Genomic DNA, 55,937 nt, shown 5'->3' on the forward strand with positions numbered 1-55,937 from the left:
CAACTTTTATTTTATTGATGCCCTGATTCAAGGTGATTTTGTAGCCTTTGGCGATGCTTTTCGCCATATCATTCTGCCTGCGGTGGCATTAGGTACGATCCCAATGGCGTATATTGCTCGAATGACCCGTTCCAGCATGTTAGAAGTCATGCGCTCTGATTATATACGGACGGTTCGGGCAAAGGGTGTAAGTGAATTTCTTATCATTTATAAGCACACGTTGCGAAACGCCTTTATTCCGATTTTGACGGTTTTCGGACTACAGATGGGTCTGTTACTTGGAGGAGCCATTTTAACAGAAACGATTTTTAGTTGGCCAGGTATCGGGCGGTATGTCTATGAAGCGATTAATAATCGTGATTATCCCGTTATTCAATCGGGTATTTTAATCATTGCTTTTATCTTTGTTATGATTAACCTCATTGTGGATTTGTTGTATGCCTGGATTGATCCACGCATTCAATATGGGAAGGAGTGAGCCAAGTATGTCAGCGAATACTACGATGCCTACACCAACTCCAAGCCCTGTACCTAAGAAGAATGAGCCGAAAATCGAAGGGACTAGCCGACTTCATGAGGGATGGCGTAGTTTCCTGAAGAGTAAATCGGCTGTAATCGGTGCGGGAATTGTTCTTGTCATTCTATTGATTGCCATTATTGGACCGATGCTATTAACCTTTGGCTATAACGAGGTTGATGCAAACTCACGGCTGGCTGCTCCTTCAGCTGAACATTGGTTTGGTACGGATGATTTAGGTAGAGACGTGTTTGCGAGAGTGATCAATGGGGCACGTATATCCCTCTGGGTAGGTTTCTTTGCCGTCTCTGGTTCAATTGTTGTCGGGTCCCTTTTGGGACTATTGGCAGGATATTATGGACGCTGGCTCGATGTACTGATCTCTCGTATATTTGATATCCTACTAGCATTTCCAGGTATTTTGTTAGCCATTGCGATTGTAGCCATGTTGGGTCCAAGTCTTAAAAATGCGATGTACGCCATTGCCATCATTAATGTACCGACCTTTGGTCGTTTAATGCGATCGAGGGTATTAGCTGTAAAGCAGGAGGATTTTGTGCTAGCGGCCAAGGCGATTGGGATGAAGGACCGTCGCATACTCTTTACGCACATTCTCCCTAATTCCTGGACGCCGATCATGGTACAAGGAACGCTTAATTTTGCCATTGCTGTTATTGAAGCAGCAGGGCTCGGCTTTCTGGGCTTGGGTGCACAACCACCCGAACCGGAGTGGGGAAAGATGCTCTCGGATTGCCGACAGTATATTCAATCAGCCCCTTGGACAATGATTTTTCCTGGATTAGCGATTATGTTTACGGTTCTTGGATTTAACTTGTTGGGAGATGGACTCCGTGATATTTTGGATCCCCGAATGAAACAGTAATTGATAAAACCCAGCGCTTGATAAGCGCTGGGTTTTATTCTTCCTCACCAAGGGATCCTCTCTTTAAGGACTGAGTGACTTGGGTTAAGATGAAGAGAAGTTGATCGGATAGGAGGCGATGCCCTTGCAACCCATACAGATGGTTGATTGGGGTTTTGATATCCATATGGTAGAGGGTTATGATCTGGGGTTACCAGGACGAACAGGAATCTATATGATTGAAGGTGAAGAGCTAACGCTTGTGGAAACAGGTCCAAGCCCCTCTGTTCCATACATTCTTGAAGGGTTAAAAAAGCGAGGCCATGCTCTGGAAGAGGTAAAAAATGTGATTGTGACTCACATTCATCTGGATCATGCAGGGGGTGCGGGACTTCTCCTACAACATTGTCCCAATGCCCGTGTGATTGTCCATCCACGAGGGGCTCGTCATCTAGCCGATCCGAGTCGTTTAATCGAAGGGGCTAAGATGGTATATGGTGAGCAATTTCAATCTCTCTTTGATCCGATTGTACCCATTGACAACGATCGATTAATCATTCGAGAGGATAAAGAGACCCTTGATATTGGCAAAGGGCATCATCTGACCTTTCTCGATAGTCCAGGGCATGCGGCCCATCACTTTAGTATATTTGATCCAGTATCCAAGGGGATATTTACAGGGGATACTGCAGGGATCTTTTATCATCAAACGTTGGAATACGGATTTTCATTTTGTTTGCCTTCCACTTCACCCAATCAATTCGATCCCGATGCCATGCGTCATTCCATTGCTCGATTTGAAGCGATGGAGCCTGAACGCCTCTTCTTTGGTCATTTTGGCATGATGGAGGATCCACGGGTTGCATTTAATCAAGTGCGAAGGGGGCTGAATCATTTTATCGATACAGCAATGGAAGCTCTTCAACAAAATGAGGGTGCGAAAGGGATCGAAAAAAGGTTAAAAGATCATTATCACTCTTATCTATTGGAGAAGGGAATGCCAGAAGGCCATGATGTTTTTACTATCATGGACCTTGACCTATCGGTATCGGCGATGGGAATAGAACACTATTGGCATAAAACTAGAAGTAGTTAATAGAAGGGAAGTAGTTGCGATGGAAGTAATCGTCTATTCAAAACCTCATTGCATCGAGTGTAATCTCGTCAAAAGGTTTTTAAACGATCATAAAGTAAACTACGAGGTACGAGATTGTGGAAGTGAGCCGCACTATTTAGAAGAAGTAAAGAAGATGGGTTTTCTTGGTGTACCTGTCACAGTGATCAATGGAATCCCGATTCACGGTTTGCGAACGGATCAATTGTTACAAGCACTGGAGCGTTGATTGCCAATTATATCGATGGGATTTACAAACATGCCGCTTCCTTTAAGGAGGGGCATGTTTGTTGTGGTTGAATATCGAAGGCTTCAAATAGCGGATGAAAACGTCCCTCAAGTATAAATGTAGTAATAACTGGATGCCTATGGTTTTTTTCAAGAGAAGTCTTCTCTTTTCAGAGAAACCCACTATAATGGAAAGAGTGTTGCTAACCGAATAACAGACTATCAAATCCATTCAATCGCCAAATCTGTAAAGAGCGGGGGACCCGATAAATAGGGGTGAATTCTGCAGGATGATGCAGATAGGGAAGAACTCTTCCAAACCCGAACCCGTCAGCTAACCCCGTAGGCGTTGATAGAGGAGTGGTGTATTCGTTTATGGAAAGCCATAGATATCCACTTCTGTGGTTTTTTTATTTGCCAAGAAATAGAGATTAGAAGGTATTATATCCATCGAGGTGAACACATATGAAGCGAATTAGTTTAGCGTGGCAGATTATCATCGGTCTAATTGCAGGGATTATTGTGGGTGCCGTGTTCTATAAAAGTGAAGCGGTCGTATCATACCTGCAACCCATAGGAGATATCTTCATTCATCTGATTAAGATGATCGTGATCCCCATTGTGATCTCTAGTTTAATCGTGGGGGTAGCAGGGGTTGGAGACAATAAGAAGCTTGGAAGACTGGGTCTGAAGACGATCATCTATTTTGAGATCATCACCACAGTGGCGCTTGTGGTCGGACTCCTATTGGCAAATGTCTTTCAACCTGGAACCGGTGTCGATATGGATTCCCTTAGTAAAGGGGATCTCAGTAGTTATATGGATACAGCTAATGCGGAAAAGAAAGAGGATCATGGTTTTATTTCGATCTTAGTCAGCATAGTACCGCAAAACGTATTTCAGTCGATCGTTGAAGGGAAAATGTTGCCGATTATCTTCTTCTCTGTCCTCTTCGGCTTAGGAGTGGCGGCCATTGGAGAAAGAGGAAAACCAGTGGTTAGTTTCTTCCAAGGCGTAGCAGATACGATGTTTTATGTTACCAACCAAGTGATGAAAGTAGCCCCCCTAGGGGTATTTGCCTTGATTGGGGTTACAGTTTCAAAGTTTGGGTTAAAATCGCTCATCCCTCTTAGTAAGCTGACGATAGTGGTCTACGGTGCGATGATTCTATTTGTGTTTGTTGTGCTGGGCTTGGTTGCGCGTTTGGCGAAGGTGAAATTGATGGACATTCTTCGTATTCTTAAAAGTGAATTGTTGTTGGCGTATTCAACTGCCAGTTCGGAAACAGTACTCCCTCGAATGATGGAGAAAATGGAGCGATTTGGCTGTCCGAAGGGGATTACATCCTTTGTGATTCCGACAGGTTATACCTTTAATCTGGATGGTTCTACCTTGTATCAATCGATTGCAGTGGTCTTTATTGCTCAGATGTATGGCATTGATCTTTCGATTGGCAAACAATTGACGATTCTACTGATTCTAATGGTAACGTCGAAGGGAATGGCCGCCGTTCCAGGTGCTTCTGTAGTGGTTCTACTAGCTACGCTATCTTCCGTGGGGCTACCACTTGAGGGAATGGCTTTTGTCCTTGGAATTGATCGTATATTGGATATGGCACGTACAGCGGTTAATGTAGTCGGAAATTCCCTTGCTGCGATTGTGATGTCCAAATGGGAAGGCGAGTATGACGAGAATCAAGGAAAGAACTATATCAACGAATTGAGAGCGAGTTCAGAGGCAGCCTAATGGCTTTGCCTTTCGATCTCACTCGGAAGGTGAAGAATGAGAGAACATGCTGACTAAAATTAAAGCGTCGATTATTGGACGTCCATTAAAAACCGAGCAGTTACAAGAAGAGAAACTACCGGTTTGGAAGGCACTTCCGATATTATCATCCGATGCACTCTCTTCAGTTGCTTATGGTACGGAACAGATTTTAGGGGTTCTCGTAGTAGCAGGAGCATTTGCGCTTTGGTATTCACTTCCCATATCCTTAGCCATTGTAGGTCTACTCACGTTATTGATCATTTCCTACCGCCTTATTATTGATGAGTATCCTGGTGGTGGGGGTGCCTATATTGTTTCGATGGACAACTTGGGGTGGTTTGCGGGGTCTGTTGCAGGAGCTTCTTTGCTAGTCGACTATATTTTAACGGTTGCTGTCAGTGTGACAGCAGGTACTGCCGCGATTACTTCAGCATTTCCGGTATTGCATGATCATCGCGTGGCGATTTCTTGTGGTTTTGTTTTCATCATCATGATATTAAATCTTCGTGGATTGCGAGAGTCGGGAACGATTTTTTCTGTCCCTACCTATCTTTTTATTATTAGTATTGTGATGTTGGTGATTGTGGGTACCTTTAAAGTAGTATTCGCTGGTAAAGGAGGCTCGCCGCCTACCATTACGAGTCATTTTCCTGAAGGCTTAACTTGGTTCATTCTACTAAGAGCCTTCTCATCAGGTTGCTCTGCATTGACTGGAATCGAGGCAATTTCCAATGCGACGCCTACCTTTCGGGCGCCAGAACGAATCAATGCAGGTCGAACCCTTGTTATTTTAGGGGCATTGTTAGCGATGTTATTTGGTGGAATTAGCGTACTCGCTTATCTCTACCATATGACTCCGTTGCCAGAAGAAACCCTCATCTCGCAAATTGCAGAAGAGACCTTTGGTCGGACGATTCCCTATTTTTTTATTCAAGCCACGACGGCCTTGATTTTAATCCTTGCCGCCAATACAAGCTATTCGGGGTTTCCTTTATTGGCCTCGATCATGGCCAAGGATAAAATGATGCCACGAATGTTTACTGCACGGGGGGATCGATTAAATTATTCCAATGGAATCATGGTTCTCTCATTTGCCGCCATGCTTTTGATAAGTCTCTTTCAGGGACATACCGAGCGGCTGATCCCTCTTTATGCCATTGGCGTTTTTACTTCCTTTACCCTGGCTCAATCCGGAATGGTTCAGCGGTTGCTTAAACATAAGCCGCATGGATGGAAGGGGAAGCTAGCGATCAGTTTGACGGGTGCAATCGTGACCTTTATCGTGCTCCTCATTTTTGCCATCACCAAGTTTACTGAGGGTGCTTGGATTATCATTGTGATTCTACCGATCTTTGTTTTTGTTTTTTCGAAGATCTATCGACACTATGAAGCAGTTGCGGATGAATTACGTATTGACATCTCGACTGTAAAGCCTCAGATTAAGAAGCAGATGATTGTCCTACCTGTGGGAGGAATCAACCAGGTCGTATCCAATACAATCGCCTATGCTCGTTCATTAAATGTGGATATTGTCGCTCTTTATATTGCGTTTGATGAAAATGATGCCAAACGGATGCGGGATCGCTGGAAAGTATGGTGTCCTGATATTCGTTTAATCATCATGCATTCCCGTTATCGCAGTATCATTCGACCGCTTCTTAAGTTTATTGGGAAGTTGCCGAATTACGTAGGTGACCGACAAGTGACCGTGTTAATTCCCCAATTCATCCCACGACGGTGGTGGCATCGTCTTCTACACAATAAAACTGCGTTAGTGATTCGATGGATCCTTTTGACACGGAAAGACATTGTTGTTTCCACGGTGCCCTTTCACTTGAAAAAATGACTTGGCTTTAGCACGGAAGGAGGCGATCAGAGGATGCATCCTCCATCAATTGCAGGGATTATTCTCATACTCTTGGTAGCATTGCTGTTATTTGGCCCCAATAAGTTACCAGAGTTTGGCCGATCAATCGGTAAGTCCATTCGCGAATTTAAGAATGCCACATCCGGAATGATGGATGGGGATAAGGATACGGAGAAGCAAAAGAAGCAAGAATCAAGATAATAAGGTGACCGACCCCGAAGGAGTGGGTCGGTTTTTTGTTGAGATTATATTCGCTAATCGATCCCCTTCTTGGTAGTATAGATACGGGGCAAGGACATGCATGATATAGAGTCTTCATCATGATTTGCTAGGGCTTTGATTAAAGGAGGCACAACCTTTGCAAGCGTTTATTCATGCAGTGTTAAACTGGTTGGCAGATCTGGGATATATTGGTGTGGCACTTGGTTTAATGATTGAAGTGATTCCTAGTGAAATCGTGTTAGCCTATGGAGGATATCTAGTCAGTCAAGAAAAAATAGGCTTTGTGGGCACTGTGATTGCTGGGACAATCGGAGGGACTTTAGCTCAGCTTTTCTTGTACTGGATTGGCTATTATGGAGGACGACCGTTTCTGACAAAGTACGGGAAATACTTATTCATTACAGAGAAACATGTCAATCTTTCTGAGGATTGGTTTAATAAATACGGTACAGGTGTTATATTCGGAGCGCGATTTATTCCGGTTGTCCGTCATGCGATCTCGATACCAGCGGGCATTGCAGGGATGTCGCTGCGTAAGTTTCTCTTATATACCACTTTGGCGATCATTCCATGGTCGGTTTTCTTTATCTACTTGGGAATCCAACTAGGGCATAATTATGATCATATTAAAGAGAAGGCAGCTCCTTATGTTCAACCGATAGCGATTGTCGCATGTATTGCGTTGGTGCTGTATTTTGCATGGCAACGCATGAAAAGAAAGAAAAAATAAGTGGTTAGGTGAACCTGCCCCAAAAGAAAAGTTGATGACGAATTCTTCAGTCATCAACTTTTCTAGTTTAAGTAAGAACGTGTTTAGCCTACTAGCTTTTTCTCAAGACGACGGCTCGCTAAGGATAGAGAGTAATTCACTACAAAATAGAGGCAAGCGACAATGAGGAGAATCGGGATCGTGGCATTAAAATGTTTATTGTAGATGATTTGAGCATTGTGAGTCATTTCAGGTAAGCTAATCACCACAGCAAGGGAAGTATCTTTAATTAAGCTGATAAATTGACTCACCATAGGCGGGATGGTTCGTTTGAGGCCAAGGGGGAGCACGAGAAACCGCAAGGTCTGGATATAGGTAAAACCTTGTGCCCGCGAGGCTTCAATTAACCCGCGATCAACGGAATTGAGTCCACTTCGGACAATTTCTGCGACGAGAGCCGATGTAAATAAGGTCATACTTACGATCACCGACATGGTAACGGGTAATTTGATTCCCCATTCTCTTAATCCAAAGTAACCAAAGAAAATCACGAGTAATAGTGGAAGGTTTCGAATGAGCTCAATATAGAGTGCAGCAAGGTGAGATAACACAGGTAGCTTGGTATACCGACAAATCCCTAGCACAATTCCTAACACAAAACTTAGTAGAATGGCGAAGAATGCAATCTTTAAAGTGACGAGGAACCCCTGCAATAGAAAGGTTAAGTTGGTAGGATCAAAAGCATTGGCAAAATCCAAGGTGGATAGCCCCCTTTCAGTTAAGATTGACGGGCAAGGCGACGTTCAAGTTGGTTCACACCAAAGCTGAGAGGAAGGGTGATCACTAAATAAAGGGCAGCGACGAAGAGATAGGTCAGGTTAATCTGAAACGTCTGTGAACTAACGGTATCCGCAGCATAAAGTAAATCGCCTCCAGCGATGATCGCCAACACGGAGGAATTTTTGACGAGGTTGACACATTGGTTACCGAGAGGTGGGATGACAATTTTGAAGGCTTGGGGGAGAATGACATAGCGCATGGATTGAATGTAAGTCATACCTGAGGAGCGAGAGGCTTCCATTTGCCCCCGTGGAACCGATTGGATCCCCGCGCGAAGTGCTTCGGCAATAAAGGCGCCAGTATAGATTGATAAACCAATGGCTCCTGCGGTAAATTCAGAGATGTTCCAACCGAGGCTGGGAAGACCCATAGCAAAAAAGAAAACTTGGATGACTAAGGGAGTATTGCGAAAAAACTCGACATAAGCGGTTCCGATCCACTCCAATAGTTGTACTTGGGAAAGCCGCAAGCAGGCAATGATTGTCCCGACGCAGAGACTGAGAACCAGAGCAAGCAGACTAGCAGACAGTGTCGTTAGAAAACCATCAATAAATTCTTGTTTATATGCAGCTAGGAGAGAAAAATCCCCCATAAATCATCCACCTCTTTCATCATGATGACCATGAATGGGTTGGAAAAAGGGAGATGATGGCTAGCGCCCCATCTCCCTTTTGTAAACAATCCCTATTTTTTAAGAACTTTTTGGACAGCTTCTTCGGGAATATCGTTGGGAGGGGATTTTTTAAACCACTTTTTGTAAATCTCTTCATAGGTTCCATCGTTTTGAATGTCTTTGAGGTATTTATTTACGTATGATGTTAGTTCTTTATTCCCTTTTGCCATACCAAGACCGTAAGGCTCTTGCGTAAAGTAACCCCCTACGATTTCAAAATCTTTAGGAGCTTGTTGCTCCATCCCCATCAAAATACTGTCGTCCGTCGTAATTACATCGCCTTTGCCGCTTTTTAATGCGGTAAAGGCATCGGCATAGTTTTCATACTCCTTCAATTTGATGCTAGGTTCTAATTTTTTAAGCACAAGCCCACTGGTTGCTCCTTTGGAAGTCATAACAATCTTCCCTTTTAAATCGTTGATTCCCTTGATGTGGGATCCTTTTTTGACGAGAAGAGATTGCCCTGCCATGAAATAGACATGGGAGAAGTTAAGTTGTTGCTTACGCTCTTCAGTGATGGTCATCGTCGATGCGACGATGTCTACATCGCCATTTTCGAGTAATGGGATGCGTGTTTTTGAAGTGACTTCCTTTAACTCAAGTTTCTTCTCACTGCCTAGCATTCGTTTTGCTAATTCTTTCATCAGGTCAATCTCGAACCCTTTCACCATTCCATCAGCAGGATCTTTAAAGCCGAATAGGTTTACATCATACCGTACACCTGCAATCAATTTATCGCGTTTTTTAATAGCATCGAGTGAGCTATTTTTAGCAGCATCGTTATCATTACATGCACTTAGGGTAAAAGCGAGGATCGCAACGATCAGTAAAGATAGCCATTTCTTTTTCATCAAAATTCCCCCTTGTTATCTTAAATTAGTGTTTAAGGACACGGCTGAGAAAACGCCGGGTTCTTTCTTCTTGGGGATTCTGGAAGAATTCAGCAGGGGCATTTTCCTCCATAATCATTCCTTCATCCATGAAGATTACGCGATCAGCTACCTCACGGGCAAAGCCCATTTCGTGGGTCACCACAACCATGGTCATGCCTTCTCGTGCGAGGTCGCGCATGACATCAAGCACTTCCCCAATCATTTCAGGATCGAGAGCGGAGGTAGGCTCATCAAAAAGCATAATCTTCGGTTTCATAGCGAGACCTCGTGCAATGGCAACACGTTGTTGTTGTCCTCCAGAAAGTTGTGCTGGATAAGCATCTGCTTTTTCTGGGATGCCCACTTTGGATAAATATTGCTTTGCTTGTTTCGTTGCTTCATCCACTGGGGTTTTGCGAACTTTTCTTGGAGCCAAGGAGATATTTTCCAAAGCGGTTTTATGCGGGTAAAGATTAAAATGTTGGAATACCATTCCAATATCTTGGCGTAGGCGGTTAATATCTGCCCGTGGGTCAGTTAGATCAGTTTGATTGACAATTAATTTTCCTCCAGTAACCGTTTCCAATCGGTTGATACAGCGGAGTAACGTGCTCTTACCGGAGCCACTCGGACCAATGATGACAACGACTTCCCCTGAATGAATCTTCAAGTCAATGTTTTTTAACACATGAAAGTCGCCGAAATATTTGTTTACTTGCTCAAATTGAATCAAGGTGATCTCCCCCCGGCATATATATCGGATAAAAACATGGATTATGCAAATTCAAGCAAGTCTATCAAATCGACCAACTCTGTCAATTATAATTGTCTTTACTATACCTTCAGGACCATATTGTGTCAAACTTCCCTCATTTTCGAGGGTATCGGATCGAAAGAAGAAGGGCATTGAAATGGTAACTTATACATATAGCTAGACAGGCAGGATTTTTTTCATAAATGCCGAAGACTTGTTCATTGCATTTTTGGAAAGGTGGTGAGATTAGAGAGTAGGTACAACAAGTTAGATAGGCATACCAGGATAGGGCGATGACAAAAGTATCTGAATTTTTTTAAAAAATTTATCTGGCTTATTCTTCTCAAGGGGGAGTCATGATGGGGCAACCAATGGAACGTCTGCCTGGGCATAAAAATAACGGACTATTTCGTAAAAAAAGCATCGCTGACTTGATTGCCGGTACTAAAAAGGGAAAAACGCTTCGTAAAGATTTGACCAGTTTCGATCTGACAATGCTGGGTCTTGGTGCGATTATTGGTACAGGGATCTTTGTTTTGACGGGTAAAGGGGCCATAATGGCTGGACCTGGGTTAATTATTTCTTTTATTTTGGCGGGTCTAGCATGTGCCTTCTCTGCCTTTGCCTACGCAGAGTTCGCCTCTACTGTACCTGTTTCGGGATCTGCTTATACTTACAGTTATGCGACACTTGGTGAGTTTTTCGCATGGATTATCGGATGGGATCTTATATTGGAATACATGTTAAGTGTGAGTGCGGTATCGGCGGGGTGGTCGGGATATTTTAAAACCCTCTTAGCTGGGTTTGGAATCACTATTCCGACGGAATTAACAGCAGCACCTGGTGGGTTAGAGAACACGACAACATATTTTAATTTGCCTGCATTTGTGATCGTTTTATTGCTAACAGGCTTGATTTCGATTGGGGTTAGAGAGTCAAAACGAGTCAACAATATCATGGTGATCATCAAAGTATTGATTGTTCTACTGATTATTGGTGTAGGTATGTTCTATGTGAAACCAGCCAACTTAACGCCATTTCTACCGGAAGGGTTTTCGGGTGTTTCTCAAGCGGCAGCTCTTGTGTTCTTCGCTTTTATCGGATTTGATGCGGTGTCTTCTGCAGCTGAAGAAACTCGTGACCCTGGGAAAGACCTTCCACGGGGGATCTTATATTCCCTTGGCATTTGTGGTGTATTGTACGTAGCGATCAACCTGGTTTTGATGGGGATCGTTCCTTACAAAGATTTTGGGGGTCATATTGATAGTCCAGTCGCCTATGCAATGAGTGTTGCGCAACAAGATTGGTTGGTTGGTGTGGTCAGCATTGGGGCAATTCTCGGAATGACGACAGTCATGCTCGTTATGCTCTATGGACAGACGAGAATTGTTTACTCCATGTCCCGGGATGGGTTACTTCCTGGATTCTTTTCTAAAATTCACAGTAACCTTCGTACACCCTTTGCCTCTACTTGGGTGGTTGGTATTGCCTCTGCCTTACTGGGAGGATTGATTCCGCTGGATGAACTAGCGAACCTTGTAAACCTAGGTACCTTAGCGGCATTTGTGATCATTTCGATTGCCGTAATTGTTCTTCGAAAAACGCAACCGGATTTAGAACGGAAATTCCGTTGTCCAGGTGTTCCCTATCTTCCAGCACTGGCTATCATCTTCTGTGGTTATTTGATGAGTCAGTTAAAATGGGAGACTTGGGAACGATTTTTCATCTGGCTAATCATTGGTTTAGTCATGTACTTTGTGTATTCTCGCCGCAAATCAAAACTGAATCAGGAATAGTCCAGATCATTGAAGACCAATTCGCGCAAGCGAATTGGTCTTTATTTGTTAAATAAAGCAATCCTTGAACGAATAGGATAGTGGTAATCTGTGCTGTGATTGGAGTGTGTTCTCCCATGAACCTTCAAATCGATCTTACCGAAGAAGAGTGGGAAACAGCCCTGCGGTGTTTTCGACAACGATATGAGGACCTTCATCGAAAGGTTCTGGTTGGGCAAGGAAAAGGATGGTATATTCAGCAGTATCAAAAAGAAGCGCATTTACTTGAGAAATTGATCATTCATTTAACGAAAAAAGGTCCCTTGTCCTAAGGGATCTTTTTTTTATCCATGATTTCTGCGATGCTTTTGTCCAGCACGCAATTTTCTCCATGCCTTACGTTCCCAAGATTTTAAATAGGGATAAGGGTCAAAGGAATAGGTGGTAAGACCATTAAATTTGTACATTCCATAATGAAGATGAGGTGGGAATTTTCCAGATGTGCCTGGTGGACCATAGCCTGAAGAACCTACGTAACCAATGACATCTCCTGGCTTAACAACGGAACCTTGTTTAATCCCTTTTTTAAAGGAACTCAGATGGGCGTAATAATGATAGTTATTCTGTCCATCACGTATTCCAAGTCGCCACCCTCCAAAACGATTCCACCCTTTTAGCTCAACATAACCATAACTCGTGGAGAGGACAGGTGTACCATAATCAGCAAAAATATCGGTACCCTCATGGATACGAAGCCCCCCGAATCCACGCCGATCACCCCACGTATTATGATAACTGTAATCAGAACGTAAAGGCATAATGAAGGATCGTTCATTTAATTTCATAGTATGAAATACGGTATAAATTTTCGCCAAATGGGTGATGACATCAACGGCAACCGGGTGTTGATAATAATCCCATAAACCAATGCGGATATCGTCTTTAGAAACGCCGCGTTCTTGTAAGAAGTGGGTCATGGAGTATAACACATCAAACGCGTTATTTGGATCCGCTTTTTTATCACCATCACCATCCATGCCCATCCCACCAAAAAAACGAATGGAAGCAGGGGAAGTATCCTCTTGATCAGGGTTAAGGATCCCACACCATTTATTAGGAGGGATCGTGATGGCAATCAATCCCGGATCTTGCTTTTTTGTATGACGACGGGACCGCTTAATATTCCGTTCATATTGATCAATCGCCGCGAGATAAGCCCATGGAATCCCCGTCAACGTTTCCATCTTTTCGAGCAGACGCTGACGTTCCATGATATCTTCTTGTTGGTTAAGGTTCTTAGGATCTCCGTACATGGCGGAGGGCACTATACAGTTAAATACAATACATGAGAGGAGACACGTGATGACTTTTATCCTCATCCATCCACCACCGCTTTCTTATCTAGTCAACGTTAGTTTGTGAAGATCAAGGAAGCTTCTTACATGAGAAAAATGGTAATAAGAGGAGGTGGGTTCATTCGACAAACTTTTCGCACAATATCCACATGCTCCTGTGGATAAGTGGGATTTAATATCCTAGGTAACGGAAAATTGGATTCACTCTTTTTTGAAAAAATTGAAGTGCTGAACTTCCGGTGAGAAGAAGGCTGATCCCATTTGGTTTGTGGTATGATAACGGTAGATCGATATAACAATGAGCGGATGGAGTCAAAAAAGGAGGAAGTCAGTTGCCTTACGAACATAAAAGAAAACCGGAATGGCTGAAAACAAAAATAAATGTTAACCATAATTATCGTGAACTCAAGAAGATGATGCGTGGAAAGACACTACATACGGTATGCGAAGAGGCGAAATGTCCGAATATCCATGAGTGTTGGGCGGTTCACCGCACGGCGACCTTTATGATTTTAGGTGATATCTGTACACGGGCATGCCGCTTCTGTGCGGTTAAGACGGGTTTACCCACAGAACTAGACTGGCAAGAGCCAGAACGAGTAGCGGAAGCTGTCGAACAAATGAAGTTAAAGCATACCGTAGTGACTTCAGTAGCACGAGATGACTTAGCCGATGGTGGAGCGGCAATTTTTGCAGCGACAATACGAGCCATTCGCGAGCGAAACCCCTTTACGAGTGTTGAAGTACTCATTCCTGATTTCCAAGGCAATTGGGAAGCGCTAAAAACGGTGATGGATGAACGACCGGATATCCTCAATCATAATTTGGAAACCGTGAGAAGTCGGTCGGATCGTGTACGTTCTAAAGCAAAATATGAACGAACACTGGAGCTATTGCGTAGAGCAAAGGAAATGCAACCCGATATTCCGACAAAATCAAGTATCATGATCGGAGTAGGAGAGACGTGGGAAGAAATCCTAGAAACAATGGAAGATTTGCGGGGGGTCAATTGCAATATTATGACCATCGGTCAATACTTGCAGCCCACCAAAAAACACTTAAATATTGACAAGTACTATACGCCAAAAGAGTTCGTCAAATTACGAAAAGAAGGATTTGCGCGTGGGTTTGATCATGTAGAGTCGGGCCCCTTAGTAAGAAGTTCTTACCATGCCCATGAGCAAGTAAAGTCTGCCCAACAATCGACTGCTGCGGGTCAATGATAAAAAAACAGCCTTTGTTCCATCGTGGACAAGGCTGTTTTTAACCAATTACCGTTTTTGTAAATGTTGACAATTGGAAACTATGGGGATGAGAAGGTTTTTTTATGAAGGGTACCGAATACGGGATTACCCCCCTTTCACCCATGTAAAGTTAATAAAATGCAGAGGTTGTGCCCATGAGCCAAGTGGAAATTCAGGGAAACATTTTTGATTTAGTCATGAACCATAAAAATGGATGGAATCCTGATGCATTTAGTAAGCGTTATAGTGACGTTCTTGGGAAATACGATTTTATTGTAGGAGATTGGGGCTATGGACAGCTTCGATTAAAGGGATTCTTTTCAGAAAAGCACCCCCGAGCGACTCGTGAGACTCGGATCACCCATGTGGAAGAATATCTTCATGAGTATTGTAACTTTGGATGTGCTTATTTTGTGTTACAGCGTGTCAGCAAAGGGAGTCAAGGTATTCGAGAGAAAAAGGGCAAACCAAAAGAACGAAGAGTATCCCGTTCGGGTAGTAGCCGCCCATAAAAAAAGAGTCTTGAAGGGAGTGTCCCTTTAAGACTCTTTTTTGGATGAAGTTATGAATCAGAAGAGCGCTCGTCATGTTGATTCGGGTCGTCATGGGTTGGGTGGCTTCCTGGAATCTGGCGAGGGATGCCTTCATGGAAACGGCGCATTTCATAGGTGAAACGAGGGGCGGCGTGTTGTGTGGATAACCATGGCGATTGTTTCCCTAATGTTGCTTCATTTCTACTCGATCCATAAGAACCTTCAGGGAATTCCTCCGGAAGGACATCATTGCGTTGGGATTCTACGGTTCCAACATCCGTAAACTTCTTTTTCCTCATATTCCATCACCTCGCCCCTATTCTCCCTCGATGATGAACAGATTATGACGCGTAAATGACTTAGAAGAGTGTATAAAGAAAATCTTTTAATTCCTGGGCTTCTTCCTCATTCAGGTTGTAAACATGTTCAAGATATCCTGGTTCTTCTAAATCATCATGTCCAATAATTGCAAATCGATTGGATTGTAGGTTAGACACCAACAGTTTTCCATAAAATCGGCTGGTTACCGTGATTCCTAGATCGAAGCGGCTTGTTTGACCAACAAAACTAACAAATCGTGTTCGGGTATCTTCAGATTCATCATATAAAAAAAAGAGGTCCTCGTTGGACATTTGGAATTACCCCTTTGTTCAACGTTTCCCTCCATTATAACGCAATGAATTTAAATATGTGGTGTGATCATTCTTGTGAATTAAAAGATGCCAAGGAAACGGGTTCGTTTTTGACGGCGAGGAGGAGTCATGGCATTTTCAGAAGTGGCGGATGCCAAACGGTGGGTAAAGGTGGCATTGCGTAGTTCAGCGCGGAGTTGTTCTTGACGTTTACTCACTTCATCCATCATTTGCTGTACAGTCGTTGCAGGAACCATACTTTGTTGTGATTGAGAGCTGATCTTGGCTTCCATTTGCTCCATGACATCAAACATTGTGAAGACATGGTCTTCTAAATGATCCAAACGTGCAAATACCGTTTCCATCATTTCTCCGATTTCATCGAGGCTCCCAATAATTCGATGAACGGGTGTTTCGCTACCAAAAGGCATTTTGGGGACTTCCTCTTCTTTCTTTGAGGCGTCCGATTCCGAAACGACGCGCTCCACCTCCCATTTACCTTCCTTCATAAGATCCTGGCGGATTTGTCGCATGGTTTTATTGGGTTCTTGTAACCGCTGTTGAATATCTGATAACCGACGGAACCCTTCTTCGGTTAACTTATAATGTCCCCGTTCATTAGCCTCGGGAGCGATGTACTCTTCAAAGGAGTCGATCCATTTGCGAATGGTCCTAGCATGGACATGGAGGCGTTGGGCGGCCTCCCGGGTGGATATGCGCGCCTCTTCGGTCATAACAAGACGACCTCCCCAGAATTTGGTGTTAAACATGTATTTTCGGGGAGGCCTAACGGAATCCTTCCTTACCGACAAAGGATGTCATTGTGTGACAAACAAGGCCTTTGATTGACAAAGAAAGCGAATGATCTTGGATGGAAATAAAAAAATGCCTGGATGAAAGACCAGGCACTTTTTTATCCAGGAACCTTGTTGAGGTTTTGTTTTTGCCGCTTGTTTTTACTTCGAAATAGCCATTGTACCCTAGGTTGTAACAAGGGCTGTCCGATTCTTTGCACAAAGCGGGAAGAGAGTAAAAAGGTCAGAGCAATTGCACAAATACTTACAATGATGTAGTATATCGGGCTTGCGAATTTATCATCCAGATGGGCACCGTTGTATGCTTTGATAAAAAAACCATGAAGGAGATAAACATATAAGGAACGGCTACCCAATTCGCTAAAAAATGTTTTTCGACGCGGTGTAATAGCTAGAACGAAGATGGAAGCTAGTAAAGTTAGGCCGAAAAAACCGAGTCGGATAGCTCCAGCATACCATTCAGAATGATTTAGGCTTTCATAAGGGTAAACAAAGTATAGCCATTTGCGAAAGTTTAAATCAATTGAGGTATGGAAAACGAGATACCAATACATTACAAACAAAAGCCCTAATCCGATCCATGAGAAAACGCGTTTCCAACGTGAAAATAGCACTTCTAAGTGGTGATTCTGTAGATAGTACCCAGTAAGAAAGAAGGGGAAGAAGGCAATTGTACGAGATAGGCTCAATAATTTATCGGCATCATTAATGTATCCCACAAGAATGGCCAATGCATAGGAAGTTATTAATGGATACTTTAAGTTAACGAAGTAGGGTAACATTAACCGCCATAGAAAAAGACTAAACATGAACCACATAATCCAATAGGGTTTTAGAATGGATAGATCAAGGGCATCCGTATTAAAAATAACATGGTCATATACAGAGTACAGAGTTTCAAAAATGAGATACGGAATAAGAATGGTAGCAATTAATTTTTTTGATTGCCCTTCTCGATGAATGTTTTTGGCGAAGAATCCTGAAGCTAAGATCATCAAAGGCATGTGAAAGGTGTAAATAGTTAGATAGGCAGAATTTACAAGTGGGCTATCGTCTTTGAGTGTCGAATACGCATGGCCTAGGACAACCAACAGGATCAATATGAACTTCAGATTGTCAAAATAATAATTTCGTGGCTTGGATGTTGTTTGGGTCCGTTCTGTATTACTACTCATGTTGGATAAATCCCCCCTCACTAACATAGACCTCTTCAGTGAAGCCTAATGAAAATAATGGATTAAATTATAACCAAATATAAGATCGCTAAAACCTTACTTTGTCAAGAACAATTGGCTACATGGTAACATACCCCTCTTAAGGTCGTCCATAAACATTCGGAGGGAGTCTGTTAGTCATTGTGAAGGAATTCTATCTTGCTATATGAAATTAACCGTTTAAGGGCAAGGGTTCAGCAAAGGTCTTTTTTTAAGATAAGAATGGCTAGAGTAAATGAAAAGGGTAAAATTACTAGTACTTAAACAGTAACGAATGTTTATGTCGTATCGATGAATGAACAAACAATAAAACAACCGCTCGGGGAAAGTTTCCTCGAGCGGTTGTTTCAGTAATTTAGTAGGGAAATTGAGTGGAGTAATTGCTAAACTGTTGGAAGGTGGTCGTCACCTTTTGCATTTCAACGGGTTCTGTTTTATACCATCCTTTGGAGTGCATCATATGGTAGAGGTCTCGCTGGCAATTATGCAGGTTCGTCAGGATATTCATCTGGGTTTGATATAAACGATCATTGCTCGCCTCGTTTACCCCAATATTATATCCATCTGTCAGGTACTTTACAGTGGTGAGTACGTCATTAATTCGATCACGATCATTCATTTCTGGTCCCTTCACCTGAGGGAGGCCAGTGGATGCTTGTGGAGTGCCTTGGTTTTGTGGTTGCATAATGAACCTCCTTATTGGGGTAGTGAGTTATTGTTTAGCATGCCTTGTGGGGGCATGGCTGCACTGCCTACCCCGTTGGGATCAAGGTGAGCTAAGAGTTGTTGATAATGTTGTTGGTGCATTTGACCCACTTGGTCAATAAGTTGTTTTAATTGTGGATCAGTGCATTCTTGCGAGTAGTGAAAGCATTTTTTAAAAGCAAGTAACTCCCAGGACATCTCGTCCTTTAGATAATTTAAATCTTTGCTGGTTAGTTGCACGAAAAACCCTCCCTTTTCCCTTTGATTCAGTTATCAGTGTTTGGAGTTTCTCCGATTCTATTCATGGACAGATCGAAAGAATTGGGCGCATACTAAGGGAAGAGAATGAATGACCCTTTGTTTGTGAGAGAGTGACTATTTGGTAAGGAGCGATAGCGACAATGTTTTATGAAGTGGATACCCAACGAATTAACCAACAGCTGGATTATTTAATGCGTTGTACACAGGTGTTACAAAAGACCTCTGCATCGCTTAGAGAGCAAAATGAAGTTGCTTTTTTTGCAGTTTCCCGGGCATTACATATTGCAATCGAGTGCGTCATTGATGCGGGGGATGCGCTAATTGATGGATTTATTATGCGAGATCCTGGTGGATACTCGGATATTATTGATATCTTGGAAGATGAGAAGGTGATCCCAAAAGAGGGAGCCATTCGTTTAAAACGATGGATTCAGATTCGTGATCGATTAGTACGTCGGTATGTCGAAGTGAGTGAAGAGGAACTGGATCAAGAATTAAAGGAAGTTGCCGTGTTTCAAGAGTGTGTAACATGGATCCGTTCGTATCTCAAACAAGAGCTAGGTGAGGCGTATACATACGGGTCGATTCAGGAGAATTGACGAGCCCAATGCTTTGCTATAATAAAAGAGTTGAGTTTGGAATGGGGACAGGAGGAAAGATCGATGTCTTGGTATGAAGAGAGTTTTGGAGAAGATTACTTACTCGTGTATCGTCATCGGGATAATAAGCATGCAGATCAAGAGGTACAAGAGGTGGCTCAATGGCTTGATTTGAGTAAGGGAGAGACCGTATTGGATCTTTGTTGTGGAACAGGTCGGCATTCACGGTCCCTTGCGAGAATGGGCTGTCAAGTGACGGGGATCGATTTATCAGAAGTATTACTAAGCCATGCCAAATCATCGCCGGAGGAACTTGGCATTCACTATGTTCGGGGAGATATGCGAGAGCTTCCCTTTGCGGATCAATCCTTCGACACGGTGGTTAACTTATTTACCTCCTTTGGATATTTTATGGAGGATAAAGAGAATGCAAAAGTGATGACAGAAATTAAACGCGTTCTTAAACCAAAAGGGCGTTTCCTTATCGATTTTCTTAATCGAAATACCGTTATTAACAATCTTGTTCCTAGAAGTGAACGAATGGATGAAGGTATTCATATCTTGGAGGAACGTTGGATTGAAGGGGATTTTGTTCGTAAAAAGATCACCCTGACCAAAAAAAATGGCGAAGAAAAGATTTATCAAGAACGTGTAAAGATGTATACCCGTGAACAGATGGAAGAAATGATGGGAAAAGCAGGGCTTCAAATTGAAACGGTGTCTGGAGATTTTAAAGGAAGTTCCTATAACGAAATCGATAGTCAGCGGATGATCTTTACAGGAAGGGTGCCAGCATGAAACAGGCTCGTTATAAAGGTTATCTGATTGATTTAGATGGAACATTGTTTCGGGGAGAGGAAGTCATTCAAGAGGGTCTCGCATTTGTACAAGAGCTTAAAAACAGAGGGCTTTCCTTCCTATACTTAACAAATAATTCAACACGTCGTCCGGAACAGGTGGCGGAAAAACTTCAGAAATTTGGTTATCCGGCACACCCTGAACAAGTGGTGACCTCTGCCATGGCAACGGCTCAGGTCATCCGAAGAACCTTTGATTCGCCTCCATCGGTCTATGCGATAGGGGAGGAGGGGCTGATTCATGCGTTGACGCAGGTTGGGTGTAAGATGACATCGGATCACCCCGATGCGGTAGTGGTGGGTTTGGACCGTGGGTTTTCCTATGACAAGATGAAAAAGGCGGCATTGGCAATCCGCCAAGGTGCGCGTTTTTTTGGGACGAATGAAGACCGTGTTCTTCCTACAGAAGAAGGGTTATTGCCAGGGAGTGGTTCCCTTGCAATGGCAGTAGCGATTACGACAGGTGTGGACCCGATATGGATAGGGAAGCCGCAGCGACCGATTGTCGAAGTCGCGCTAAAAAAATTGGATTGCTCTAAGTCGGAGGCATTGATCGTCGGTGATAATGTGAAGACGGATATTTTAGCGGGTGTCAATGGTGGCATCGATACGTTATTTGTTACCACAGGTGTGACGACCCTCGAGGAGTATAACCAGGGGGAAATTTCAGCGACGTATGTTCACGATAGTCTAGCGTTATGGCAATTTATTTAAGGAGGAGGATTTCTTATGAACCGCTGGGATGATATTTACGAGGTTTCCTTACCCTTACCCTTTGCATTAAAGGCAATCAAGTCCTATGTCATACGAGGAAGCAATGGATTTACAGTGGTAGATACAGGATTAAGTTATGAAGCAGCCCATGAAGCATGGGAACATGCTCGGAAGGCGATAGGATTTGATTGGACCGACGTAGAAAAGATTGTATTGACCCATTATCATCCCGATCATTATGGCATGGCTGGCTTTTTGCAAGAGCGAAGCCAAGCGCCTGTGTTTATGTCAGAGACGGATTACCAACAGGCACAACTCTTTTTTGGTCGGGGCAGTGAACAGCCTGATCAGATGGCCAGTTTTTATGGAGAGAATGGTCTGCCTGATGAGTGGACCACACAAATACCATCCCATTTACGCGGGTTTAGTCAGTGGGTTGAGCCTCATCCCAATCCTACATTTATTCGAGCGGGAGAGACGATTCAACTGGGAGATGCTCGTTATGACATTCTCCATACTCCAGGACATGCTGATGGTCATTTGAGTTTTTATGATGGAAGCCGGGGACTCCTGATCGGGGGGGATTTCTTATTACCTAAAATTACTCCTAATATCAGTTTGTGGCCAGGATGCGACCCAAACCCCTTGGATTCGTTCTTGAACACCTTAGAGCAAATGAAGCCCTTGGAGGTAAAACGGATCTTTCCTTCCCATGGGCCAGTATTTGACCATTATCAACAGCGTATTGAACAATTAATTCAGCATCATATGGATCGACTTGCTGAGATGAAAAATTGGGTGATGAAAGAACCCCTTACAGCGGCAGAAGTTTGTTTCCGTACGTTTGGTAAGAACTTATCCGTTCATAATCTTCGTTTTGCGTTATCGGAAACATTAGCCCACTTGGAGTATCTTCGCTTAAATGGACAGGTCCAACGGGAAAAGCATGGTGCACACTGGGTTTACTACCGTTAATAACAAACACCCTTCCTCCTCTAGGAAAGGGTGTTTTCATATCTGAGCAGGATCTTTACTCGTCGATGCCTAATCCAATAGCATGACAACGAAAGGAGTGAAGTAGGGATGAAAAGGTTGGTTGAATCACAGGAACGCCCCGTTGCAACATTTTCCATCGTAGCCTTTGATGAAAAGGAAAAAGAATGGGGAATCGCTGTACAGTCAAAGTTTCTAGCGGCCGGAGCCTTAGTCCCTTGGGCGGTAGCGAACACAGGTGCAATTGCTACCCAAAGTTTTGCGAACACTTCTTTCGGGCCACGGGGCCTTCGTATGTTGGCGGAAGGAAAAGAACCCGAGGCGGTATTATGGGACCTTTTAGCGGATGATCCTGATCGTCAACTGCGTCAAGTGGGCATTGTTGATGCACAAGGTCGTAGCGCGACTTTTACAGGATCCTCTTGTTTAACTTGGGCAGGTGGCATTGCGGAACCTGGTTTTTCTTGTCAAGGAAATATATTGACGGGTGAGGATGTCATTGAAAGTATGGCAGCATGCTATCGTTCCTCTGATGACATGCCACTGGCTGAAAAATTAATGGGTGTACTGGAAGCAGGACAAAAAGCGGGTGGAGATAAACGTGGCATGCAATCGGCATCGTTGTTGGTTGTGAAACAAGAGGGAGGGTATGGTGGTTGGAATGACCGCATGATTGATTTGCGTGTCGATGAGCATCATCGCCCGATTACAGAGCTTAAACGTATCCTAAAATTGCATCGTCTTTATTTTCAGCGTTCAGAACCTGAAGACTTTCTCCCGCTTAACGGGGGAAATTTAGAGGAAGTAAAAGATTTACTCCGTAAGGCTGGATACACTCCAGGAGCTGGAGTGGAATATGATCGTAAAACGAAAGAGGCACTTAAAACCTTTTATTTACGGGAGAATTTCGATGATCGATGGAAAAATGATCCGGTGGTCGATCGGCGTGTACTGGAATATATGCGGCAGTTTCAAGGAGAACATCGTGATCATGTATAATGGTGAGTAAAGAAATATAGAGGGGCAAACCCTTGGGTGTATCAAAGGGTTTGCCCCTCCATTTGTTTGATTTACGATTCACATCGAATCGTGGCAACTTTTAAAATGGTTTTTGGCTAAAATAAAGAATGTTTTCATTTGGATAGGGTGATGGATTCGGCAACGGAGGTTCAGTTTCATGTTGTTGCTTCCGATTATGGGACAATCGGGCTGCACCAGCTGCAGCAATGGCCCCAACAATGTCATCGAGGAAGGTGTGGATTTCACTTCCTTGATGATTGTTTAGGCGAGATAGGATTAATGGTTTCACACGATCGATATATCCAAAGTTGGTTAAACCAATACTGCCATACACATTTAAAATGGCAGTGGCCAAGGTTTCGTCGACACCATATAACCCTTCATCTCGTCGGATAATATCCATCAATGGTTCTTGTATTAAATTTTTCTCTGCGAGAATATCCAATTGAATCCCGGTCATCACGGCATTTTGAACTTCACGCTTTGTTAAAACATGCTGGACGTGTTCTAGGCATTCCGTTAGGGTGATATCAGGAAAGAAAGAGTGTTGGAGTACATAAACCAACTCGGCGATGGAATCTAAGGTTACGCCGCGTTCATTTAACCAGGTGAGTGTTGTCTGATGAATCATTTCTTCCGTCACAGGTGTAAAATCATTATCCAAAATGGCTTCCTCCTGAGTGGCAACATGTGATGGGTTTATTGTTGCCGACTTGTGAGGGAATATGACTGGATAAAATAGATGTGAGGGTCATTTACAATGAAAAAAGTTAAGGGGAATTTATTAAAGGAGGATCAATATGTCACGTAAGGAAAGGGGGGTTGCTCTTGTCCTTGGAAGTTCAAGAGGACTTGGGAAAATGACTGCCAAATTTCTTGCAGAAAATGGTTGGGCAATCGGAATCCATTATAAAGAAAATGAAAAAGCTGCGAAGTCCTTGCAAGCTAGCATCAACGAAGCAGGTGGGCAGGCCGCCGTTTTTGGTGGGGATCTCAATTGTCCAAAGGAGACGGCTCATGTTGTTGCAAACGCGGTGAAAAACTTCGGTAGGCTAGATGTTCTTGTTCATGCGGTGGGTCCATTTATTCGAGAGCGAAAGCATTTTATTGATTTAGAGCAAGAAGAGATTGAGTCTATGGTGAATGGCAATTTTAAAAGTGCTTTATATGCTGTACATACGGCTTTACCTGCTATGCGGACCAGTGGGCATGGAAGAGTAATCTTCTTTGGATTCGGGCGTGTGAATGAAGCTCCTGCTTGGCCAGACCGTTCAGCATATGCGGCAGCGAAAACAGGGCTTGTTTCTCTCACTAAAACCCTAGCGGTAGAAGAAGCCCCCTATGGAATTACGGTGAATATGGTGTGCCCTGGTGATATCATCGGGGATAACAAAGAGAAGCGCATTCACGAAGTATTGGGAACAAAAGATGAGGAAACCCCAAGAGGACGACCTGGGGTTGGTGAGGATGTCGCACGGGTGGTTCAGTTTTTATGTGAACCTCAATCTGATTTTGTGACGGGGAATGTAATTCATGTGACTGGTGGGCTAGACGTTATTCATCCCGTATCAAAGGTGAAGGAATAACCGATGGTTGATGTGTCAAGGTAACAAAGCCGAGCCGCAATTAGGCATCGGCTTTGTTTGTGATTTGCATAGGAAATGAATGTTGTGCTTATACATAGATTACGATGACGAATGAGGGTGGAGGATCGATATGGCCGATTTGAAAGCAACCTTAAAGGATTGGACCGGGGAACCTCGGTTGCCTGAGATCCTGGAACATCATTATGGAGTACGAATGAAAGAAGTTTCGCCAATCGGTGGGGTGCTTCATCTAAGGACCGATCATGGCGAATATGCCTTAAAGCGAGTAAGGGAGAGAGAAGAGCCTCGTTGGACACTTTTACGTAAATTAGCCCATCATCTTTCCGAATCAGGGGAACGCCGCATTCAAGCACCGATTAAGACGCGTAAGGGAGCAATAACCATTGCTGGTTTGCGCAATCGTTATGTGCTGTTGCCTTGGATTGATGCACAGATTAGGGAGTGGCATCGTGACTCCCATTGGCCAAGAGTAGCACTTTCTCTCGCTCGACTTCATACGGACAGTCGAGGTTTTACTCCGCCTCAAAATACGATGGCTCTCAATCATGTTGGAAAGTGGCAACGTTTGTGGGGGGAGATGGAGAAGAACTTAAATATGTTGAAAATGGCTGCCGATTTGAGTGAAAAAATGTCTCCAGTGGATCAGGTATGGGTACGACACTGTTCCTTTGCTGAAGGAATGATGGAAAACGCTCACAAGTACTTAGAAAAGGTGGGTGGCGATGAAGCAGTTATTGCCTCTCGCAAAGGGGGAGAAATTGCTCATTGCAACATCCATCGGCGAAATGTGCTATGGGATAGCCGGGACAATGTACACTTTATCGATTGGAATTGTGTTACCTTGGATGTTCGTAGCCGTGATTTAGCGCGACTGTGTCTATATGCTTATGGACATACCGGTGATCTTAATGCCCCAATCGCGGTATTAAAAGGCTATCAAGAAATCGCTCCATTAGAAAATGATGAGTATGGTCTCATTTATGCACAATTACTTTTCCCCCATCGTTTACTTCAAAGTTTACACAAAATCTATCGTGAACAACGGATTCCCACGAATCAAGCAAAGGGTCACCTTTCTGCCACGGTGGATCTGGAAGAACGCAAATATGGGTTACTACGTGATTTTCCAGAACGAGTGAAAGGCGCTTTTGGAGTGAAAATCCCACAAATTGATTGGTTGCAAGAAAAGAGTGCTAGATCCTGACAAGATGTGTTCACAAATAGGTTTACCGCATAGCATATTAAGGTATGAAGATATAGGTTAGATAATAGGCTGGTAAAACATGAACTGGTTTGTTGTCGAGGTTTACAGGGGATGATCCTACAAAATCCCCTGACCATATACAAGCCTCCTTATTTGAAGGAGGCTTTTTTCCTTGTCGTTTTCGCTATAATGAATGGAGAGAAAAAGAGAGGTGAAGTCGGCATGGTTGGGAAAGTTCAGAATCAATATCAACAGTGGGATACACTACGCCGCATTGCTGAGACGTTAAATCAGTCAGAGGATGTGCGCCCCCTGTTACAGATGGTATTAAAGGAATTGCTTCAAGTGACAGGACTCAGTACGGGGTGGATTTTTCTCGTTGAAGACGAGCCCGAATATACAACCGTTGCTATGCACCACTTACCCCCTGCGCTTACCACGGATCAAGCACGTCCCATGTGTCAAGGAAGGTGCTGGTGCCTTGATCGGGTATGGGATGGGAGGCTACATAAAGCGGTAAATATTATGGGATGTCAACGCCTGGATGACGCTGTGAAATACCAATGGGGGGATACATGGGGAATTACCCATCATGCAACGGTGCCATTGATGGCAGGGGGAGAAGTGATTGGCTTGTTAAATGTAGCTTCACCAGGGAAGGAGAACTTTACAAATGAGGAACTTGCCTTGTTGCAAGGAGTGGCCTATCAAATTGGGACAGCTGTAAAGAAAACATGGCTGGTTGAAGCCCAACAACGGCGGGCGGAACGATTTTCTCAGCTGGATGAAGTGAGTCGAGCAATTTGGAGTTTTCGTAGTGAAGATGACTTACTTGAACAAGTCGTTCACCTTGTGGCAACATCCTTTAATTGGCCACTGATTGCTTTGTGGACAGGGCAAGGAAAGCAACTAAAGCTTCATACCTTTTCCCTTGACAGGAAGGTGACTCAACCAGAAAACCAATCACCAACGGAATCCCTTGGTGCGGTGGGGAAATCATTTCTTCAGCAAGAGGCTATTCTTTCAACAGATGAGCTACAAGGTATTTCCTCTCTATGGCCGGATTGTTCAGTGGTTGCCGCGGCTCCTTTATCTATGAGAGGGGAGTCATTTGGTGTGATTGTCATTGGGAGTGATCATCCCCGTAATTTGGATATCAGTGACTTGGATGTATTAAAAGCGCTCGGGGAGCATCTTTCCTTAGCGATAGAGAGTGGGCGCCTCGAAGAAGAAAGAGAACGATTGCTCATTTCAGAAGAACGAAATCGCCTTGCGCGAGATTTACACGATTCGGTGAATCAAAAACTTTTTTCCCTTTCACTCAATGCAAGAACTGCAAAGGGGGTGGCTCCTAAAGAAAATGAGATGCTCCATGAAGCTTTAGAAGATATGGAGATGCTCTCACGGGAAGCATTAAAGGAAATGCGTTCACTCATTTGGCAATTGCGTCCTGCAGGACTTGAGAATGGGGTCGTCTCAGCACTTCATCGGTATGGGACTCGATTAGGCTTAACATTGGAAATTGTTGTCGAAGGCGTAGTTAGCCTATCTCGCAATGTAGAAGAGACGCTATGGAGAATTGGTCAAGAAGCATTAAATAATGTAAGTCGTCATGCGGATACTGACCAGGTATATCTTTATCTTTCTGTTAGAGACGAGAAAATCTGTTTACAAATCAAAGACAATGGGCGAGGTTGTGTAAACCCGATTGGGGAACCGAAACGTGGACTTGGTATTATAGGCATGAAAGAGCGGGCGCAATTGATAAACGGATCATTCCGTTTTGATAGTGAAACAGGTCTTGGGACCATTGTGGAAGTGTCATTACCCTACACAGAGGGGAAGGAAGAAGATGATGAAATTAGTACTTGTGGATGATCATCCGATGGTGTTAAAGGGATTGCGGCTTTTTTTGCAGATGCAAGAGGATATGGAGATTGTAGGTGAGGCAAGTAATGGTCAAGAAGCAATTACATTGGTTCGGACAGTGCAACCGGATGTTGTCCTAATGGATCTGATGATGCCAGTGATGGATGGGATTGAAGCGACACGACAAATCCACGAAAGCTTACCCGAAGTAAAGATTATTGTTCTAACGAGTTTTGCGGATCAGGATCATGTGATTCCAGCGATTCGTGCAGGAGCAGTTGGTTATCAATTAAAAGAGATTGAAGCGGATGAATTAGCAGAAACCATTCGGGCAGCTTATCGAGGAATGACACAACTTCATCCGAAAGCGGCTGGCTTATTAGTCAATCAATTTGTGACAGGGGAGACGAATGGAAACGGGGTATCTGTGGAATCACTAACTCCTCGTGAACAGGATGTCCTGAAAGAGATCACTACCGGTAAAAGCAACAAAGAGATTGCAGCAGAGTTAGTGATTGCTGAAAAAACAGTCAAGACCCATGTAAGCAGTATTTTAGCAAAATTAGCTCTTTCCGATCGAACCCAAGCTGCTGTATATGCCATGAAGAAGGGCTGGTTTACTTGACGAAGAGAAATGTTATTACAAACCTAACTCGGTTCATAAGCATCAGTTTTATTTATCCTTAAGTGCAATGAAGTTCTGCTTTTCTACAAGTGAATAAGGTACTTTGTGTTTTTGATGAACCTTTTTAAATGGGTTGCTTTTTGCTGAAAAAGGCAGATCATCTTTGCTTTCCTTTAAATTTGGAGAAAATACTTTTGCTTATGCAAAAATAGAAAAAATGGAGCCAGTTCCAGATGCCTAGCAATATTTTTTGTATAGTAATAAAACTTATTTTAAAAATAAATAATTTAAAAATGTTGTTAATCTCCGTTTCTTAAATCAAAAAAAATATTTTATTAAAAATGGAAAGAAATGAAGTGTTCTCATAATTAGTAATTCTGGTGTAGAATAGGATCAGGTGAGTATACAGTCATAGGTGTGTTGATTAACGCGTGTGAGTGGTAAAAAGGGCTTTGCCATTGACTTAGAGGAGAGTTTAATGAGGGAGGGCGTTAGGGGCGGCATTGATGAATTTGCTACCCAAAAGGGATTAGCTCTACTCGCCATCTGCTCATTCAGTCGGCCGAGCTTTTCTATATCCTCGTCAATGGCAAGTCTCTTATGCTCCTACATGGCTTTATATTCCAACTTTTGGATAATCAATACTCCCTGATACCAAAGTATAATACAAAGTAAAGGAGCGTTATTATGGAGCCTTCTAAAATAAAAGATATGGGAGAAGCCATCCGAAGAGTCAGAAAATCTAAAGGGCTACGGCTAGAAGATTTGGCGGATGAAAATATTTCCCCAGCCACAATAAGTAATATTGAACGAGGGATTGCGCATGTCAACCTAGCTAAGATCCAATATTTACTAGAAAAATTAGATGTCAACATGGAAGAAATCCCAGACATCCTTTCCGAACAAGAGGAGGAGTCTAATGAAATCAAGTTTAACCTCTTGACCACCGATGTTTTAATTGATTTAGGGAACCCGAAAGATGCAATGACTCGATTAGACAACATGAAGTTAGAGGATAATCATCCGTGTGCAGCATATGTTCAACACCTGAAAGGAAAAGCTTTTCTTTCTATGAAAAAGTGGAATCGAGCGGAACGATGTTATGGGTTAGCAATTAGTTTGAGTCATCAGAATCAGAATAAAGACAATCTTGAGGCCACTTCATATTTGGATTTAAGTTTATGTTTTTATCAGCAAAACGAAATTGAAAAAGCATTGGATTTTGTTGAGAGTGGACTTGATGCATTCATAGACGGAAATGGAAGGGGTAGTATTAAATACACGCTAATACGAAATAAGGTTGTCTACCTCATTCGATTAGGTAGAAATATGGAGGCACTTAGGGCTATCCAAGATATATGGGAAGAAATGGACAAAATTGAGGACGTTGAAACTGTTTTGGCCTTTTATGTTGCAAGAGCAGATCTCCTCAGAAAAACTGGCATGATTGATGAAGCCATTCAGTATGCGGTAAAAGGATTAGAACTGGCTAAGACCAATAAGGATTTCCAAAATATCTTTCATATACTCATCGTGTTAGGAAGGTTGTACACTGCAAAAGGGAAATGGCAACAGGCTGAAAATTGTTTTAACACCGGATTAACCTCACAACATTTATTGACAAGTGAAACGTACCTTACGGATGCTTATGCAGGGTATGGTATATTACTTTCACATCAAAATAGAAAAGATGAAGCTAAAAAAATGTTTGAAAAAGCGATTATCAATGCAGAAAAACATGACAATGCTCCTAAACTTACCTATGCATTACGTGTGATGGGTGATTTTTGGAAGAGTAGTGGGACAAAGTTAGAAGCAATTCCCTATTATGAAAGAGCGCTAGAAGTTGCCCAAAAGTTTCACTATAAACAGGCGGAATATAAGCTTTACTATCGGCTTTCACAGTGCTATCAGGATAGTGATCAGAAGGAATTTGAAAAGTGCCTACTGAATATGTATAAAACACAAAAGGCGCTAAGGGGTGAGGAAAATGAAATTCTGGAAGATGAATAAAGCTATTGCAATTATTGCTATTCTTACTATTACAATTTCAGTCTTTACATTCATGCAATATCAGGGCCATTCAACAAGTGAAAGAATATTTACTCAAACAATCGATCCAAAAAGTTCATGAATTTTTGAAACCGTCGCCAAGACGGTTTATTTTTTTGTTTGATATTAACACTTGTACTGATTGTTATCCAAAGGGTGCACTTTACGTAATACACCATTCACCGGTTATTCCTATCGCTTAATGTGGGGACTGTGTATTCTGTGATCGGTAATATATGAAACAAGACAAGACCCGTCCTAGGACGAATTCTGTAATACAGATTCAGTCCTTTCGTAGGGGAAGAGAAAGTTTACGTCCTTTATGATAAAGGAGGATTCGCCTGAAGCAGAAAGTTACGATGAGAAACAGAAGAGACCATAAAAAGGGGACATTCATATGATCCAGCACCGAGCTCCCCATTACTATAGTAATTTTGCTGACTGGGCCAAGGCATTTGATTGTCCAGTCTACCTTCACGAGGCCGATCGGGAATGGGTGATGGGACCGACATCGTATGTCCATTTTTGGTCTGGTGAAAGCCTCTTCCTTGCTCCTGGAGTCACTGCGGTTCATTTGGGAGGACATTTTCCGGGAAGCCTATTCTTGCATTGGGCAAAGGGATCAGAGGGGAAGGGAACCATTTTGACAGGGGATACGATCTATATTACTCCGGGGTTAGATCGGGTAAGTTTTATGTATAGCTTCCCGAATTTCCTTCCTTTATCCGCAAGGGAAATCAGGCGAATTCGTTCCATAATGGAACAGTGGAACTTTGCTAATATTCATGGAGCATGGTCTGGAAAATCGATAGTTGGCAATGGGAATGAGGTTATCAAGCAATCAATTTCCAATTACTTGGACGCTTTAGAAGGTTAATAACGAAGAAAAAGAGCCTGGGTAACTTTTACCTAGGCTCTTTTTTTACAAAATATATGGAAGCTATTTGAACGGGGTTCGCCCTTTGTCGTAGGACTAAATTTGTAATGACAAATCGGACCTTTCGTCGAGGCAGTAAGAATATACACGTTGTATCATCGAAGGGGAAAGGGGCGAATGATGTAGCCTCTACCAATGAAATGAGGAGGATCAATCGGATGGAAATGATCGATATGAAAATTACTGAGTACCATCACCACATAGAGCGAGTCAATCAATGGGGTTGGATGATGGGCAAGCAGAATAAGAGGGTCCCACAACATTCGGAGAAGGGATACTTTCGTTTATTATGGCGGGTAGTTAAGAGGATTGTCCTTCATCGGAAGAATTAGAGAGTGGGTGTTTCAATGGTTCCGAAGGGGAAGGGTGGATATCCGTAACGAATAGATTCGAGTCAAAGGGAAGTTACTTACGATATCGCTCACGATACTCGTCTTCTAACATACTCATGATGATAGAGTCGTGATATGTATGATCGTAGAATAAGGCGTCTCGTTGCACTCCCTCTTTTTTAAAACCTAACTTTTCATATAAACGAATAGCACGATCATTGTAGGCGTAGACATTGAGCTCAATCCGATGGAGATTTAATATTCCAAAAGCATAATCAAGCATTAGCTTCATCGCTTCATTTCCATACCCTTTTCCTTGATGGCGTGGATCATCCAGGGAAATCCGAAGATAACAGTTCCGATTTAGGGGGTCAATATCGAGTAATTGAATATCGCCGATGACCGAGTGGTCTTCCTTTAAGGCAATGAGTAAAAGTAAACGAGAAGAATCGTGGGATTGGTCAGCAATATAGCGCTGGATTTGTTCTTTAGTGAAGGAGCGCTGTGAGCCAGTGAACCGTCTCGTTTCTTGATTAAACATCATCAAGAAATAACGTTCAGAGTCGTCTTCGCTAATGGGGCGTAAGTAAAGCCGTTCTCCTTGTAGGAAAATTGGTTTATTCATTAGTAATTCCTCCTATCTGATTCTAATATTATAGCGTATATTTTGTTTGATAGTAAATAACTGAACGTAAATTGCTTGATTATTGCTTGTTTCACTGGTTTGGTAGGGTATGTTAAGTATTTTTAAAAGGAATGTTATCGGTAGAAGGTGCTCTTTTTATTAAAAGTGATTGGGTTATTTTGTTGAAAGGTGGGGAATAGGTAGAGCAAGAGGAGGTGCAAGAAGATGGAACAAGAAACGGTATGGGGTAGCCCTTCAGAATCTCGTCAAACCGGAGAAAAATGTGAGGTGTGTGAGGATTGGTTGAGAGAGGAAGACGCCTTGGCTGTTTGTACCCCTTGCTCAACCTTTATGGAATCTCATCTCGTTTAAACAACCGACTGATGACTGGGTCGGTTTTTTTGTGTTGTTCTAAGTCGATAGTCCTAGGAAGTACCTGGGCTGACTGGGGGCGAAAGACCGAGGGAAAAACCCACCACAATGCGGATGTCTCAACGTGGATTTCTTCTTACAATATAGGAGACCAACAATAAGGAGGCATTCTACATGGAATGGATAGCAGGGGGAACCATCGCGGAATTAAAGGAAAAAGGAACAAAGGTAATCAAAGGGAAAGGGCACGGTATCGCACTATTTTTTCATGAAGGACAGATTCATGCGGTGGATAATCGCTGTCCCCATATGGGCTTTCCTCTCCATCAAGGAAATTTAAAAGATGGGATTTTGACGTGTGAATGGCATCATGCGCGCTTCGACCTTTCCGGAGGCGGATGTTTAGACCCATGGGCAGATGATATGAGCACCTATGCGACTGAGGTGCGCGATGGAGACATATGGGTGCATTCAAAACCAAAACAACAACGTTCTATCGATAGATACCGTCAACGTTTAAAGGAAGGCTTAGAGCAAAATATTAATCTAGTAATCGCGAAAGCCATTGTTGGGCTAATCGAAGCGGGAGAATCCCCTGCAGAAGTCGCACGGATTGGCGTAACCTACGGAACGACATATCGGATGGCAGGATGGCGGACAGGGTTGACCATTTTAACAGCTATGGTGAATATCTTGCCTCATTTAGACCGGAAGGGACAAATCTTAGCTCTCTATCAGGGCATGGTACATATTGCAAATGAATCGGCACGAGGAGGTACACGATTTTTACTAGAGCCACTATTTAACGATGAAGTGAATAAGGATCGTTTGGCACGATGGTATCGTCAAGCGATTGAAGTGCGAGATGTACAGGGAGCTGAGCGCATTTTATTAACGATGATTCGAAACGGTGCAACGGATAAGGAATTATCTGACATGATGATGGCGGCGGTAACGGACCATTTTTATATGGATACGGGTCATCTCCTTGATTTCCATAATAAAGCCTTCGAATTGCTAGAGCATGTGGGTGAGGGGGAACGCGAGCGCGTGCTCACATCACTCCTTCCGGTGTTTAGAGCTGCCCAGCGTAGTGAGGAGGTTCATAGCTGGCAAACCCCTATCAATCTAGTAGACCCCCTTATGGAAGCTTTTTCAAAAATTGAAGATCTACCTTTTGGAAGTAGAAAAGCGGCTATCGATGAAGATGGCTTGGTAAATACCATTCTCGCAGATAATCCGATAACAACGGTGAAGGAGTTGACTCGGGCGCTGCAAGAGGGGATGGATCCTGCTCGTTTAGCACAGCTCGTTTCACTAGCGGCGATGGAACGTATTGCTCATTTTCATGTTCAAAATGATTTCGGGGATTGGATAACGGTGCTACACACCTTTACCCATGCCCATGCCGTTCATAAAGGCCTCCTTCGTTCAAGTACGCCAGAATTGGTGCGGGGGATCTATCATAGTGCGATGAGTGTTTACTTGGATCGTTTTCTCAATATTCCTAAAGCGAAAGAACCGAAAGGTGATCCCGACCCATCTGATTGTGCATCGGATGTTGGTGAGTTGTTAGCGCTGTTAAATACGCAACAACAAGTACAAGAAGCTGCCGAGTGGGTAGCTAACTACTTGGATCGTTCTGGCGATACAAAGGCGTTATTTAATGCACTCGGTCACGCACTTCTTAGAGAGGATGCAGAGTTCCATTCCTTTCAAATGCTTGAAGCTTCCATTGATGAGTATCATCGATGGGCAAAAGAGGACTCAGTCATCGCTCGTCGAGCCACTCGTATCAGTTTACTTGCCGTGACTCGTTATCTAGCGGCACATGCTCCCACGGCGAGAGAAATTCCTCACATCGCAGATATCGCTTGGCGCCTTCATAAGGGAGATCATTTATTTGAAGAGAAGTAGATGAAGAAGCAGGATTTTCAATGAAAAAAGACGACCTAGATCGATACTGGGTCGTCTTTTCTCGATATGAATGAGTCGTCTTAAGGGGTTCAGGTGGCGGAGGGTGTCGATTAAAGGGGGGGATGGTCGGTTGGATCGATCGGGTCCATTTCCCCACGGATTTTCCGATAGAACTGGGCGTCAGTCGCGCTGATATAAGGGATTAACCAAAGGAATCCAATCCCAAGAGTTAGGATACATAGTATCCCCCAACCTAAAAAGCTTAGGTGCAACGCAAACAATTCCACTTTGTGACCATCCATCATCTTGCGACTTTGTGTGATGGCTTGGTTAGGCGTTAATTCTGGATGGTCGATGAGGATATAAGGTGCCATGGAATAGGCGTAGTATTTAATGATTCCTGGAATGAATAAGAGAAGGCTCCAACAGTTGATATAGATCCAGGTCAATCCATATAAAAAAGTAGCTTTCCAATACAATTGACCATCTGTAAAGTAGCGAAATAAGTGGGATAAAGAGGTGGTGTTTCCGCGAGCCAGATGGATAAAGATAAGGTAGATTCCCATGATTAAAGAACCTGAGACAATGAGGTCCCAGAGGATAGATAAATAATCGATCGAAGTGTAGTCAGCAGATCTTCTAGCCCATTGAAGGATAAGAAATTGGATGGATAAAGGGTGTTTGGAAAAGGAGTATGCAAATAAAGAAATTAACAGAGGGAGTATACTTATTGCGATAGCTAACCCCCAATTTCCCCTAAGTGCATCCCTTCCAAGCTTTCTCATTTCCTTGTAACTGATGATGTTCATAACGTGTCTCCTTGTTTGCTTCATTTCCCTTCTACTCTATTATTCGTAGGAAAGTGTGTTTTTGGTGTTGAGAATATTGTTTTTATGAAGGCTATTGTTGGATAAGAAAATGAAAAACCTCATATGGAGAGGTTTTTCATGGGATATGGGACTATTTGGTTACTTTAATTGACCGATTTGTTGCTCATTATTCCTAAGGGATGGTTTATTGTTTTACAATTAATAGGAGTCAACAGCTCGGGTTTCTTCCTCCATATCGCCGACCAATACCGTAAGGTGATGGGGAAGAACCTGAATGTCGACAGGAGTAGTTCCTTCCTTTTCTCCATCACAGTCAATGGATTGATCTGGAGATGTCGTTATGGAAAGTTTATCAGTATGAAAGTATTGAAGGTGTTCACTCTCTGGCCAGTCGTTTTTCCAGTTGGAAAGAAGCATCGACCAGATGCTTGCCAGGGAGTTTTCTTTAACGATAAGGACATCAAGGCGGTGATCATTAATACGGCTATGGGGAAAGAATCCTTGAACTCCCCCAATAAAGGATCCATTTCCTATGATAATCATCGTGGCATTACCTTCAAATTGAATCGTTTGACCAATGGTTGCTTTGAGGTGAAAAGGAGTAGGGTCAAGAATATTTTGTGCGGCACTAAAATAATAGGCAAGCCGCCCGAGTCGTTCCTTTTGTTCATTAGAAATGTTTTCGGAGACCTGGGTGATTAAACCGATTCCCCAAAAGTTGAGAAAATAACGGCCTTGGCTACTATGGCCAACATCAACTTGAAGGCTTTTTTTACGTAGAATTTGCTCGAGAGCCACTAAAGGATCCTGACTAATCCCGATAGCGCGACAAAAGTCATTGCATGTTCCGCCAGGTAAGATTGCAAAAGTGGGACGTTTATCTAAAGCGCAAACGGCGTTAACAAGCTCGTGAACCGTTCCATCGCCTCCGGCGGCAATGATGACATCGACATCCTGGGCAATCTCGGCAACCTTCTTTGCGCCATCTCCTGGCTGAGTGGTTTTATAGAGGGACACCTGCTCAAAGTGTTCCTGTAATTGAGCAAGTATGGTATCGAGTAGTTCAATAAGCTGTCCTTGTCCCGCTGAGGGATTGAGGATGAGAGCAACACGCTGCATAACTTCCACCCTTTCTATTTACGGTCATGATCGTTTTTTAGATTCCCTTTTGGAAGGCGTTGTACACCTTGGGGTGAGAAGTTTTCGCTTATCTATAAGATGTGGTATGGTATGAAGAGATTATTGATCACCTGAGAGGGGACTTTCCCGACAACCGTGTGAGAAAGAGGAATTGATTATGACGTTAGAAGGTTTATGGAAAGAGTTGCAAGATCTTAATGAGAACGAAGTTGAGACGATTCATAAATTAGTACAAGCTTTAAAACGGGCGCGGATCAGCCCTCTGGCTTATATTGAAGAAGTGATGAATTTCCAATCCATCGGTTATGACGAGGAACGAGCGGTTCACTGTCATCGGATGTTGGTTACTGATGAATTGAGAAATCGATATAAGATGCTCCATGGAGGAATTACGGCTACTTTTATTGATACCGCAATGGGTTCCACGGTATTTAAAGAAGTGGGTACCGAGCGTCGATCTGTCACACTGGATTTAAATGTGAGCTTTCTAAAACCAGCAATGGAAGGATGGCTTACTTCAGAGACTCAGGTTATTAAGAAAGGGCGCACCATTATCGTCATGGAGACGAAAGTGTGGGATGAGGAAGAAAAGCTGATCGCCCGAGCTTCTAGTACGTTCTTCAGCCAGAGCTGATTATCCTCGCACCGTCAAGAAGTGGAGAGGATCAACAATGAAAAAACCGTATAAAATTGCCGCTAAGGCAATTATTTTTAATCAAGATCGCGTATTGGTATTACGTAAGTCTCCAGCAGAACGAAGTGCGCGAGATCACCATGGATGGGATTTTCCAGGTGGGGGACTTGAGCCCTCTGAACCTTTGATGGATGCTCTTTATCGAGAAGTGAAAGAAGAGACAGGTTTATCGGTTCGAGTTATTGGGCCGGCATACATTTATGATGATCTTCAAGAGGAAAAGCATCTAATCATTATTAAATTTGCTTGTCAACAACCTCAGGGACAGGTTCGGTTAAGCTCTGAACATGAAAGTTATCAATGGACAGCGATGGGTGATCTTTCCACGTCTCCTTATCCGGAGTGGATGAAAGAAGAGATTCGTCGTGCTTACCGTATCTATATGGAGTGATAGGTTGTATCTAAATAAGCGAAGCCCCAGTGGGCTTCGCTTATTTAGTCGGAACGTGTGTCCAATCTGTACTTTCCGTTAATAATTGAACAAAGGATTCTAGGTGTTGCTGATCCATCTGATCAAATCGCTCGGGTTGGGGACTGTCAATATCTAAAACAGCAAGTACGTTCCCATTCACTTGGATAGGGATAACAATTTCAGAACGCGTCGCAGCATCGCAAGCGATATGGCCGGGAAAGGCATGAACATCCGGAACCCGTTGTGTTCTTTTCTCTTTGACAGCCGTTCCGCATACACCCTGCCCGATTCCAATTCGAATACAAGCAGGCAAACCCATAAAGGGTCCAAGAACCAACTCATTCTCCTTTAGAAGATAATAGCCCACCCAATTGACCTCTCCTAAAGTATGGTAAAGAAGAGAGGCGCTATTGGCCATATTGGCAAGCCAATCCCTCTCGTCGTGAAAAAGGCCCTTCGCCTGATTAAAAATACCTTCGTAACGGGAGTTCTTATCTCCCTCTACTTGTTGAATGGATAGCAAGAGGAGCACCTCACTTTGTTCGTTGATGATTCATTACAGTAGAGCCTGTTCTTTATATAGGATATATCCCATTCTACTCGCTTCTTGAATGAGTGGCAATTTGATAGGAAAAGCATAAGGGGTGACCTGCACTGACAAAGGCTTCATGTTAGAATAACAAATAGGGTTTGGGATTATCCAAACAATACATAGGTAGAGGAGATAACCAATGCGTGACCAAAGGATTTTACAAATGGCTCGGCAACTTGTCCATCATTCCATTTCGGTGCAAAAAGGGGAACATGTCCTGATTGATGTGTTTGGTGGGGGGCGGGATTTGGCCCGTGCCTTAATTGCGGAAATTTATCAAGTGGGTGCATATCCACATTTTAACTTAAATGATCAATCCCTCTTGCGTGCACAGTTGTTAAATATGACTGCAGAACATATGGATCGGATGGCTCATTTTGATTATGAGCGAATGAAAAAAATGGATTGTTATATTGGGATCCGTGGTAGCTTTAATATCAATGAACTGGCTGATGTGCCTGCGGATAAAATGAAGCTTTACTCGGAGAATTACGGAAATCTAGTTCATACCCATCGGGTAAATCATACGCGTTGGGTCATCATGCGTTGGCCTGATCCATCCATGGCACAACTTGCCAAGATGAGCACAGAGGCCTTTGAAGATTTCTACTTCAATGTCTGTACCGTGGATTATCAACGGATGGAAAAAGCGATGCAACCCTTAGTGGATCGAATGAATCGTACGGATGAGGTGCGAATCAAAGGCCCAGGTACGGATCTAACCTTTTCGATTAAAGGAATTCCTGCGATTAAATGTGCAGGGGAATGTAATATACCGGATGGAGAAGTGTACACCGCACCCGTGAGAGAATCAGTGAATGGGGTATTAACCTACAATACGTCAACGATCTATCAAGGGACCACCTTCGACAGTATCCGATTTGAGTTTGAAAACGGGAAGATTATCAAGGCGACCTCCAATAATTCACAACGTCTTAACGAAATCTTAGATACCGATGAAGGGGCTCGATACATTGGTGAGTTTGCCATCGGTGTGAATCCGGATATCCATCATCCCATGAATGATACGCTCTTTGATGAAAAAATTAACGGTAGTTTTCACTTTACCCCAGGGCGAGCCTATGAAGAAGCGAACAACGGGAATAAATCGGCCATCCATTGGGATATCGTAAACATTCAACGTCCTGATTATGGTGGGGGCGAGATGTACTTTGATGGGGAGTTAGTTCGTAAGGATGGAATGTTTGTAAGTGAAGACTTGCTCGCACTGAATCCTGAAAACTTAAAGGCGTAAAGAAAAGGCGATCAGTAACCTGATCGCCTTTTTTGAGGGAAAGATGTGACAGTGTTTTCATAGAGTAGAGAAAGGAGAGATGAAAGAGGGGATCCATGTGAAGAAAATGCATCGTCAATGGTATACCATTGTAGGAAAGGGAACGTTGATTAGCTTGATAATCGGATTTATTTTAGCGATGGGATTGACACCTTCTCAGGTAGCGATTGTACAAAAGGGTGAGGATATCCATTGGATTAACGTCGCTCCCAGTCTTTATTGGTTAAATGTCATTGGCATAACGGTGTGGGTGGCACTGCTAGGAGGGGGATTCACCCTCATGGGAAGCATTGGGTATTTTGGATGGTGGAAAAATCGGAGAGATCCATAATGTATCCTTTTGAAAAAATGTCGAAATTCAGAGGATATTAGATGCGCAATTCAGAATATATAGAAGATAATCATGGTTTAAGACATGGCTATTCTTCCTAGAGAGTTAAAGGGGGTTTGTGGGTTTCAATAAGGAATATCGTGGTATATATAGGATAGTTCCGTCTATGGAGGTGGAAGGATGAAGGCGACGGGAATTGTACGGAAAGTGGACGAGTTGGGTCGCATTGTTTTGCCAGTCGAGCTCCGGCGTACAATGGACATTGATGTTCGAGATCCTTTAGAGATTTATGTGGATGGCACGAATGTGATTTTGAAAAAATACAGTCCATCATGCATCTTTTGTGGCCAAGTGGAAAAAGTGATGCAATATCGACAAAAAAACGTCTGTGAGGATTGTCTTTACGAACTTGGATCCGCCATCGAGGGTAGTTAATTCGTTCCAAGATAGAAAGAAGAGAAGAGAGAAAGGGAGCCTATTGGGCTTCCTTTTTGTACGTAGGTGGACGGGCTTGCTATAATCGATATGAAAAGAATTTAATACAGAGGAGGCTATGTGAAAATGACAAAGGTACCTCAAGAGTCGATTGTGGATTCCCTTGTCCGCCTGGTAAATATCCCAAGTCCAACGGGATATGCGGAAGAAGCGATTCAATACTTAGAAGAACGGTTAACCCCCTATAAAGGACAGATTCAGATGGAAAGAACAGCAAAGGGAGGGTTATTAGCTACGCTTAAGGGAGAAAAAAATTCCCCAGCACGTCTTTTGACAGCTCATGTCGATACCTTGGGTGGTATGGTAAAGGAAATCAAAGGGAATGGTAGACTCCGACTGACAAACATCGGGGGCTTTGCTTGGACAACAGCCGAGGGAGTTTATTGTTCGGTAGAAACAAGGAAAGGCAAACGGATACGAGGGACCTTGTTGGCCACTCATACATCGGTTCACGTTTATGATGACGCAAGGGATCAAAAGCGAACAGAGGAAAATATGGAAGTCCGTTTGGATGCCCGTGTAAAAAATGCCGAGGATGTGCGGGGCTTAGGAATTGAAGTGGGTGATTTTGTATCGTTTGACCCACGTGTTGAAGTGACTGAATCCGGCTTTATTAAGGGACGTCACATGGATGATAAAGCAAGTGCGGCAATATTATTGGAGCTGTTGATTCAATTCGTTCGAGAAGGTAAGAAGCCGTTATTAGATACTCATTTTTACTTTAGTAACTATGAGGAAGTGGGATTTGGAGCTAATTCCAGTATTCCTGCAAACGTACGAGAATACCTAGCCGTAGATATGGGAGCGATTGGGGATGTGTTGACCACGGATGAATATTGTGTATCGATTTGCGCCAAAGATTCCAGTGGGCCCTATCACTTTGGGTTACGTAATAAGTTGATCGATCTCGCAGAACTGCACGATATTACCTATCATGTGGATATCTATCCTCACTACGGTTCCGATGCAAGTGCTGCTGTCCGAGCGGGCTATGACCTTATTCATGGGCTAGTGGGGCCGGGTGTGGATGCTTCTCATGCAAATGAGCGTACTCATATGGATGCCCTTCATCATACGTATCGCCTACTCTATCATTATATTCAGACGGAATCGCTCTAAGAGAAGCGATTCGGTTGGAGGCATGTAATGGACTTGAAAAAAGAGGTGCTAGATATTCTATCGAATGGTACAGCTGAAGAACTTGAAATAATGGGTCTGGCTGTACAAGCCATTAAACAGAAACAAGAACGACAAAGCGCGTACCCCTCTGGATTTTTAGGACTACGTGGGGAGTTTATTAGCGAGAGGGAGTACCAGTTCAAAGTACCAATTACCTCCTATATGTTAAATCGGGGTGGAATTGTTCATGGTGGGATTACAGCAACCATTGCCGATTCAACGATGGGTTCTCTTGTTAATAGGAGTTTACCTTCTGAAAAGTTTGCTGTCACCGTGGAGATGAAGACAAATTATTTGCAACCTGGACTTGGCCAAGAGTTGATATCAACCGCAAGGTTGATTCGTTTGGGAGAGACATTAGCAGTCGCTGATTGCCGGGTGGAAAACGAACGAGGCACATTAATCGCACTTACGACAGGAACGTTTGCCATTCAGAAATGGTCCAATCGGGGATCATAATGAGCATACCTTTAGCAAAAAGGGGGCCAATTTATGGCCCCCCTTTTTGCTACTTTACTTCGACTTTTCTAATCGATCCAATGGGTTGATTTCTATGCGATCCATCATTTAAATAAAAAAGAGCAGGTCCATCAGAGCCAATGGGCTTTCCCTGTTCAGCAAATTGAAGAATGGCTTGCTGGGCTGCCTTGAGTGAGAGGGGGATCTGGGTCCCATCTTGTTGATGAAGAACCACATGATCCGCATCCACTTGGGGTTCAGCATGGGCGAGAAACGGGGCAAATTCCATCCCTAAACCGTCAATATCAGGGAAATATTCTTTCATCTCAAATCGACGCTCATCAAAAATCCATAGTGTTGGATCCAGGGTAACTGTATGATTTACTTTCCCTGTAATTAGGATAATGGCTTCCATCGGCAAAACTCTCCTGACCTAACAAGATGTCCGTGTAATTTCCCATTATACTAAGAATCCGTAAGTCAGACAAATCGGGGCATGAAAACGTCTACGAATGCTGGCTCTCCTTTCTTTGCAAATACTAGGGGGGCGTGGTAAACTTGCAGTAGTGTACGTCGAAATGGTTCGGAATGATTGATTGTTGATTGGGGGGGTAACGTTGACGACACCTACTCAGACCGATCTGTCCCAGCGCGCCCAGCAATTGTTGCGGGATGATGCTAATAAAATAGAACAGTTGATCGCGGTACAACTTGAGAATCTAACAGCTCCAAAGTGTCCTCTTTATGAGGAGGTTTTGGACACACAAATGTTTGGGCTCTCCCGCGAAATTGATTTCGCCGTTCGTGCTGGATTGATTACCCGTACCCATGGGAAGGAAATTCTCAGTGAGTTGGAGCAAAAATTAGCCCAATTGTATTCACTCGTTCTTCCTTCACCTAACCAACAGGGTTGATCGATAAGTGGATCTTCGAGAATGACGATACGTAACCGATTCGAGACGAATCGGTTTTTTTGTATGCAGTTATGTCCATTCAGGTGGATAGATTCCGCGTATATCGGCTAGAAAACGTTCCATGACATGTGAGTGATACCGCTCCTTGAGACGAATCAGTGTAATCGGAATTTGTTGATGGAGTGCGGGTACTCGAATGACACGTAATCCCTGATCCGTTTGAGGGTCTAAACTCATGCGAGGAATGAAAGCAACACCCAGTCCATAATGAACCATCCGCTTGATTTCCTCGGCACTTGATAATTCCACACTCATCTTTAGGGGTGGGTGCTGTTCATGCAATAAGTTATCAATTACCTTTCTCTCAGGACTTTCAGGGGTGAAGGAGATGAGGGTGGACTCAGTGAGTTGATCTAAAGAAACATAGGCTGTATTCGCCAAGGGGTGATCGATGGAAGCAACAAGTGTGAGGGTATCCATATAGAGTAGAAATGGCTCCCACTTTTCCTTATGAATCATGGGCGGCAAAGGACCATAGTGAATGGCCCAATCGAGTTGACGTTCCATCATGCCTTGCCAGATGCGTTCTTCAGGTAAGGTATGCACGGTAATGTGAACATCGGGGTGGTCCTTCTGAAAATAGCGGATGAGACGGGGGAGAATCGCAGTAGCAACACTGGAGGAAGTTCCAAGGGTGATACGCCCTTTGGTATTCCCGACAGAATCATTCACCGCTTGTTGACTATCCTCAGCAAGTGCAAGGATTTGACGGGCAAAGGGGAGGAATGTGGCTCCAGCAGGTGTAAGAGCGACACGTTGGCGGTGTAAAAGTGGGGCATTTAGTTCACTCTCAAGGGTGCGAATCTGAGCACTTACCGCTGGTTGAGTCAATTGGAGGTGATCTGCGGCTTGACGAAAGTTTTTTGCTTGAGCGACTTCAAGAAAGGTACGAAGTTGAGCGAGGGTGAGATTCATAGGATCCTCCAGATGATTGATAAAAATATTTTATCATAGTGACAAAATAGTTAAATTAGATTTTGGTAATCGTCTCGAGTAGGATGGAGTTAACAGAGAATAAGGAGTGATCCAAAGTGAAAAAAGCACTTGGACTTGAAGGAATCGTGGCAACAGAAACGGAACTTTCCCACGTGGATGGTCAGCGTGGGGAATTAATTTATCACGGATATTCAGCAGATTGGTTGGCAACAAACCACTCCTTTGAAAAAGTGGTCTACTTGTTATGGAATGGGCATTTACCTACTCAAGAGGAAGCCAATCAGTTTCGGGCAGCATGGGTGAGTAATCGGTCTCTTTCGCCTTTTCTTCACCGACTGTTGGAGGAACTTCCTCGTGAGATGGAAATGATGGATGTTTTACGAACAGTCGTATCCGCCCAAGCTGGTGGGGATAAGTTTTGGCCCCCTAGGTGGGAGCAGGGTCTCTCACTCTTAGCGAAAATTCCAGCCATAATTGCCTACCGCTATCATTTTCTTAAGGGAAATCCCTATCCGAAAGAGCGCAGTGATCTCTCCCATGCTGCTTACTTTTTATACCTACTTCAGGGGATCGAACCAAATCCTGCACATGTGCGTGCCTTAGATGCTTACTTTGTTCTGACTGTGGAGCATGGACTCAATGCATCAACATTTGCAGCCCGTGTGGTTTCCTCCACACGTTCCGATATCTTTTCATGTGTAACCGCAGCGATAGGTGCAATGAAAGGACCCCTTCATGGAGGTGCACCATCTGAAGTGGCGGGCATGCTTGATGAGATCCATGAACCTTCCCAGGCAGGCCAGTGGATACGAAATCGAATCCTAGCAGGGGAAAAGTTGATGGGGTTTGGACATCGAATTTATAAAACCCAAGATCCACGGGCCCAGGCCTTACGACAGGTGGCAAAGGAACTAGCGGGTAAGGAAGAACGATTTCAGCTTGCATTGGAAGTGGAAAGGGTTGCATTGGATGTCCTCCAAGAGTTAAAGCCGGGACGAAATTTATATACCAATGTGGAATACTATGCTTCTGCCGTATTAGGTGCTGTGAAACTTCCAAGGGAACTCTATACACCTACCTTTACAGCCAGTCGTATCGCAGGTTGGTGTGCCCATATCTTTGAACAAGCCAAGATGGATCGTATTATCCGTCCTCAATCTGAATATATCGGTCCACAACTAAAAAATAAAAATCAAAGTCTTTGATGGGTTTTTATGTAGAACCTATAGGATAGTTTGTTCATTTGATAATAAAAGTAGTAATTGATGTGTGAAAAAGAACGAGAAGTGACTTCATAGAGAAAGTTGGAGTTGAAAGATGATGTTTTAACCTCTCGCAAATCAGGAAGAGATTAAGAAGGAGTAAAGATTCTGATTATTGCTAGGAGGGGTTTGATGTTAAGGAAGAAGCGAAAACAAGAATGGAATTCAGGTAGCTTGTTGCTTGGCATGGCTGTAGGGACCTTAGCAACAGGTGCGGCGGTTCTGCTCAATTCAGAGGCACGTACAAAGGTGAAAAATACTTCGAAGGATCTTTATTGGAAGGTAAATCATTTACGAAATAGTAGACAAAACCCTTCATCAGATTCCTCGGAGAGGATGGCTGGAGAAGATAAACAAAAATACCTCGAAATCACTGCAGAACCTTCCGAATCATCCGAAGAAGAGCCCCTTGGTGCAATCACGAACAAGGATGATTCAAAATGATTCATTCCAAAGCGAGCAACGGAATCATAAGCGGCAGTGGAAAGTCGAGTGAGGTTGCTTTAGGGGACTTTATTAAGGGGAAAATAGTGGGACAAAAGCTTCGTTGTCAACCTACTGATCGCGCCCAGGCAGTACTTAAAAAGATGAAGCGTAAAGGGGTAGAATACCTTCCTGTATTCCAAGGGGGAAAATTGGTCGGGATCGTTTGGGATCGAGATCTTCTCGAAGGAATGGTCAATCAAGGTCCTACGCAACGCATCCATAAATTGATGAGGAAGAAGCCTCCTGTCGGAGGATTAAAGGATTCTCCGAAAGAAGCGATTCAGCTCATGGAGAAGCATGGTACCGCGTGCGTGACAGTGGTGGATAATGGGAAGGTAGCCGGGATCGTCACGTTAGCAGATCTTGCAGCGGAAAAATCCCTTTCGCACGAGGCAGGGCAAGCTTATCATCAACTTTCTCGTAAAGGTGAAAAAAAGGAGTCGGGTTATAAAGTAGGCATGATGGTTGCAGGCGTATTATTAGGGGCAGGTGCGTTGTTAGCGCTAAAATCTCGTGATTAATGGAGGAGTTTTTCCTCCATTTCTTTAATTGATGAACACAATGAAGAGAGGGTGAAGGTACGATCACAATGTGAATGGTGATTTTCTATGTATAGAAAACCTTCAATTCCGCTGGGTTCTCCTTACAATCCATGTGCAACGATCAGCAACCATTTGTATAATTTTCTGGGTGTTGGTTGACGTTAATTATCAAAATGCTTAATGGCCTGAAGAACACCAGGTCGAATGAAGAGAACTTTACATAACCAACAAAGGTTGACGGTTAAGGTGTTACGATATTGATTGGTGGAAGGGGTCGGGGCTGATGGCGAAGGAGAATAAAGGTTTATTGTGGATGGGAATTGCGATGGGTGGGATTGCGGTTGGAGCCGCTTTGATCTGGAAGCCCGAATGGGCGCGCCGTGCCCGAGAAGTATCGGAAGAGTTCATGGGACAACTTTCAACGGATTGGGGAGTTGAGGGAATGGATGCTTCTCAATCCTTCACTGAATTGGCGAGTCCGAAGCGAGTACCATCCAATGAGATGGTAGAAGATGATGGAACAAAAGAAGACGATAACATGTTTATAGTAAAGGCGGGGAGTGGCTCATGACAACACTCAACGATCAAATGAATAAAGAGGTGGAGGGCTGTACACCATCGGATCGACTCGGCGAAGTTGTGGATCGAATGGCGGAACAAGGGTTGGAATTCATGCCAGTCTGTGATGGCGAAAAATTGGTGGGTACGTTAACTGCCCGGGATATGATGCTCTCTGGGGCAGTGGGCAAACGTGGATATCGATTACCTGTTAAAAAGGTGATGAATCGTCGTCCTCCAGTTGCTAAGTTGAAGATGACACCAGAGCAAGCTTTGCGACAGATGGAGAAGCGCCATACTCGGTGGCTACCCGTAGTCGACAAAGGAAAATACATCGGTCTGATTACCTTGGCAGACCTAGCGGTCATGGATGGAATGGGAGAAGAGGTAGGCGAAGTGTTAAGTCAGACACTGACCCCAAATCCACCTCGAATTCAACCATTTCCATGGAAAAAAGCCATTGCTACTGGCATGATGGTGACAGGTGCAGTTGCATTATGGATGATGCAACGGTCGGAACAACCAAAATAAAAATGTTTAAAATTTTGGGAAAAGGGTAATTCGCTAATATAGCACAATATTAAAGGAGTGATTGGATGAAGTTTGATAAACTATTCCAAAAGAAGAAAAAGGAAAGCAAGTGGTTTACGAATGGACGAAAAAAGGAAAATTCCACCTGGTTAAAAACAACAGGAATCGCTATTGGTGGGCTGGTCTCTGCAGTAGCTGGTACAGCCGCTTATTTGCAAACCGAGAATGGTAAAAAAACGGTAAAGAAGGTTCGGAAAAAAGGATGGAGCTCATTAATCCAGAATTAAAACGATTAATTAATTAAAGGCATCTTGTCCGATCTGGGCAGGATGTCTTTTGCAAGAGAGAAAGGTGGAGAATGCTTGTTTAAAATGTTGCAAGATGAAGAGTGCTGAGAGTAAGATGGTAATTGTACCACTTGTAAGTCAAAGGTAGGCAGGAGCAATCGAAGGTTGTCAAAATCGAAGGCACTTGGGTAACTGATTGCCCTGATATCAGGGAGTTTGTAAAGTTTGTTGTTGAATAAGAATCCATGATTGCTCTAGGAGCCTTTTGGGAGGATGACTGATGTCTCATCCGGTTCGGTCGGTCGCGATATTAATTGATTATGAGAACGTATTTTACGGTTTGAAAAAATACCACGTAGATCCTGATCATCCAGAGCCCCGACACAATCTTTTTCTTCAACTGAGGGAACATTATGGGCGAACGAATGTAAGGATGATGGAAGCCTATGCTGATTTTGATGTGCTAAATCAAGAGATATCCATGAATAGCCTTCAAAAGAAGCATGTCCATATCCATCAGGTATATGGGAATGGACGGGGGGGTGATGAACGGAAAAATGCTGCCGATATTCAATTATGTTTGGATGCTATGGATATCTTGCATCAAATTCCAGAGATTGATACGTTCGTCATCGTCAGTGCTGATCAGGATATGGTACCTTTACTTGATCGATTGTGGTCCCGCGGTAAACGTGTTGAACTCTTTTGTTTACAAGATGAAAGTTGGTCGAAAACAGCACGAATGGAAGACTTTTGCGATGAGGTTTACAACTTATTTGACTTCCTTCATATTCGTCAATTCCAAAACCTATCGCAAATGGATCGTTTAGTTCATGATGGATTGGTTCAAATTTATGAATGGTATCAGGATCCGAATAATAGCGGTAAAAGTTATGGAGCCAGTTGGATTCGTAAGGATTTGGTTAAACGGTTTGGGATATCGGAGGAAGATGCAGCATCACTTTTTAATAAGTTAGTTCATGGAAGATATTTAGAACCTTATGAAATTGCAGTTGATGGAAATATTTATTATGGTTACCAAGTAAACATGGAACATCCACAAGTTCGTAAAGTGTTACGTATTGCTGGGTATCGTGTGATCGGCGAAAGGCCCACAGATATCGTTGATTGATTGTGTTATAATAAAGGTACTTTGGTAAGATCGGTGTCATTGAAAGGGTGTTTTCTTGTAGAGCAAAGGGAGGGTTGTTTAAATGGCTGAATATGGATCCGAGGGAGCTATCCGCATCGCAGATGATGTTGTCGCAGTAATTGCAGGCTTAGCGGCTACAAAAACGAAAGGCATTGCTGGGATGTCAGGCGGAATCACTGAAGGATGGGCAAAACGTGTCAGTGGAAAGAACGTTACTAAAGGGGTTACCGTCGAAGTAGGTCAAGTGGAGACAGCTATTGATTTGCGAGTCATTGTGGATTATGGTACAAAAATTCATGAACTCTCTCGTGATTTACAGGTGAATGTTAAGGAAGCAGTGGAAACGATGACGGGACTGTCTGTCGTTGAAGTGAATGTGAAAGTAGAAGGTGTCTACTTCAAAGAAGAGAGTACTGAACCTGAGCGTTCTATAAAATAAATTATTAAAAAGCCTGGCTGATATATTGCCAGGCTTTTTTCGATATACTTACTATATTAAGATAAATCTTCTTTAATGGAGGCGATGGCTTTATCGATCTTTTCTTGAAAAGCCTCAGGGATTGATGCTGATGAATCAAGGCCGTGTGGAAAAATGTGTCGAACAAAAATGGGCTTATCAAGAACCACTTTTGCTTTTGGATTCTCTAGTGCCCCTTGTGTAGTATGAGCTTGAATACGCAAATAGTAGTCCGATTCTTCGTTGGAGAATTTCATATCAAAATTTGCTTTTCCATAGTCCCAGGACCAACGTACAAAACCTGCCTTGAGCATGGTTTTTTCTACATCACCAAAAGTACCTCGAATGCCTTTTATCCCGGTATCTGCTAAGATCATCGGATTTACTCCTCCTCTGGGTAGTCTTTCCACGGGGGATTCTTTATCATCATAGTATTTTCCAAGGAATCACGCAATATGACGGAGGTTGTCGAAGGGTTATCTACGATCAGAATTTTGGGTGAATCATTTAAGGAAATAAGGAAAGAAAGGTGTGATTGAATATGCATTCGATGAATGATTTGCGTGCGCGAATCGAAGCAATATTCCCTAAGATGGTTCAATTGCGAAGAGAATTCCATCAAGCACCAGAACTATCATTTTGTGAGGAGAACACTCCGCGTCGCGTTGCTGAAATTTTGCAACAATTAGGATTTCATGTACGAACAAATGTGGGTGGAAGAGGGGTAGTCGGTATATTAGAAGGAGGCAAGCCTGGTAAAACAGTGGCTTTACGAGCGGACATGGATGCCCTTCCGATCCAGGATGAAAAAGAAGATTGTCCGTATCGATCCCGTGTACCGGGCGTCATGCATGCTTGTGGACATGATGGTCATACGGCCTCACTCCTTGGCGTTGCTGAAATTCTGGCGGAAATACGTGAGGAGATAGCGGGAAGATTTGTCCTACTTTTTCAACACGCAGAAGAGGTTGTTCCAGGTGGTGCACAGGCGATGATTGCTGACCATGCCCTAGATGGTGTGGATGCAATTTATGGTGTTCACTTATGGACCCCTTTTCCTTATGGGATAATCGGTTTACGTGAAGGTAGACTGATGGCAGCTGCGGACTCCTTTCATATTGAGGTGATTGGGAAGGGTGGACATGGGGGACTTCCACATACCACAACGGATGCGATTGTGGCAGCTTCTCATCTCATCGTTAATCTACAATCGATTATTAGTCGTCGCCTTAATCCGCTACAATCGGGTGTCATCTCCGTGGGGCATGTTCATGGAGGAAAGGCCTACAATATCATTGCTGAACGTTGTGTAATCGATGGAACCGTACGTTCTTTTGATCCAGACATACGGCAAATGCTAAAAGAACAAATTGAACGCACCACCAAGCAAACCTGCGAAATGGTGGGTGCACAGTGTGAGATTCAATATGATTGGGGGTATCCACCGGTTGTTAATGATGGGACAGAAGCCAAAAGAATGATCAAGGTTGCCCAATCGATGATAGGGGATAAAAATACGTGGGAGATTTCACCTTTAATGGCGGGCGAGGACTTTTCCTATTATCTGCATAAAATTCCTGGCTGTTTTGCCATGGTGGGTGCTGGAAATGAGGAGAAGGGGTATACTTATCCGCATCATCATCCTCGCTTTAACTTTGATGAACGAGTCATGAAAACATCCGCTGAATTATTAATTCGTAGTGGCATCGATTATCTAACTACCCATGATCAAACCATTGTTCAAAATCTTTCGCGTTCCTAATCTTGATAAATCCCTCGAAATTAAGATTTTCTTATAGCAAATTTAAATCAGTGGTGGCGGTTACGAAAAAAATCAATCCAATTTTTAGTTGCGAAATAGATAAAAACTACAACTCCCACTATCAAGATGGCTGATAGTATTAAGCCGGGTATACCAAGTGCACTGATCAATGGGATTACCTCCGATTCCATTAAAAATACTTACTCAGTCAGAGATTTCGTTTGTTTGCTGACCATTAAATATCTGTGAAATAAAAGAGGCTTGAGATTGCAGTATTGCAACTCAAGCCTCTCATTTATTCTACTAAGGATACGGAATAGAAAGCAAATGTTTTCTACTACGATTGTAGTGATCAACAACTGATTTTCTTCTTAATCCCCAGAGACAATATCACGTTTGTTAAAAAGAATCCAGGTGAGCGCCATAAAGATTAGATAGTAGATAGATAATACGATGATGGAAAAGGAAAGGCTCATTCCCTCAAGGGGAGCACTTCCTTGAAAGTAAGGAGTGAGATCGATATTGGCAAACAAGATGTACTTGGCCCAGGATACATTCATTCCGCTTAGGATTCCGACGATGGTGTTCCCTGTAAAGGTTAAAAATATTGAAAGTCCTATCGCTAACGATGAGGATCGGAAGACCGTTGAAATCATGAAGGCAAAGGTTACCATCATAAGAAGACTCACACACCTTAAACCATAAAGCGTAAAGATATGCAGCACCATGCTTTTTTCCACAACTCCCCCATGTTCATACACGAGATATGGGGAGGATAAATTTCCTACACCATAAAGCAACGCTCCACAAGTGAGTGAAAAGAGGAAAAGTACGATTAACATTGAGACAGCAAAACCCAAGGTGGCTAGATATTTAGACAAAAGAATTTTAGACCGGGTGGATGAACGAATCATCAGGAGTTTGATCGTTCCCCAAGTAAACTCTCCTGCTACACTAATCGATGCGACAATGATTGTAAATAATACGATAAGCGCAGTAAGGGAGTCGGTATTTACCATAAATCCCCATAACGTTCCCTCATTCGGAGATATATCGTGATCGAGACGATATTGATTAAGTGCGATTTGTTCCTTTAGGGAATCGAGGTAAGGCTTAGGAAGATCCTCTTCTTGTAGACTTTGTTTGTCGTGTGTGATCTGCTGTTGAAGTTCTGTTTGCCAATTATTTTGTTTTGTGGGTGCTCCAAAGAGATAGCCGCTCTCATCATACTTGGTGATAGAGGCAAAGGCAATGGTGACCAGAATCAAAATGCCGATCATCGCAAGGGTGCCTGTTCGACGATAGATTTTCATATTTTCATTTTGTAGCAGTCTTAGAAAATTAGGCAATGCTATTTCCCCCTGTCATTTCAAGGAAGCGATCTTCCAGGGTTTGATTGATATGCATAATGGCATAAATTTTAATGTTCTCATTAACAAGAAAATGATTGATATCTGGTATTTTTTCATGTTCAACTTCCATGATAAGAGCATGATCTTGTTGTTCCACTGGGGTATTAAGAAATTGTTGCAAAAGTTGATGAGCTTTTTGAATGGGATCTGCGATGATGCGAATTTTGCGTGTGGGTTCATCCCTGAATTCACGCATTTCCTTTACACCAATAAGGGAACCATTTTGGATAATTCCAATGCGGTCGCACATGAGCTCCATTTCTGCAAGTTGATGACTGGAGACCAGGACAGCCATATTTTCTTCACGTGCTAATTGGAGTAAATGCTCACGCATCTCTTTGACTCCTTTTGGATCGAGGCCATTCGTAGGCTCGTCCAATATGAGCAAGGAGGGAGAATGAAGGAGCGCTTGGGCAATTCCGAGTCGTTGCCGCATGCCTAAAGAATAGGTTTTTACTTTGTCATGGATTCGTTTTTCTAATCCCACTTGGTTAACGACTTCATCAATCCGAGATTTTGGAACCCCTTTACACATGCGCCAGTAGTGAATCAAATTTTGATAGCCTGTTAAAAATTTATACATTTCAGGATTTTCAACGATCCCACCTACATGAGAAATTGCTTTCTCAAAGTGTTTTTCTAGATCATACCCAGCAATGGTTACCTTGCCAGCTGTCATATCGGCCAATCCTACAAGCATGCGGATGGTTGTTGTTTTACCCGCACCATTGGGTCCTAAGAACCCAAAGATTTCCCCTGGATAGATCGTTAAATCGATGTTGTTGACCAGTTTTTTGTTGCCAATGACTTTTGTTAACCCTTGCGCGTGTAAGACAGGTTTTTGTGACATGATCAACCTCCTATATGATGGTGGTTTTTATTTTAAATGATGGGTCAATCAATGATTTGTGGCTTTTGTATAGGTTTGGTTCATCCATTCGCGAATACCGACACCTTCCCGGGAACGTAAATCTTCAACGGCGATTTGTTCGATAAGTGCCCCTTGTCGAATGGCGATGATCTGATCAAGTAGGGGCTCCATTTCGTCCACTTCATGGGTGGTGATCACCAGTGTTTGCCGATCGAAGTCTACGAAAGAGATTAAGCCTTTGATAATGGAATCGCGCACCATAGGATCTAAGCCGGAGAGTGGTTCATCCATAAGAATGACAGGAGCTTTGCGGGCAAGAGTGAGCAGAATTTTAACTCTCGCCTGATTTCCTTTGGATAGGTGCTTAATGGTTGTTTTCGGATCCAGTTTCATAAAGTCTAGAATCTCATGGGCTAATGTGTGATCAAAATCAACAAATTGGGAGGCTTGCCAATTCATCATTTCGCCAATAGTAAAAAAAGAATAGGCGAGCTCTCTCTCGGATAGGTAAGCGACTTGATTTGCAATTTGGCGGGTGACTTTTTTTGAATGGAAAGAGACTGTACCATGGCTAGGTCGAACGAGACCCGCCATCAATTTTAATAGGGTCGATTTACCACTACCATTTTCACCGATTATACCAGTGATTGACCCTGGGGGTACTGTGAATGTAATATCCGTGAGTGCGGTTTTTCGCAGGTAACGTTTACTCACATTTTCAAGTTGTATCATGGGTAGACGCCTCCTCATGTTGTTCTAGGTAGTGGGTTAATCCTGATAGGATTTCCTTCGAAGTAAATCCCATCTCGTTCATCCCTTCGACGAAGGATGCAATTTGAGATTGGCGCATCTCATCCCGGAGTTGTTCAAGTCGTTCTTCATTTTCTGTAATAAATGTTCCTTGTCCCCGTCGACTCTCTACAATCCCCATTCTTTCTAACTCACTGTATGTGCGTTGAACGGTATTGGGGTTGACATTGGATTGGACTGCCATATCACGAACGGAGGGCATTTTATCACCAGGGTCGAGTTCATGTCGAAGAATTCGCCTTCGTATTTTTTCGGCGAGTTGTAAATAGATCGGGCTTGATTGATCATATTGAACAGCCACAGGTTTTACACCTCGACTTTCCGGTCTAAAATCCAACAAGCAATCGCAAATTGGATGATCGTCAACATTGTGATGAATCCTAGGACAATGAGATTGATATAAGAGTGAGTACCGATCTTCCATTGGCTATATACTACGGGAATCCATGATATTGCTGAATGAGCAAGACGAACTAAGATCCAGTTATAAATAAATAGCAAAAGGACATTTAGAACCCACGCCCACTTTTCAGTGAATTGACGGATGCCATGATACGTTGTCCATAAAAGGCAGACTAGGGATACTAAGAACAAGGTAATTAATAACACAATAGCGACAATATAAAGAAATGTGGTGAATGGAGGGAAGTTGATTGAATAGAACCCTTTATGATCCTGGTTGTTAAGAAACAGCGTAATCGCAATGCTTCCGATCAACAGTGGGATGAAAGTGAGGATAGCAATGAAGACTTTTGAACTAAGTAGTCGCCAGGCGGGCAAAGGATTATGAAGCCATTGATGAAGATTTTTTCCTTCAGTATGAAGGCCTGCCCAAACGAATGCAGGAACATAAAATAAGTAAAAAAATAACGAGAAGGCTCCCAAGTGAATTCCGCTATTCCACTGGAAGTGAGTAAACATACTCAGGAATAGAAAAATAGTAAACATAATAAAGCGGAAGCGAATCATTCGAAAATCTTTCTTTAACATTCCCAGCGTGGGTGACATGTGGACGTAACCCCCTTAAAAGTGTCTAGGAACTAAGGATAGCGTGTCACAAGTCATAATAACAGTGTACTAATCACCTAGTTCAATAATGTACTAATGTAATAATACACAAGGGCGCGGATCGTGTCAATTGGATTTTTTATCCAGAACATAGTGGGTTGCAAAGGCCATGCAATTTGTTTCAAACAAACGATTGTTTCTGGATATTTGGGAAATAATAGGGGATATCCTCCTTCACTATAATGAAATGGAAGTGACTCCTTTTGATGTATTTTGAGGTGTTTTATCAAACCATTTTAGCCTTTGCAACGATTCTTGTTTTGACCATATTTTTAGGAAAACAACAAATTGCTGAGATGACATTTTTTGAATACGTAAATGGGATCACCTTCGGTTCGATTGCTGCCGATATGGCAACGGATATTGATGATCATACATTGGTTCATTTTTTTGGTCTCGTCTTATTTGTGCTCTTAACCTTTAGCTTGTCCTATCTTTCTTTAAAAAGTCGTCGTGCCAGTCGATGGTTGCAGGGAGAACCTGTAATTGTAATATCCAATGGGAAAATTCTTGAGAATAATATTCGTAAAAACCGATTTACGATTAGTGAGATCATGCAATTGTTAAGAGAGAAAGATGTATTTGATGTCTCCAATGTGCAATTGGCCGTATTAGAGAGTTCAGGAGAAATGTCTGTGCTCTTAAAACCCGAGTATCAACCAATAACCGGAAAAGATTTAGGTATAAACGCCAATCAGTCCTTGCAAACACCAATGGAAC

68 protein-coding genes and 1 riboswitch (2 of these 69 running past the window's edge) are annotated in these 55,937 nt (G+C 43.1%); of the genes, 44 read left to right on the forward strand and 24 right to left on the reverse strand.

Annotated elements, in window-relative coordinates; all coding sequences use genetic code 11:
• From CHX35_RS08195 to uptA, 8 genes are all read left to right on the forward strand, one after another.
• Positions 1-478, forward strand: partial view of an ABC transporter permease gene (locus CHX35_RS08195; protein WP_176391973.1) — the 3' end only. The gene continues 533 nt to the left of window position 1, outside the view; only the last 478 of its 1,011 coding nucleotides appear in the window; its start codon lies off the left edge, out of view; its stop codon occupies positions 476-478.
• Between the two features lie 25 nt (positions 479-503).
• Entirely contained in the window at positions 504-1,400 is an 897-nt protein-coding gene (locus CHX35_RS08200) for an ABC transporter permease (protein ID WP_091836716.1), read from the forward strand.
• A 139-nt stretch (positions 1,401-1,539) separates the two neighbouring features.
• Entirely contained in the window at positions 1,540-2,475 is a 936-nt protein-coding gene (locus tag CHX35_RS08205) for an MBL fold metallo-hydrolase (protein ID WP_245838713.1), read from the forward strand.
• 19 nt (positions 2,476-2,494) lie between these two features.
• On the forward strand, positions 2,495-2,722 hold the full coding sequence (locus CHX35_RS08210) for a glutaredoxin family protein (protein ID WP_091836464.1): 228 nt from the start codon (positions 2,495-2,497) through the stop codon (positions 2,720-2,722).
• A 226-nt stretch (positions 2,723-2,948) separates the two neighbouring features.
• Positions 2,949-3,084: riboswitch (cyclic di-AMP (ydaO/yuaA leader) on the forward strand.
• Positions 3,085-3,186: 102 nt separating this feature from the next.
• A complete protein-coding gene (locus tag CHX35_RS08215) occupies positions 3,187-4,467 on the forward strand; it encodes a cation:dicarboxylate symporter family transporter (protein WP_091836466.1) in 1,281 nt (426 codons plus the stop codon).
• Positions 4,468-4,513: 46 nt separating this feature from the next.
• On the forward strand, positions 4,514-6,334 hold the full coding sequence (locus tag CHX35_RS08220; protein ID WP_091836468.1) for an APC family permease: 1,821 nt from the start codon (positions 4,514-4,516) through the stop codon (positions 6,332-6,334).
• Between the two features lie 33 nt (positions 6,335-6,367).
• Entirely contained in the window at positions 6,368-6,556 is a 189-nt protein-coding gene (gene tatA, locus CHX35_RS08225) for a twin-arginine translocase TatA/TatE family subunit (RefSeq protein WP_091836470.1), read from the forward strand.
• A gap of 157 nt (positions 6,557-6,713) precedes the next feature.
• Positions 6,714-7,307: an undecaprenyl phosphate transporter UptA gene (uptA, locus tag CHX35_RS08230; protein WP_091836472.1), complete on the forward strand. Its 594-nt coding sequence runs from the start codon at positions 6,714-6,716 to the stop codon at positions 7,305-7,307.
• Positions 7,308-7,390: 83 nt separating this feature from the next.
• Here uptA and CHX35_RS08235 read toward each other — a convergent pair whose 3' ends face one another.
• From CHX35_RS08235 to CHX35_RS08250, 4 genes are all read right to left on the reverse strand, one after another.
• Positions 7,391-8,044 carry an amino acid ABC transporter permease gene (locus tag CHX35_RS08235; RefSeq protein WP_091836473.1) on the reverse strand — a complete coding sequence of 218 codons (654 nt, stop codon included), beginning with the start codon at positions 8,042-8,044 and terminating at the stop codon, positions 7,391-7,393.
• Between the two features lie 20 nt (positions 8,045-8,064).
• On the reverse strand, positions 8,065-8,718 hold the full coding sequence (locus tag CHX35_RS08240; protein ID WP_091836475.1) for an amino acid ABC transporter permease: 654 nt from the start codon (positions 8,716-8,718) through the stop codon (positions 8,065-8,067).
• A gap of 92 nt (positions 8,719-8,810) precedes the next feature.
• Entirely contained in the window at positions 8,811-9,650 is an 840-nt protein-coding gene (locus tag CHX35_RS08245; RefSeq protein WP_091836476.1) for a transporter substrate-binding domain-containing protein, read from the reverse strand.
• Positions 9,651-9,675: 25 nt separating this feature from the next.
• Positions 9,676-10,404 carry an amino acid ABC transporter ATP-binding protein gene (locus tag CHX35_RS08250; protein WP_091836478.1) on the reverse strand — a complete coding sequence of 243 codons (729 nt, stop codon included), beginning with the start codon at positions 10,402-10,404 and terminating at the stop codon, positions 9,676-9,678.
• A gap of 380 nt (positions 10,405-10,784) precedes the next feature.
• Between CHX35_RS08250 and bcaP the strand changes: the two genes are divergently transcribed.
• Entirely contained in the window at positions 10,785-12,221 is a 1,437-nt protein-coding gene (gene bcaP, locus CHX35_RS08255) for a branched-chain amino acid transporter BcaP (RefSeq protein ID WP_245838706.1), read from the forward strand.
• Between the two features lie 116 nt (positions 12,222-12,337).
• Entirely contained in the window at positions 12,338-12,532 is a 195-nt protein-coding gene (locus tag CHX35_RS08260) for a hypothetical protein (RefSeq protein WP_091836479.1), read from the forward strand.
• A 12-nt stretch (positions 12,533-12,544) separates the two neighbouring features.
• On the opposite strand, the gene CHX35_RS08265 is transcribed toward CHX35_RS08260, so the two are convergent.
• A complete protein-coding gene (locus tag CHX35_RS08265) occupies positions 12,545-13,579 on the reverse strand; it encodes a M23 family metallopeptidase (RefSeq protein WP_091836481.1) in 1,035 nt (344 codons plus the stop codon).
• A gap of 308 nt (positions 13,580-13,887) precedes the next feature.
• Here CHX35_RS08265 and lipA point away from each other — a divergent pair, with 308 nt between their 5' ends.
• Both lipA and CHX35_RS08275 read left to right on the forward strand, forming a co-directional pair.
• A complete protein-coding gene (gene lipA / locus CHX35_RS08270; protein WP_091836483.1) occupies positions 13,888-14,778 on the forward strand; it encodes a lipoyl synthase in 891 nt (296 codons plus the stop codon).
• Between the two features lie 176 nt (positions 14,779-14,954).
• Positions 14,955-15,311, forward strand: a complete 357-nt coding sequence (locus CHX35_RS08275) for a YutD family protein (RefSeq protein WP_091836485.1) — start codon at positions 14,955-14,957, stop codon at positions 15,309-15,311.
• 50 nt (positions 15,312-15,361) lie between these two features.
• On the opposite strand, the gene CHX35_RS08280 is transcribed toward CHX35_RS08275, so the two are convergent.
• The 6 genes from CHX35_RS08280 to CHX35_RS08305 all read right to left on the reverse strand — a co-directional run bounded on the left by CHX35_RS08280 (position 15,362) and on the right by CHX35_RS08305 (position 18,938).
• A complete protein-coding gene (locus tag CHX35_RS08280; RefSeq protein ID WP_091836487.1) occupies positions 15,362-15,631 on the reverse strand; it encodes a hypothetical protein in 270 nt (89 codons plus the stop codon).
• 60 nt (positions 15,632-15,691) lie between these two features.
• Positions 15,692-15,964: a DUF3055 domain-containing protein gene (locus CHX35_RS08285; RefSeq protein ID WP_091836489.1), complete on the reverse strand. Its 273-nt coding sequence runs from the start codon at positions 15,962-15,964 to the stop codon at positions 15,692-15,694.
• Between the two features lie 80 nt (positions 15,965-16,044).
• On the reverse strand, positions 16,045-16,698 hold the full coding sequence (locus CHX35_RS08290) for a MerR family transcriptional regulator (RefSeq protein WP_176391975.1): 654 nt from the start codon (positions 16,696-16,698) through the stop codon (positions 16,045-16,047).
• Positions 16,699-16,877: 179 nt separating this feature from the next.
• Complete coding sequence (locus CHX35_RS08295) at positions 16,878-17,954, reverse strand: acyltransferase family protein (RefSeq protein WP_176391976.1); 1,077 nt, start codon at positions 17,952-17,954, stop codon at positions 16,878-16,880.
• 394 nt (positions 17,955-18,348) lie between these two features.
• Positions 18,349-18,678 (reverse strand): spore coat protein, encoded by a 330-nt coding sequence (locus CHX35_RS08300; RefSeq protein ID WP_091836495.1) that lies wholly within the window; start codon positions 18,676-18,678, stop codon positions 18,349-18,351.
• 11 nt (positions 18,679-18,689) lie between these two features.
• A complete protein-coding gene (locus tag CHX35_RS08305) occupies positions 18,690-18,938 on the reverse strand; it encodes a hypothetical protein (protein ID WP_176391977.1) in 249 nt (82 codons plus the stop codon).
• A 161-nt stretch (positions 18,939-19,099) separates the two neighbouring features.
• On the opposite strand from CHX35_RS08305, the gene CHX35_RS08310 reads away from it, so the two are divergent.
• From CHX35_RS08310 to CHX35_RS08330, 5 genes are all read left to right on the forward strand, one after another.
• The gene (locus CHX35_RS08310) at positions 19,100-19,558 is read left to right on the forward strand and encodes a DUF86 domain-containing protein (protein WP_091836496.1); all 459 of its coding nucleotides are present in this window, start codon (positions 19,100-19,102) and stop codon (positions 19,556-19,558) included.
• 63 nt (positions 19,559-19,621) lie between these two features.
• A complete protein-coding gene (locus CHX35_RS08315) occupies positions 19,622-20,356 on the forward strand; it encodes a class I SAM-dependent methyltransferase (RefSeq protein WP_091836498.1) in 735 nt (244 codons plus the stop codon).
• Complete coding sequence (locus tag CHX35_RS08320; RefSeq protein WP_091836500.1) at positions 20,353-21,129, forward strand: TIGR01457 family HAD-type hydrolase; 777 nt, start codon at positions 20,353-20,355, stop codon at positions 21,127-21,129. The genes CHX35_RS08315 and CHX35_RS08320 overlap by 4 nt, the downstream gene beginning before the upstream one ends.
• A gap of 15 nt (positions 21,130-21,144) precedes the next feature.
• Positions 21,145-22,104: an MBL fold metallo-hydrolase gene (locus tag CHX35_RS08325; protein WP_091836503.1), complete on the forward strand. Its 960-nt coding sequence runs from the start codon at positions 21,145-21,147 to the stop codon at positions 22,102-22,104.
• 108 nt (positions 22,105-22,212) lie between these two features.
• Positions 22,213-23,121: a DUF1028 domain-containing protein gene (locus tag CHX35_RS08330; protein WP_091836504.1), complete on the forward strand. Its 909-nt coding sequence runs from the start codon at positions 22,213-22,215 to the stop codon at positions 23,119-23,121.
• Between the two features lie 100 nt (positions 23,122-23,221).
• Here the strand turns inward: CHX35_RS08330 and CHX35_RS08335 are convergent, their stop codons facing one another.
• Positions 23,222-23,773: a phosphatidylglycerophosphatase A family protein gene (locus CHX35_RS08335; RefSeq protein ID WP_091836722.1), complete on the reverse strand. Its 552-nt coding sequence runs from the start codon at positions 23,771-23,773 to the stop codon at positions 23,222-23,224.
• Positions 23,774-23,942: 169 nt separating this feature from the next.
• Between CHX35_RS08335 and CHX35_RS08340 the strand changes: the two genes are divergently transcribed.
• From CHX35_RS08340 to CHX35_RS17500, 7 genes are all read left to right on the forward strand, one after another.
• Complete coding sequence (locus tag CHX35_RS08340) at positions 23,943-24,728, forward strand: SDR family oxidoreductase (protein WP_091836506.1); 786 nt, start codon at positions 23,943-23,945, stop codon at positions 24,726-24,728.
• A gap of 130 nt (positions 24,729-24,858) precedes the next feature.
• Positions 24,859-25,953, forward strand: coding sequence for a phosphotransferase (locus CHX35_RS08345; protein ID WP_091836507.1), 1,095 nt, complete (start codon positions 24,859-24,861; stop codon positions 25,951-25,953).
• A gap of 222 nt (positions 25,954-26,175) precedes the next feature.
• A complete protein-coding gene (locus tag CHX35_RS08350; RefSeq protein ID WP_176391978.1) occupies positions 26,176-27,831 on the forward strand; it encodes a GAF domain-containing sensor histidine kinase in 1,656 nt (551 codons plus the stop codon).
• Positions 27,806-28,447, forward strand: coding sequence for a response regulator (locus CHX35_RS08355; protein WP_091836510.1), 642 nt, complete (start codon positions 27,806-27,808; stop codon positions 28,445-28,447). Before CHX35_RS08350 ends, CHX35_RS08355 begins: the two co-directional genes overlap by 26 nt.
• Before the next feature lie 687 nt (positions 28,448-29,134).
• Positions 29,135-30,460 carry a helix-turn-helix transcriptional regulator gene (locus CHX35_RS08360; protein ID WP_091836512.1) on the forward strand — a complete coding sequence of 442 codons (1,326 nt, stop codon included), beginning with the start codon at positions 29,135-29,137 and terminating at the stop codon, positions 30,458-30,460.
• A 436-nt stretch (positions 30,461-30,896) separates the two neighbouring features.
• A complete protein-coding gene (locus CHX35_RS08365) occupies positions 30,897-31,376 on the forward strand; it encodes an MBL fold metallo-hydrolase (RefSeq protein WP_091836514.1) in 480 nt (159 codons plus the stop codon).
• A 218-nt stretch (positions 31,377-31,594) separates the two neighbouring features.
• Positions 31,595-31,768 carry a hypothetical protein gene (locus CHX35_RS17500; protein WP_176391979.1) on the forward strand — a complete coding sequence of 58 codons (174 nt, stop codon included), beginning with the start codon at positions 31,595-31,597 and terminating at the stop codon, positions 31,766-31,768.
• A gap of 73 nt (positions 31,769-31,841) precedes the next feature.
• On the opposite strand, the gene CHX35_RS08370 is transcribed toward CHX35_RS17500, so the two are convergent.
• A complete protein-coding gene (locus tag CHX35_RS08370) occupies positions 31,842-32,393 on the reverse strand; it encodes a GNAT family N-acetyltransferase (protein WP_091836515.1) in 552 nt (183 codons plus the stop codon).
• A gap of 225 nt (positions 32,394-32,618) precedes the next feature.
• Between CHX35_RS08370 and CHX35_RS17505 the strand changes: the two genes are divergently transcribed.
• Positions 32,619-32,765, forward strand: a complete 147-nt coding sequence (locus CHX35_RS17505; RefSeq protein ID WP_176391980.1) for a hypothetical protein — start codon at positions 32,619-32,621, stop codon at positions 32,763-32,765.
• 174 nt (positions 32,766-32,939) lie between these two features.
• A complete protein-coding gene (locus CHX35_RS08375; protein WP_091836517.1) occupies positions 32,940-34,682 on the forward strand; it encodes a Rieske (2Fe-2S) protein in 1,743 nt (580 codons plus the stop codon).
• Between the two features lie 110 nt (positions 34,683-34,792).
• On the opposite strand, the gene CHX35_RS17510 is transcribed toward CHX35_RS08375, so the two are convergent.
• Positions 34,793-35,248: a DUF975 family protein gene (locus tag CHX35_RS17510; RefSeq protein ID WP_176391981.1), complete on the reverse strand. Its 456-nt coding sequence runs from the start codon at positions 35,246-35,248 to the stop codon at positions 34,793-34,795.
• 462 nt (positions 35,249-35,710) lie between these two features.
• Entirely contained in the window at positions 35,711-36,631 is a 921-nt protein-coding gene (locus tag CHX35_RS08385; RefSeq protein WP_091836520.1) for a diacylglycerol/lipid kinase family protein, read from the reverse strand.
• A 178-nt stretch (positions 36,632-36,809) separates the two neighbouring features.
• Between CHX35_RS08385 and CHX35_RS08390 the strand changes: the two genes are divergently transcribed.
• Entirely contained in the window at positions 36,810-37,286 is a 477-nt protein-coding gene (locus CHX35_RS08390) for a PaaI family thioesterase (protein ID WP_091836522.1), read from the forward strand.
• A 37-nt stretch (positions 37,287-37,323) separates the two neighbouring features.
• The gene (locus CHX35_RS08395; protein WP_091836523.1) at positions 37,324-37,737 is read left to right on the forward strand and encodes an NUDIX hydrolase; all 414 of its coding nucleotides are present in this window, start codon (positions 37,324-37,326) and stop codon (positions 37,735-37,737) included.
• Positions 37,738-37,777: 40 nt separating this feature from the next.
• On the opposite strand, the gene CHX35_RS08400 is transcribed toward CHX35_RS08395, so the two are convergent.
• Entirely contained in the window at positions 37,778-38,281 is a 504-nt protein-coding gene (locus CHX35_RS08400; RefSeq protein WP_176391982.1) for a GAF domain-containing protein, read from the reverse strand.
• Between the two features lie 208 nt (positions 38,282-38,489).
• Here CHX35_RS08400 and CHX35_RS08405 point away from each other — a divergent pair, with 208 nt between their 5' ends.
• From CHX35_RS08405 to CHX35_RS08425, 5 genes are all read left to right on the forward strand, one after another.
• Positions 38,490-39,605: an aminopeptidase gene (locus tag CHX35_RS08405; protein WP_091836525.1), complete on the forward strand. Its 1,116-nt coding sequence runs from the start codon at positions 38,490-38,492 to the stop codon at positions 39,603-39,605.
• A gap of 97 nt (positions 39,606-39,702) precedes the next feature.
• Positions 39,703-39,975: a hypothetical protein gene (locus CHX35_RS08410; RefSeq protein WP_140413577.1), complete on the forward strand. Its 273-nt coding sequence runs from the start codon at positions 39,703-39,705 to the stop codon at positions 39,973-39,975.
• Positions 39,976-40,155: 180 nt separating this feature from the next.
• Positions 40,156-40,410 (forward strand): AbrB/MazE/SpoVT family DNA-binding domain-containing protein, encoded by a 255-nt coding sequence (locus CHX35_RS08415; protein WP_091836528.1) that lies wholly within the window; start codon positions 40,156-40,158, stop codon positions 40,408-40,410.
• 126 nt (positions 40,411-40,536) lie between these two features.
• Positions 40,537-41,589 carry a M42 family metallopeptidase gene (locus tag CHX35_RS08420; RefSeq protein WP_091836529.1) on the forward strand — a complete coding sequence of 351 codons (1,053 nt, stop codon included), beginning with the start codon at positions 40,537-40,539 and terminating at the stop codon, positions 41,587-41,589.
• A 27-nt stretch (positions 41,590-41,616) separates the two neighbouring features.
• Positions 41,617-42,108 (forward strand): PaaI family thioesterase, encoded by a 492-nt coding sequence (locus tag CHX35_RS08425; RefSeq protein ID WP_342743126.1) that lies wholly within the window; start codon positions 41,617-41,619, stop codon positions 42,106-42,108.
• Positions 42,109-42,157: 49 nt separating this feature from the next.
• Here the strand turns inward: CHX35_RS08425 and CHX35_RS08430 are convergent, their stop codons facing one another.
• Entirely contained in the window at positions 42,158-42,523 is a 366-nt protein-coding gene (locus CHX35_RS08430) for a molybdopterin-binding protein (RefSeq protein ID WP_091836531.1), read from the reverse strand.
• 202 nt (positions 42,524-42,725) lie between these two features.
• On the opposite strand from CHX35_RS08430, the gene CHX35_RS08435 reads away from it, so the two are divergent.
• On the forward strand, positions 42,726-43,022 hold the full coding sequence (locus tag CHX35_RS08435; protein ID WP_091836533.1) for an Fpa/YlaN family protein: 297 nt from the start codon (positions 42,726-42,728) through the stop codon (positions 43,020-43,022).
• 69 nt (positions 43,023-43,091) lie between these two features.
• Here the strand turns inward: CHX35_RS08435 and CHX35_RS08440 are convergent, their stop codons facing one another.
• Positions 43,092-43,997: a LysR family transcriptional regulator gene (locus CHX35_RS08440; protein ID WP_091836534.1), complete on the reverse strand. Its 906-nt coding sequence runs from the start codon at positions 43,995-43,997 to the stop codon at positions 43,092-43,094.
• Between the two features lie 116 nt (positions 43,998-44,113).
• Between CHX35_RS08440 and CHX35_RS08445 the strand changes: the two genes are divergently transcribed.
• From CHX35_RS08445 to CHX35_RS08480, 8 genes are all read left to right on the forward strand, one after another.
• Positions 44,114-45,223: a citrate synthase/methylcitrate synthase gene (locus tag CHX35_RS08445; RefSeq protein ID WP_091836536.1), complete on the forward strand. Its 1,110-nt coding sequence runs from the start codon at positions 44,114-44,116 to the stop codon at positions 45,221-45,223.
• 189 nt (positions 45,224-45,412) lie between these two features.
• Complete coding sequence (locus CHX35_RS08450; protein ID WP_091836538.1) at positions 45,413-45,724, forward strand: hypothetical protein; 312 nt, start codon at positions 45,413-45,415, stop codon at positions 45,722-45,724.
• A complete protein-coding gene (locus CHX35_RS08455) occupies positions 45,721-46,287 on the forward strand; it encodes a CBS domain-containing protein (RefSeq protein ID WP_091836540.1) in 567 nt (188 codons plus the stop codon). The genes CHX35_RS08450 and CHX35_RS08455 overlap by 4 nt, the downstream gene beginning before the upstream one ends.
• Positions 46,288-46,591: 304 nt before the next feature.
• Positions 46,592-46,879 carry a hypothetical protein gene (locus tag CHX35_RS08460; RefSeq protein ID WP_091836542.1) on the forward strand — a complete coding sequence of 96 codons (288 nt, stop codon included), beginning with the start codon at positions 46,592-46,594 and terminating at the stop codon, positions 46,877-46,879.
• Complete coding sequence (locus CHX35_RS08465) at positions 46,876-47,397, forward strand: CBS domain-containing protein (RefSeq protein WP_091836544.1); 522 nt, start codon at positions 46,876-46,878, stop codon at positions 47,395-47,397. The genes CHX35_RS08460 and CHX35_RS08465 overlap by 4 nt, the downstream gene beginning before the upstream one ends.
• 65 nt (positions 47,398-47,462) lie before the next feature.
• Positions 47,463-47,684, forward strand: coding sequence for a hypothetical protein (locus tag CHX35_RS08470; RefSeq protein ID WP_091836546.1), 222 nt, complete (start codon positions 47,463-47,465; stop codon positions 47,682-47,684).
• A gap of 280 nt (positions 47,685-47,964) precedes the next feature.
• A complete protein-coding gene (locus tag CHX35_RS08475; protein ID WP_091836548.1) occupies positions 47,965-48,816 on the forward strand; it encodes an NYN domain-containing protein in 852 nt (283 codons plus the stop codon).
• 82 nt (positions 48,817-48,898) lie between these two features.
• Positions 48,899-49,276 (forward strand): Asp23/Gls24 family envelope stress response protein, encoded by a 378-nt coding sequence (locus CHX35_RS08480; RefSeq protein ID WP_091836549.1) that lies wholly within the window; start codon positions 48,899-48,901, stop codon positions 49,274-49,276.
• Between the two features lie 56 nt (positions 49,277-49,332).
• Here the strand turns inward: CHX35_RS08480 and CHX35_RS08485 are convergent, their stop codons facing one another.
• Complete coding sequence (locus tag CHX35_RS08485) at positions 49,333-49,671, reverse strand: YugN family protein (protein WP_091836551.1); 339 nt, start codon at positions 49,669-49,671, stop codon at positions 49,333-49,335.
• A 164-nt stretch (positions 49,672-49,835) separates the two neighbouring features.
• On the opposite strand from CHX35_RS08485, the gene CHX35_RS08490 reads away from it, so the two are divergent.
• Entirely contained in the window at positions 49,836-51,056 is a 1,221-nt protein-coding gene (locus tag CHX35_RS08490; protein ID WP_245838707.1) for a M20 metallopeptidase family protein, read from the forward strand.
• A gap of 371 nt (positions 51,057-51,427) precedes the next feature.
• On the opposite strand, the gene CHX35_RS08495 is transcribed toward CHX35_RS08490, so the two are convergent.
• Genes CHX35_RS08495 through CHX35_RS17260 form a run of 5 tightly spaced genes read right to left on the reverse strand, consistent with a single transcriptional unit; the run spans position 51,428 to position 55,157 of the window.
• Positions 51,428-52,405: an ABC transporter permease gene (locus CHX35_RS08495; RefSeq protein ID WP_091836553.1), complete on the reverse strand. Its 978-nt coding sequence runs from the start codon at positions 52,403-52,405 to the stop codon at positions 51,428-51,430.
• Positions 52,398-53,318: an ABC transporter ATP-binding protein gene (locus CHX35_RS08500; RefSeq protein WP_091836555.1), complete on the reverse strand. Its 921-nt coding sequence runs from the start codon at positions 53,316-53,318 to the stop codon at positions 52,398-52,400. The genes CHX35_RS08495 and CHX35_RS08500 overlap by 8 nt, the downstream gene beginning before the upstream one ends.
• 48 nt (positions 53,319-53,366) lie before the next feature.
• Complete coding sequence (locus CHX35_RS08505) at positions 53,367-54,071, reverse strand: ABC transporter ATP-binding protein (protein WP_091836557.1); 705 nt, start codon at positions 54,069-54,071, stop codon at positions 53,367-53,369.
• Positions 54,058-54,450 carry a GntR family transcriptional regulator gene (locus CHX35_RS08510; RefSeq protein ID WP_245838708.1) on the reverse strand — a complete coding sequence of 131 codons (393 nt, stop codon included), beginning with the start codon at positions 54,448-54,450 and terminating at the stop codon, positions 54,058-54,060. Before CHX35_RS08510 ends, CHX35_RS08505 begins: the two co-directional genes overlap by 14 nt.
• Positions 54,451-54,455: 5 nt before the next feature.
• Positions 54,456-55,157 (reverse strand): hypothetical protein, encoded by a 702-nt coding sequence (locus CHX35_RS17260; protein ID WP_140413578.1) that lies wholly within the window; start codon positions 55,155-55,157, stop codon positions 54,456-54,458.
• Positions 55,158-55,423: 266 nt separating this feature from the next.
• Between CHX35_RS17260 and CHX35_RS08515 the strand changes: the two genes are divergently transcribed.
• Positions 55,424-55,937, forward strand: partial view of a DUF421 domain-containing protein gene (locus CHX35_RS08515; protein ID WP_091836560.1) — the 5' portion only. The gene runs 170 nt beyond the window's last position; 514 of the gene's 684 nt are visible here — the first part of the coding sequence; its start codon is at positions 55,424-55,426; its stop codon lies off the right edge, out of view.

The sequence above is a fragment of the Marininema halotolerans genome, from assembly GCF_900116235.1.
GTDB lineage: Bacteria > Bacillota > Bacilli > Thermoactinomycetales > DSM-45169 > Marininema > Marininema halotolerans.

Bases quoted from the DNA above. Each gene is read 5' to 3' on its own strand.
- CHX35_RS08200 (WP_091836716.1), top strand. From the start codon at position 504: ATGCCTACACCAACTCCAAGCCCTGTACCTAAGAAGAATGAGCCGAAA.
- CHX35_RS08205 (WP_245838713.1), top strand. From the start codon at position 1,540: ATGGTTGATTGGGGTTTTGATATCCATATGGTAGAGGGTTATGATCTG.
- CHX35_RS08210 (WP_091836464.1), top strand. From the start codon at position 2,495: ATGGAAGTAATCGTCTATTCAAAACCTCATTGCATCGAGTGTAATCTC.
- CHX35_RS08215 (WP_091836466.1), top strand. From the start codon at position 3,187: ATGAAGCGAATTAGTTTAGCGTGGCAGATTATCATCGGTCTAATTGCA.
- CHX35_RS08220 (WP_091836468.1), top strand. From the start codon at position 4,514: ATGCTGACTAAAATTAAAGCGTCGATTATTGGACGTCCATTAAAAACC.
- tatA (WP_091836470.1), top strand. From the start codon at position 6,368: ATGCATCCTCCATCAATTGCAGGGATTATTCTCATACTCTTGGTAGCA.
- CHX35_RS08240 (WP_091836475.1), bottom strand. From the start codon at position 8,718: ATGGGGGATTTTTCTCTCCTAGCTGCATATAAACAAGAATTTATTGAT.
- CHX35_RS08245 (WP_091836476.1), bottom strand. From the start codon at position 9,650: ATGAAAAAGAAATGGCTATCTTTACTGATCGTTGCGATCCTCGCTTTT.
- bcaP (WP_245838706.1), top strand. From the start codon at position 10,785: ATGGGGCAACCAATGGAACGTCTGCCTGGGCATAAAAATAACGGACTA.
- CHX35_RS08260 (WP_091836479.1), top strand. From the start codon at position 12,338: ATGAACCTTCAAATCGATCTTACCGAAGAAGAGTGGGAAACAGCCCTG.
- CHX35_RS08265 (WP_091836481.1), bottom strand. From the start codon at position 13,579: ATGAGGATAAAAGTCATCACGTGTCTCCTCTCATGTATTGTATTTAAC.
- CHX35_RS08275 (WP_091836485.1), top strand. From the start codon at position 14,955: ATGAGCCAAGTGGAAATTCAGGGAAACATTTTTGATTTAGTCATGAAC.
- CHX35_RS08280 (WP_091836487.1), bottom strand. From the start codon at position 15,631: ATGAGGAAAAAGAAGTTTACGGATGTTGGAACCGTAGAATCCCAACGC.
- CHX35_RS08285 (WP_091836489.1), bottom strand. From the start codon at position 15,964: ATGTCCAACGAGGACCTCTTTTTTTTATATGATGAATCTGAAGATACC.
- CHX35_RS08290 (WP_176391975.1), bottom strand. From the start codon at position 16,698: ATGACCGAAGAGGCGCGCATATCCACCCGGGAGGCCGCCCAACGCCTC.
- CHX35_RS08295 (WP_176391976.1), bottom strand. From the start codon at position 17,954: ATGAGTAGTAATACAGAACGGACCCAAACAACATCCAAGCCACGAAAT.
- CHX35_RS08300 (WP_091836495.1), bottom strand. From the start codon at position 18,678: ATGCAACCACAAAACCAAGGCACTCCACAAGCATCCACTGGCCTCCCT.
- CHX35_RS08310 (WP_091836496.1), top strand. From the start codon at position 19,100: ATGTTTTATGAAGTGGATACCCAACGAATTAACCAACAGCTGGATTAT.
- CHX35_RS08315 (WP_091836498.1), top strand. From the start codon at position 19,622: ATGTCTTGGTATGAAGAGAGTTTTGGAGAAGATTACTTACTCGTGTAT.
- CHX35_RS08320 (WP_091836500.1), top strand. From the start codon at position 20,353: ATGAAACAGGCTCGTTATAAAGGTTATCTGATTGATTTAGATGGAACA.
- CHX35_RS08325 (WP_091836503.1), top strand. From the start codon at position 21,145: ATGAACCGCTGGGATGATATTTACGAGGTTTCCTTACCCTTACCCTTT.
- CHX35_RS08330 (WP_091836504.1), top strand. From the start codon at position 22,213: ATGAAAAGGTTGGTTGAATCACAGGAACGCCCCGTTGCAACATTTTCC.
- CHX35_RS08335 (WP_091836722.1), bottom strand. From the start codon at position 23,773: ATGATTCATCAGACAACACTCACCTGGTTAAATGAACGCGGCGTAACC.
- CHX35_RS08340 (WP_091836506.1), top strand. From the start codon at position 23,943: ATGTCACGTAAGGAAAGGGGGGTTGCTCTTGTCCTTGGAAGTTCAAGA.
- CHX35_RS08345 (WP_091836507.1), top strand. From the start codon at position 24,859: ATGGCCGATTTGAAAGCAACCTTAAAGGATTGGACCGGGGAACCTCGG.
- CHX35_RS08350 (WP_176391978.1), top strand. From the start codon at position 26,176: ATGGTTGGGAAAGTTCAGAATCAATATCAACAGTGGGATACACTACGC.
- CHX35_RS08355 (WP_091836510.1), top strand. From the start codon at position 27,806: ATGATGAAATTAGTACTTGTGGATGATCATCCGATGGTGTTAAAGGGA.
- CHX35_RS08360 (WP_091836512.1), top strand. From the start codon at position 29,135: ATGGAGCCTTCTAAAATAAAAGATATGGGAGAAGCCATCCGAAGAGTC.
- CHX35_RS08365 (WP_091836514.1), top strand. From the start codon at position 30,897: ATGATCCAGCACCGAGCTCCCCATTACTATAGTAATTTTGCTGACTGG.
- CHX35_RS17500 (WP_176391979.1), top strand. From the start codon at position 31,595: ATGGAAATGATCGATATGAAAATTACTGAGTACCATCACCACATAGAG.
- CHX35_RS08370 (WP_091836515.1), bottom strand. From the start codon at position 32,393: ATGAATAAACCAATTTTCCTACAAGGAGAACGGCTTTACTTACGCCCC.
- CHX35_RS17505 (WP_176391980.1), top strand. From the start codon at position 32,619: ATGGAACAAGAAACGGTATGGGGTAGCCCTTCAGAATCTCGTCAAACC.
- CHX35_RS08375 (WP_091836517.1), top strand. From the start codon at position 32,940: ATGGAATGGATAGCAGGGGGAACCATCGCGGAATTAAAGGAAAAAGGA.
- CHX35_RS17510 (WP_176391981.1), bottom strand. From the start codon at position 35,248: ATGGGAATCTACCTTATCTTTATCCATCTGGCTCGCGGAAACACCACC.
- CHX35_RS08385 (WP_091836520.1), bottom strand. From the start codon at position 36,631: ATGCAGCGTGTTGCTCTCATCCTCAATCCCTCAGCGGGACAAGGACAG.
- CHX35_RS08390 (WP_091836522.1), top strand. From the start codon at position 36,810: ATGACGTTAGAAGGTTTATGGAAAGAGTTGCAAGATCTTAATGAGAAC.
- CHX35_RS08395 (WP_091836523.1), top strand. From the start codon at position 37,324: ATGAAAAAACCGTATAAAATTGCCGCTAAGGCAATTATTTTTAATCAA.
- CHX35_RS08405 (WP_091836525.1), top strand. From the start codon at position 38,490: ATGCGTGACCAAAGGATTTTACAAATGGCTCGGCAACTTGTCCATCAT.
- CHX35_RS08415 (WP_091836528.1), top strand. From the start codon at position 40,156: ATGAAGGCGACGGGAATTGTACGGAAAGTGGACGAGTTGGGTCGCATT.
- CHX35_RS08420 (WP_091836529.1), top strand. From the start codon at position 40,537: ATGACAAAGGTACCTCAAGAGTCGATTGTGGATTCCCTTGTCCGCCTG.
- CHX35_RS08425 (WP_342743126.1), top strand. From the start codon at position 41,617: ATGGACTTGAAAAAAGAGGTGCTAGATATTCTATCGAATGGTACAGCT.
- CHX35_RS08430 (WP_091836531.1), bottom strand. From the start codon at position 42,523: ATGGAAGCCATTATCCTAATTACAGGGAAAGTAAATCATACAGTTACC.
- CHX35_RS08440 (WP_091836534.1), bottom strand. From the start codon at position 43,997: ATGAATCTCACCCTCGCTCAACTTCGTACCTTTCTTGAAGTCGCTCAA.
- CHX35_RS08450 (WP_091836538.1), top strand. From the start codon at position 45,413: ATGTTAAGGAAGAAGCGAAAACAAGAATGGAATTCAGGTAGCTTGTTG.
- CHX35_RS08455 (WP_091836540.1), top strand. From the start codon at position 45,721: ATGATTCATTCCAAAGCGAGCAACGGAATCATAAGCGGCAGTGGAAAG.
- CHX35_RS08460 (WP_091836542.1), top strand. From the start codon at position 46,592: ATGGCGAAGGAGAATAAAGGTTTATTGTGGATGGGAATTGCGATGGGT.
- CHX35_RS08465 (WP_091836544.1), top strand. From the start codon at position 46,876: ATGACAACACTCAACGATCAAATGAATAAAGAGGTGGAGGGCTGTACA.
- CHX35_RS08470 (WP_091836546.1), top strand. From the start codon at position 47,463: ATGAAGTTTGATAAACTATTCCAAAAGAAGAAAAAGGAAAGCAAGTGG.
- CHX35_RS08475 (WP_091836548.1), top strand. From the start codon at position 47,965: ATGTCTCATCCGGTTCGGTCGGTCGCGATATTAATTGATTATGAGAAC.
- CHX35_RS08480 (WP_091836549.1), top strand. From the start codon at position 48,899: ATGGCTGAATATGGATCCGAGGGAGCTATCCGCATCGCAGATGATGTT.
- CHX35_RS08485 (WP_091836551.1), bottom strand. From the start codon at position 49,671: ATGATCTTAGCAGATACCGGGATAAAAGGCATTCGAGGTACTTTTGGT.
- CHX35_RS08490 (WP_245838707.1), top strand. From the start codon at position 49,836: ATGCATTCGATGAATGATTTGCGTGCGCGAATCGAAGCAATATTCCCT.
- CHX35_RS08500 (WP_091836555.1), bottom strand. From the start codon at position 53,318: ATGTCACAAAAACCTGTCTTACACGCGCAAGGGTTAACAAAAGTCATT.
- CHX35_RS08505 (WP_091836557.1), bottom strand. From the start codon at position 54,071: ATGATACAACTTGAAAATGTGAGTAAACGTTACCTGCGAAAAACCGCA.
- CHX35_RS17260 (WP_140413578.1), bottom strand. From the start codon at position 55,157: ATGTCACCCACGCTGGGAATGTTAAAGAAAGATTTTCGAATGATTCGC.